53 protein-coding genes, 2 tRNA genes and 1 pseudogene (2 of these 56 only partly in view) are annotated in these 54,943 nt (G+C 62.5%); 19 read left to right on the top strand and 37 right to left on the bottom strand.

All coding sequences use genetic code 11. The features are described 5' to 3' along the window. Positions 1 to 485, top strand: partial view of a 50S ribosomal protein L3 N(5)-glutamine methyltransferase gene (gene prmB, locus DNJ95_RS03125; RefSeq protein WP_131183262.1) — the 3' portion only. Its footprint begins 439 nt before the window's first position; 485 of the gene's 924 nt are visible here — the last part of the coding sequence; the start codon falls outside the window, past its left edge; its stop codon occupies positions 483 to 485. A 77-nt stretch (positions 486 to 562) separates the two neighbouring features. Here prmB and cmoB read toward each other — a convergent pair whose 3' ends face one another. From cmoB to lon, 4 genes are all read right to left on the bottom strand, one after another. Continuing rightward, positions 563 to 1,525, bottom strand: a complete 963-nt coding sequence (cmoB, locus tag DNJ95_RS03130; protein WP_131183263.1) for a tRNA 5-methoxyuridine(34)/uridine 5-oxyacetic acid(34) synthase CmoB — start codon at positions 1,523 to 1,525, stop codon at positions 563 to 565. Then, complete coding sequence (gene cmoA, locus DNJ95_RS03135) at positions 1,522 to 2,265, bottom strand: carboxy-S-adenosyl-L-methionine synthase CmoA (protein WP_131183264.1); 744 nt, start codon at positions 2,263 to 2,265, stop codon at positions 1,522 to 1,524. Before cmoA ends, cmoB begins: the two co-directional genes overlap by 4 nt. A 153-nt stretch (positions 2,266 to 2,418) precedes the next feature. Beyond that, positions 2,419 to 2,817 (bottom strand): protease inhibitor I42 family protein, encoded by a 399-nt coding sequence (locus DNJ95_RS03140; protein ID WP_131183265.1) that lies wholly within the window; start codon positions 2,815 to 2,817, stop codon positions 2,419 to 2,421. A 399-nt stretch (positions 2,818 to 3,216) separates the two neighbouring features. Then, on the bottom strand, positions 3,217 to 5,613 hold the full coding sequence (gene lon, locus DNJ95_RS03145) for an endopeptidase La (RefSeq protein WP_131183266.1): 2,397 nt from the start codon (positions 5,611 to 5,613) through the stop codon (positions 3,217 to 3,219). 296 nt (positions 5,614 to 5,909) lie between these two features. Here lon and DNJ95_RS03150 point away from each other — a divergent pair, with 296 nt between their 5' ends. After that, a complete protein-coding gene (locus tag DNJ95_RS03150) occupies positions 5,910 to 7,919 on the top strand; it encodes a TonB-dependent receptor (protein WP_131183267.1) in 2,010 nt (669 codons plus the stop codon). A gap of 72 nt (positions 7,920 to 7,991) precedes the next feature. On the opposite strand, the gene DNJ95_RS03155 is transcribed toward DNJ95_RS03150, so the two are convergent. After that, positions 7,992 to 8,897 (bottom strand): EamA family transporter, encoded by a 906-nt coding sequence (locus tag DNJ95_RS03155; RefSeq protein WP_131183268.1) that lies wholly within the window; start codon positions 8,895 to 8,897, stop codon positions 7,992 to 7,994. Between the two features lie 261 nt (positions 8,898 to 9,158). Here DNJ95_RS03155 and DNJ95_RS03160 point away from each other — a divergent pair, with 261 nt between their 5' ends. Continuing rightward, positions 9,159 to 11,369 (top strand): OsmC domain/YcaO domain-containing protein, encoded by a 2,211-nt coding sequence (locus tag DNJ95_RS03160; protein ID WP_131183269.1) that lies wholly within the window; start codon positions 9,159 to 9,161, stop codon positions 11,367 to 11,369. A 51-nt stretch (positions 11,370 to 11,420) separates the two neighbouring features. After that, on the top strand, positions 11,421 to 11,750 hold the full coding sequence (locus DNJ95_RS03165) for a hypothetical protein (protein WP_131183270.1): 330 nt from the start codon (positions 11,421 to 11,423) through the stop codon (positions 11,748 to 11,750). A gap of 137 nt (positions 11,751 to 11,887) precedes the next feature. On the opposite strand, the gene DNJ95_RS03170 is transcribed toward DNJ95_RS03165, so the two are convergent. The 4 genes from DNJ95_RS03170 to metG form a co-directional block, all read right to left on the bottom strand. Then, positions 11,888 to 11,961 (bottom strand) — tRNA-Gly (locus DNJ95_RS03170). Positions 11,962 to 12,033: 72 nt separating this feature from the next. Next, a complete protein-coding gene (locus DNJ95_RS03175; protein WP_131183271.1) occupies positions 12,034 to 13,236 on the bottom strand; it encodes an ISL3 family transposase in 1,203 nt (400 codons plus the stop codon). A gap of 733 nt (positions 13,237 to 13,969) precedes the next feature. Continuing rightward, complete coding sequence (locus DNJ95_RS03185) at positions 13,970 to 14,179, bottom strand: cysteine-rich CWC family protein (RefSeq protein WP_131183272.1); 210 nt, start codon at positions 14,177 to 14,179, stop codon at positions 13,970 to 13,972. After that, positions 14,179 to 16,212 carry a methionine--tRNA ligase gene (metG, locus tag DNJ95_RS03190; RefSeq protein ID WP_131183273.1) on the bottom strand — a complete coding sequence of 678 codons (2,034 nt, stop codon included), beginning with the start codon at positions 16,210 to 16,212 and terminating at the stop codon, positions 14,179 to 14,181. The genes DNJ95_RS03185 and metG overlap by 1 nt, the downstream gene beginning before the upstream one ends. A 324-nt stretch (positions 16,213 to 16,536) precedes the next feature. On the opposite strand from metG, the gene apbC reads away from it, so the two are divergent. Beyond that, complete coding sequence (gene apbC / locus DNJ95_RS03195; RefSeq protein ID WP_131183274.1) at positions 16,537 to 17,625, top strand: iron-sulfur cluster carrier protein ApbC; 1,089 nt, start codon at positions 16,537 to 16,539, stop codon at positions 17,623 to 17,625. 71 nt (positions 17,626 to 17,696) lie between these two features. Here apbC and DNJ95_RS03200 read toward each other — a convergent pair whose 3' ends face one another. Further along, the gene (locus tag DNJ95_RS03200; protein WP_131183275.1) at positions 17,697 to 17,906 is read right to left on the bottom strand and encodes a cold-shock protein; all 210 of its coding nucleotides are present in this window, start codon (positions 17,904 to 17,906) and stop codon (positions 17,697 to 17,699) included. Positions 17,907 to 18,208: 302 nt separating this feature from the next. On the opposite strand from DNJ95_RS03200, the gene dcd reads away from it, so the two are divergent. Next, on the top strand, positions 18,209 to 18,775 hold the full coding sequence (gene dcd / locus DNJ95_RS03205; protein ID WP_131183276.1) for a dCTP deaminase: 567 nt from the start codon (positions 18,209 to 18,211) through the stop codon (positions 18,773 to 18,775). A 79-nt stretch (positions 18,776 to 18,854) separates the two neighbouring features. Here dcd and DNJ95_RS03210 read toward each other — a convergent pair whose 3' ends face one another. The 5 genes from DNJ95_RS03210 to DNJ95_RS03230 all read right to left on the bottom strand — a co-directional run bounded on the left by DNJ95_RS03210 (position 18,855) and on the right by DNJ95_RS03230 (position 23,796). Further along, on the bottom strand, positions 18,855 to 19,556 hold the full coding sequence (locus DNJ95_RS03210; RefSeq protein ID WP_131183277.1) for an ABC transporter ATP-binding protein: 702 nt from the start codon (positions 19,554 to 19,556) through the stop codon (positions 18,855 to 18,857). Then, a complete protein-coding gene (livG, locus tag DNJ95_RS03215; RefSeq protein WP_131183278.1) occupies positions 19,556 to 20,323 on the bottom strand; it encodes a high-affinity branched-chain amino acid ABC transporter ATP-binding protein LivG in 768 nt (255 codons plus the stop codon). The genes DNJ95_RS03210 and livG overlap by 1 nt, the downstream gene beginning before the upstream one ends. Further along, entirely contained in the window at positions 20,320 to 21,576 is a 1,257-nt protein-coding gene (locus DNJ95_RS03220; RefSeq protein ID WP_131183389.1) for a high-affinity branched-chain amino acid ABC transporter permease LivM, read from the bottom strand. The genes livG and DNJ95_RS03220 overlap by 4 nt, the downstream gene beginning before the upstream one ends. A gap of 8 nt (positions 21,577 to 21,584) precedes the next feature. Further along, positions 21,585 to 22,508, bottom strand: a complete 924-nt coding sequence (gene livH / locus DNJ95_RS03225) for a high-affinity branched-chain amino acid ABC transporter permease LivH (RefSeq protein ID WP_131183279.1) — start codon at positions 22,506 to 22,508, stop codon at positions 21,585 to 21,587. Positions 22,509 to 22,674: 166 nt separating this feature from the next. After that, on the bottom strand, positions 22,675 to 23,796 hold the full coding sequence (locus DNJ95_RS03230) for a branched-chain amino acid ABC transporter substrate-binding protein (RefSeq protein WP_131183280.1): 1,122 nt from the start codon (positions 23,794 to 23,796) through the stop codon (positions 22,675 to 22,677). Between the two features lie 182 nt (positions 23,797 to 23,978). Between DNJ95_RS03230 and DNJ95_RS03235 the strand changes: the two genes are divergently transcribed. Both DNJ95_RS03235 and DNJ95_RS03240 read left to right on the top strand, forming a co-directional pair. Then, positions 23,979 to 24,287, top strand: coding sequence for a DUF2288 domain-containing protein (locus DNJ95_RS03235; RefSeq protein ID WP_131183281.1), 309 nt, complete (start codon positions 23,979 to 23,981; stop codon positions 24,285 to 24,287). A 122-nt stretch (positions 24,288 to 24,409) separates the two neighbouring features. Continuing rightward, positions 24,410 to 24,844, top strand: coding sequence for a universal stress protein (locus DNJ95_RS03240; protein WP_131183282.1), 435 nt, complete (start codon positions 24,410 to 24,412; stop codon positions 24,842 to 24,844). 102 nt (positions 24,845 to 24,946) lie between these two features. Here DNJ95_RS03240 and DNJ95_RS03245 read toward each other — a convergent pair whose 3' ends face one another. The 5 genes from DNJ95_RS03245 to DNJ95_RS03260 all read right to left on the bottom strand — a co-directional run bounded on the left by DNJ95_RS03245 (position 24,947) and on the right by DNJ95_RS03260 (position 27,320). Further along, a complete protein-coding gene (locus tag DNJ95_RS03245; RefSeq protein ID WP_131183283.1) occupies positions 24,947 to 25,291 on the bottom strand; it encodes a YajD family HNH nuclease in 345 nt (114 codons plus the stop codon). A gap of 59 nt (positions 25,292 to 25,350) precedes the next feature. Continuing rightward, positions 25,351 to 26,052, bottom strand: a complete 702-nt coding sequence (locus DNJ95_RS03250; RefSeq protein ID WP_131183284.1) for a YebC/PmpR family DNA-binding transcriptional regulator — start codon at positions 26,050 to 26,052, stop codon at positions 25,351 to 25,353. Positions 26,053 to 26,473: 421 nt separating this feature from the next. Then, positions 26,474 to 26,605: a hypothetical protein gene (locus DNJ95_RS19650; protein WP_276330873.1), complete on the bottom strand. Its 132-nt coding sequence runs from the start codon at positions 26,603 to 26,605 to the stop codon at positions 26,474 to 26,476. A gap of 128 nt (positions 26,606 to 26,733) precedes the next feature. After that, positions 26,734 to 27,054, bottom strand: a complete 321-nt coding sequence (locus DNJ95_RS03255) for a DUF2025 family protein (protein ID WP_131183285.1) — start codon at positions 27,052 to 27,054, stop codon at positions 26,734 to 26,736. A gap of 74 nt (positions 27,055 to 27,128) precedes the next feature. Then, a complete protein-coding gene (locus DNJ95_RS03260; RefSeq protein WP_131183286.1) occupies positions 27,129 to 27,320 on the bottom strand; it encodes a hypothetical protein in 192 nt (63 codons plus the stop codon). 249 nt (positions 27,321 to 27,569) lie between these two features. On the opposite strand from DNJ95_RS03260, the gene dgt reads away from it, so the two are divergent. Further along, positions 27,570 to 29,069 (top strand): dGTPase, encoded by a 1,500-nt coding sequence (gene dgt, locus DNJ95_RS03265; RefSeq protein ID WP_131183287.1) that lies wholly within the window; start codon positions 27,570 to 27,572, stop codon positions 29,067 to 29,069. 55 nt (positions 29,070 to 29,124) lie between these two features. Here the strand turns inward: dgt and DNJ95_RS03270 are convergent, their stop codons facing one another. Beyond that, a complete protein-coding gene (locus DNJ95_RS03270; protein WP_131183288.1) occupies positions 29,125 to 29,499 on the bottom strand; it encodes a DUF3597 domain-containing protein in 375 nt (124 codons plus the stop codon). Between the two features lie 225 nt (positions 29,500 to 29,724). Here DNJ95_RS03270 and DNJ95_RS03275 point away from each other — a divergent pair, with 225 nt between their 5' ends. The 4 genes from DNJ95_RS03275 to DNJ95_RS03290 all read left to right on the top strand — a co-directional run bounded on the left by DNJ95_RS03275 (position 29,725) and on the right by DNJ95_RS03290 (position 33,268). Further along, positions 29,725 to 30,141: an HPF/RaiA family ribosome-associated protein gene (locus DNJ95_RS03275; RefSeq protein ID WP_131183289.1), complete on the top strand. Its 417-nt coding sequence runs from the start codon at positions 29,725 to 29,727 to the stop codon at positions 30,139 to 30,141. 372 nt (positions 30,142 to 30,513) lie between these two features. After that, positions 30,514 to 32,166 carry a PepSY-associated TM helix domain-containing protein gene (locus DNJ95_RS03280; RefSeq protein ID WP_131183290.1) on the top strand — a complete coding sequence of 551 codons (1,653 nt, stop codon included), beginning with the start codon at positions 30,514 to 30,516 and terminating at the stop codon, positions 32,164 to 32,166. Continuing rightward, entirely contained in the window at positions 32,163 to 32,459 is a 297-nt protein-coding gene (locus tag DNJ95_RS03285) for a DUF3649 domain-containing protein (RefSeq protein ID WP_131183291.1), read from the top strand. The genes DNJ95_RS03280 and DNJ95_RS03285 overlap by 4 nt, the downstream gene beginning before the upstream one ends. After that, positions 32,459 to 33,268, top strand: a complete 810-nt coding sequence (locus DNJ95_RS03290; protein WP_131183292.1) for a DUF3325 domain-containing protein — start codon at positions 32,459 to 32,461, stop codon at positions 33,266 to 33,268. Before DNJ95_RS03285 ends, DNJ95_RS03290 begins: the two co-directional genes overlap by 1 nt. Before the next feature lie 59 nt (positions 33,269 to 33,327). Here the strand turns inward: DNJ95_RS03290 and DNJ95_RS03295 are convergent, their stop codons facing one another. The 5 genes and pseudogenes from DNJ95_RS03295 to DNJ95_RS03315 all read right to left on the bottom strand — a co-directional run bounded on the left by DNJ95_RS03295 (position 33,328) and on the right by DNJ95_RS03315 (position 36,722). After that, on the bottom strand, positions 33,328 to 34,530 hold the full coding sequence (locus tag DNJ95_RS03295; protein WP_131183293.1) for an ISL3 family transposase: 1,203 nt from the start codon (positions 34,528 to 34,530) through the stop codon (positions 33,328 to 33,330). Positions 34,531 to 34,753: 223 nt separating this feature from the next. Beyond that, positions 34,754 to 34,827, bottom strand: a tRNA-Cys gene (locus DNJ95_RS03300). A 162-nt stretch (positions 34,828 to 34,989) separates the two neighbouring features. Then, a pseudogene (locus DNJ95_RS03305) lies at positions 34,990 to 35,271 on the bottom strand (peptidylprolyl isomerase); the annotation flags it as partial. A gap of 178 nt (positions 35,272 to 35,449) precedes the next feature. After that, complete coding sequence (locus DNJ95_RS03310) at positions 35,450 to 36,115, bottom strand: response regulator (RefSeq protein ID WP_131183295.1); 666 nt, start codon at positions 36,113 to 36,115, stop codon at positions 35,450 to 35,452. Between the two features lie 55 nt (positions 36,116 to 36,170). Beyond that, on the bottom strand, positions 36,171 to 36,722 hold the full coding sequence (locus DNJ95_RS03315; protein WP_131183296.1) for a PQQ-dependent catabolism-associated CXXCW motif protein: 552 nt from the start codon (positions 36,720 to 36,722) through the stop codon (positions 36,171 to 36,173). Between the two features lie 259 nt (positions 36,723 to 36,981). On the opposite strand from DNJ95_RS03315, the gene DNJ95_RS03320 reads away from it, so the two are divergent. Then, entirely contained in the window at positions 36,982 to 37,635 is a 654-nt protein-coding gene (locus tag DNJ95_RS03320; RefSeq protein ID WP_131183297.1) for a response regulator, read from the top strand. Between the two features lie 58 nt (positions 37,636 to 37,693). Here DNJ95_RS03320 and DNJ95_RS03325 read toward each other — a convergent pair whose 3' ends face one another. After that, positions 37,694 to 37,966 carry an HU family DNA-binding protein gene (locus DNJ95_RS03325; RefSeq protein ID WP_131183298.1) on the bottom strand — a complete coding sequence of 91 codons (273 nt, stop codon included), beginning with the start codon at positions 37,964 to 37,966 and terminating at the stop codon, positions 37,694 to 37,696. A gap of 265 nt (positions 37,967 to 38,231) precedes the next feature. Here DNJ95_RS03325 and DNJ95_RS03330 point away from each other — a divergent pair, with 265 nt between their 5' ends. Next, positions 38,232 to 40,091 carry an alpha/beta hydrolase family protein gene (locus tag DNJ95_RS03330; protein ID WP_181953368.1) on the top strand — a complete coding sequence of 620 codons (1,860 nt, stop codon included), beginning with the start codon at positions 38,232 to 38,234 and terminating at the stop codon, positions 40,089 to 40,091. Positions 40,092 to 40,164: 73 nt separating this feature from the next. Here DNJ95_RS03330 and DNJ95_RS19160 read toward each other — a convergent pair whose 3' ends face one another. Genes DNJ95_RS19160 through DNJ95_RS03345 form a run of 4 tightly spaced genes read right to left on the bottom strand, consistent with a single transcriptional unit; the run spans position 40,165 to position 41,880 of the window. After that, on the bottom strand, positions 40,165 to 40,320 hold the full coding sequence (locus tag DNJ95_RS19160) for a hypothetical protein (RefSeq protein ID WP_165491540.1): 156 nt from the start codon (positions 40,318 to 40,320) through the stop codon (positions 40,165 to 40,167). Between the two features lie 48 nt (positions 40,321 to 40,368). Beyond that, positions 40,369 to 40,836, bottom strand: coding sequence for a GNAT family N-acetyltransferase (locus DNJ95_RS03335; RefSeq protein WP_131183299.1), 468 nt, complete (start codon positions 40,834 to 40,836; stop codon positions 40,369 to 40,371). Positions 40,837 to 40,880: 44 nt separating this feature from the next. After that, positions 40,881 to 41,516 carry an FMN-binding negative transcriptional regulator gene (locus DNJ95_RS03340; protein WP_131183300.1) on the bottom strand — a complete coding sequence of 212 codons (636 nt, stop codon included), beginning with the start codon at positions 41,514 to 41,516 and terminating at the stop codon, positions 40,881 to 40,883. 40 nt (positions 41,517 to 41,556) lie between these two features. Beyond that, positions 41,557 to 41,880 carry a DUF5629 family protein gene (locus DNJ95_RS03345; protein WP_131183301.1) on the bottom strand — a complete coding sequence of 108 codons (324 nt, stop codon included), beginning with the start codon at positions 41,878 to 41,880 and terminating at the stop codon, positions 41,557 to 41,559. A 313-nt stretch (positions 41,881 to 42,193) separates the two neighbouring features. Between DNJ95_RS03345 and DNJ95_RS03350 the strand changes: the two genes are divergently transcribed. Together DNJ95_RS03350 and DNJ95_RS03355 are read left to right on the top strand one after the other, a co-directional pair. Further along, on the top strand, positions 42,194 to 42,628 hold the full coding sequence (locus DNJ95_RS03350) for a carboxymuconolactone decarboxylase family protein (protein WP_131183391.1): 435 nt from the start codon (positions 42,194 to 42,196) through the stop codon (positions 42,626 to 42,628). A 9-nt stretch (positions 42,629 to 42,637) separates the two neighbouring features. Beyond that, positions 42,638 to 43,024, top strand: a complete 387-nt coding sequence (locus DNJ95_RS03355) for a MerR family transcriptional regulator (RefSeq protein ID WP_131183302.1) — start codon at positions 42,638 to 42,640, stop codon at positions 43,022 to 43,024. A 1,068-nt stretch (positions 43,025 to 44,092) separates the two neighbouring features. Here DNJ95_RS03355 and metH read toward each other — a convergent pair. The 5 genes from metH to minC all read right to left on the bottom strand — a co-directional run bounded on the left by metH (position 44,093) and on the right by minC (position 50,953). Continuing rightward, positions 44,093 to 47,803, bottom strand: coding sequence for a methionine synthase (gene metH / locus DNJ95_RS03365; RefSeq protein WP_131183303.1), 3,711 nt, complete (start codon positions 47,801 to 47,803; stop codon positions 44,093 to 44,095). Between the two features lie 499 nt (positions 47,804 to 48,302). Then, positions 48,303 to 48,938, bottom strand: a complete 636-nt coding sequence (locus DNJ95_RS03370; protein ID WP_131183304.1) for an RluA family pseudouridine synthase — start codon at positions 48,936 to 48,938, stop codon at positions 48,303 to 48,305. Between the two features lie 133 nt (positions 48,939 to 49,071). Beyond that, positions 49,072 to 49,326 (bottom strand): cell division topological specificity factor MinE, encoded by a 255-nt coding sequence (gene minE, locus DNJ95_RS03375; protein WP_131183305.1) that lies wholly within the window; start codon positions 49,324 to 49,326, stop codon positions 49,072 to 49,074. Next, entirely contained in the window at positions 49,323 to 50,138 is an 816-nt protein-coding gene (gene minD / locus DNJ95_RS03380; protein ID WP_131183306.1) for a septum site-determining protein MinD, read from the bottom strand. The genes minE and minD overlap by 4 nt, the downstream gene beginning before the upstream one ends. Positions 50,139 to 50,218: 80 nt before the next feature. Further along, a complete protein-coding gene (gene minC / locus DNJ95_RS03385; protein WP_131183307.1) occupies positions 50,219 to 50,953 on the bottom strand; it encodes a septum site-determining protein MinC in 735 nt (244 codons plus the stop codon). Positions 50,954 to 51,075: 122 nt separating this feature from the next. On the opposite strand from minC, the gene DNJ95_RS03390 reads away from it, so the two are divergent. Continuing rightward, positions 51,076 to 51,318 (top strand): glutaredoxin family protein, encoded by a 243-nt coding sequence (locus tag DNJ95_RS03390; RefSeq protein WP_131183308.1) that lies wholly within the window; start codon positions 51,076 to 51,078, stop codon positions 51,316 to 51,318. 859 nt (positions 51,319 to 52,177) lie between these two features. Continuing rightward, positions 52,178 to 53,047, top strand: a complete 870-nt coding sequence (locus DNJ95_RS03395) for a DMT family transporter (protein WP_131183309.1) — start codon at positions 52,178 to 52,180, stop codon at positions 53,045 to 53,047. Between the two features lie 178 nt (positions 53,048 to 53,225). On the opposite strand, the gene uca is transcribed toward DNJ95_RS03395, so the two are convergent. Next, positions 53,226 to 54,943 carry the final stretch of an urea carboxylase gene (gene uca / locus DNJ95_RS03400; RefSeq protein ID WP_131183310.1) on the bottom strand. The gene runs 1,882 nt beyond the window's last position, so only the last 1,718 of its 3,600 coding nucleotides appear in the window; its start codon lies beyond the right edge, outside the window; its stop codon occupies positions 53,226 to 53,228.

Raw genomic sequence — 54,943 nt, forward strand, 5'->3', positions numbered from 1 at the left:
ATGAGTTCGGGGCGGCGGAGGTGGTGCTGGCGGATCTTTCCTACGAAGCCCTGGAAGTGGCCAACAGGAATATCGAGCAGCATGAGCTGGAGGAGCGGGTCTATACCGTCCAGGGCGATGGTTTCGAGGGGCTGCCAGGGCAGCGTTTCGATCTGATCGTCTCCAATCCGCCGTATGTCGATGCCGAGGATTTCGCCGACATGCCCGCGGAGTACCGGCACGAGCCGGCGCTGGGGTTGGCTTGCGGGGCGGATGGCCTGGACCTGGTACGGCGCATGCTGGCCGAGGCGGCCGACCACCTTACCGATAACGGCGTGCTGATCGTGGAGGTCGGCAACAGCCAGGTGCATGTGCAGGCGCTGTACCCCGAGGTGGATTTCACCTGGCTGGAGTTCCAGCGGGGTGGCCATGGCGTCTTCCTGCTGGCGGCCAGCCAGTGCCGCGCGCACCAGGCGCTGTTTCGCCAGCGGCTGGCCGTCGCATAAGCTGGACACGGAATACCAGGATCGCGGGATGCTCTCTTCAAGCTTCAAGCTTCAAGCTTCAAGCCTGAGGCGGCTTCTCAGGCCTTGCGGGCGACGATCACCGCGCGCATCGGGGCGGGCAGACCTTCGATCGTTTTGCCGTGATCGTCGGCATCGAGGAAGTCAGGCAGTGACTGGTAGCGCATCCATTCGGTGGAGCGCTGTTCCTGAATGCTGGTGACGCTGACATCGACGCAGCGGATATCCTCGAAGCCTGCCCGCCGCAGCCACAGTTCGAGTGCCGCCACCGATGGCAGGAACCAGACGTTGCGCATCTGTGCATAGCGGTCTTCGGGAACCAGCACGCTGTGCCGGTCGCCTTCGATGACCAGGGTTTCCAGCACCAGTTCGCCGCCTTTGAGCAGGCAGTCGCGCAGCTCCAGCAGATGGTCGATGGGAGAGCGCCGATGGTAGAGCACCCCCATGGAAAACACCGTGTCGAAGCCTTCGAGGCGGGCGGGCAGTTCTTCGATGCCGATGGGCAGGTGCCAGGCCGGGGCGTCCGGCAGGTAGCGTTTCATGGCCTGGAACTGGCAGAAGAACAGCCAGTTCGGGTCGATGCCGACCACGCTGTCGGCACCCGCGCCAAGCATGCGCCACATGTAGTAGCCGTTGCCGCAACCGACATCGAGTATGCGCTTGCCCTGGAGGTCCAGGTGCGGGCTCACGCGGCTCCACTTCCAGTCGGAGCGCCATTCGCTGTCGACATGGATACCGAACAGTTCGAAGGGGCCCTTGCGCCAGGGCGAAAGGCCCATCAGTGCCTGGCGGATGCTTTCCCGTGTTGTGTCATCGCATTCGCCATGCAGGCGGAAGCTATCACTCAGGCCCACGGCCTGGGGCGTGAGCGCAGGCAGGGCATCGACGGTGCGGCTCCAGCGCGGCAGGTCGCCATGCCCGACCGCCAGCCGGGCATCCAGTTGCGCCTGCTGGGCCTGGCTCCAGGCGGCCAGCGGTGTGTGGGCCATATGCCTGGCCAGGGCAGTCAGGTCGAGGTTCATGGCAGGGCGATCAGCGAGGCGAAGTTGAGGCACTGGAACCAGGGCGTGACGGACGAGAATCCGGCCTCCAGCAAGCGCTGGCGATGGGTTTCCAGGCTATCGGGTTTCATCACGTTCTCGATGGCGCTGCGTTTCTGGGCGATTTCCAGTTCGCTATAGCCGTTGGCCCGCTTGAACGCGACATGCAGGTCGGTCAGCAGTTCATGCTGGTGCGGTTCTTCGAAACGCAGTTTTTCCGAGAGGATCAACGCGCCGCCGGGCAGCAGGGCCTGCCTGATCTTGCGCAGCAGTTCAGGGCGCCGCGGCGGTGGAATGAACTGCAGGGTGAAATTCAGCGCCACCAGTGAAGCCGCTTGCAAGTCCAGTTCGAGGATATCGCTCTCGATCACATTCACCGGGAGCAGTTCCTGGAACATCGCATCCTGCGCGTGCAGGTATTCACGGCAGCGTTCGAGCATCGCGTGCGAGTTGTCCACGGCGATCACCCGGCAGTTGTCGGTGCGCACATGGCGGCGCAGGGCCTGGGTGACGGCGCCCAGCGAGCAACCCAGGTCGTAGAGCTGGCTGTCGGGTTGGGCGAAGCGGGCCGCGAGCACGCCGATGTTTTCCACGATGGTGGGGTAACCGGGCACCGAGCGCTTGATCATGTCGGGGAAGACGCGCGCGACATCTTCATTGAATACGAAGTCTTTTATCTGGCCCAGTGGCTGGGCGAACAGACGGTCAGGGTCGTGGCTCACGGGCGGGTCGGCTAGAGGAACGGGGCGGGCATTATAGGAGTAGCGGCCGGCGCAGGCTACCGGACCAGGGCGATGCGCTCGAAGCGCCGGGAACCGCGCTGGAAGGCTTGGGCTGGACGACAGGTAGCCCGAAACCGTCCAGCCTTGTTTTCGCTATTCCACTTCGATCCGGCAATCGAACAGGTCGGCGGGTTCGCTATTGTTTTCCCATGGCCGCTGGTAGCTCAGGATCAATCGGCCGGTACCAGGCTGTATGGCCTGGAAGCGCCAGGTGGAGGTGCCGTCCGCACCGACCACATCCTTGCGTGAGGAGTGGAAGACTTCCGGGCCGAGGCTTTTCAGGATATCGCCGGAGGTTTCTTCGATCTTCCAGCGATAGCCCGTGCTGGGGTTGCTGACCAGGTCGAGGCTCAGCGTCTGGCCGCTCTGCAGTTTCAACGGGCAATTCTTGTCATCGTTGACGATCAGGCCGCTGCCCGATGGCGTGGCGCTACAGGCGCCGAGCAGCAGGGCGGCAATGGGGGAGAGCAGGCGCAAGGATGTTCCGGACATGATCGCTTCCATCTGGATATGTGCCGACAGCATAGCGGGCCTGGCGATAAAGGTCAGGCCCGCATACGTTCAACATAGCGCCCCGGGTGGCGCGCATGAAATCTCGATTCGATCCATGGCCGTGGGGGGCGGGTTATCGTGCATGCCTCGTTGCGACTGGATTGGCAATGGTGTGCCTGGTTATAGAGCTTTAGAGCGCTATCTCGGGTTCATCGTCCCGCCACCAGGCATTCGCACAGCCACTCTTCAGCAGCGTCTGTGGGAAAGAGCCGGCGACAGCACGGGCATCAGGACACCGCCAGCGGCCTACGATAAAACGCACACTTGCTGGCCAGTCCGGTCGCACTGTCCCGCCCCCTGAAGCAGGGCATATACCTGCCCGGGAGCGACGGTGGGCGTTCATGCGGTTGTCGGGAACAGCACCCTGGCCACATCGTCGAAGCGCCTGGCGAAGTGTACGCTCAGGCCTTCCTTGAGGTAGTCGGGCAGTTCCTCGAAGTCGCCCCGGTTGGCTTCCGGCAGTATCAGTTCGAAGATCTTCTGCCGGCGTGCGGCGATGACCTTCTCGCGTACGCCGCCGATCGGCAGTACATGCCCGGTCAGGGTCAGCTCGCCGGTCATGGCCACGTCTTTTTTCACCGGCTGGTTGCGGGCCAGGGACAGCAGGGCGCTGGCCATGGTGATGCCGGCACTGGGGCCATCCTTGGGCGTGGCACCTTCCGGGACATGCAGGTGGACGAAGGCTTCGTCGAAGAAACCGGCATCCGCCCTGAAATCCTCCAGGTGCGAGCTTACGTAGCTGTAGGCGATTTCCGCGGATTCCTTCATGACCTCGCCCAGTTGCCCGGTGAGCTTGAAGCCGCGGTTGAGGGTGTGGATACGGGTAGCCTCGATCGGCAGGGTAGCGCCACCCATGCTGGTCCAGGCCAGGCCGGTGATCACACCGACGCCGCTGAGCACCTGCTCGGTGCGGAACACCGGCTTGCCGAGGTGCCGTTCCAGTTCCTTCGGTGTGATACGGACTTTCAGGTCTGGATCTTCGAGCAAGCGTATCACCGTCTTGCGCACCAGTTTGCCGAGCTGCTTCTCCAGTTGGCGCACGCCGGCCTCGCGGGCGTAACCCTCGATCACCTGCCGCAACGCGCTGTCGCTGATGGCCAGGCGCCCTTTGGGAATACCGGTCTTCTCCAGCAGGCGAGGCCAGAGGTGGCGTTTGGCGATGGCGAGCTTTTCCTCGGTGATATAGCCGGACAGGCGAATCACTTCCATGCGGTCGAGCAGCGGGCCGGGAATCGAGTCCAGGGTGTTGGCGGTGCAGACGAACAGCACCTTGGACAGGTCCAGGCGCAGGTCCAGGTAGTGGTCGAGGAAGTCGACGTTCTGCTCCGGGTCGAGGGTCTCCAGCAGGGCGGAGGCGGGGTCGCCCTGGTAGCTGGCGCCCATCTTGTCGATCTCGTCGAGCATGATCACCGGGTTCATCACCTCGACATCCTTGAGTGCCTGCACCAGCTTGCCGGGCTGGGCGCCGATATAGGTGCGCCGGTGTCCCTTGATTTCCGCTTCGTCGCGCATGCCGCCGACGCTGAAGCGGTAGAACGGCCTGCCCAGGGACTCGGCGATGGAGCGGCCGATGCTGGTCTTGCCGACGCCGGGAGGGCCGATCAGCAGCACGATGGCACCGCTGATTTCGCCCTTGAAGGCGCCGACGGCGAGGAATTCGAGGATGCGGTTCTTGATGTCATCCAGGCCCGCATGGTGTTTGTCGAGCACTTTGCGCGCGCGCTTGAGGTCCAGCTTGTCCTTGCCGTGCACGCCCCACGGCAGGGCGGTGGCCCAATCCAGGTAATTGCGGGTCACGGCGTATTCCGGCGAGCCGGTTTCCAGGATAGAGAGTTTGTTCAGTTCCTCGTCGATGCGTTTGCGCGCGGCCGGCGGCAGTACCTTGCCTTGCAGGCGCTGCTGGAACTCGTCGGTATCGGCGCTGCGGTCGTCCTTGGTGATGCCCAGCTCGCGCTGGATGATCTGCAACTGCTCCTTGAGGAAGAACTCCCGCTGGCGATCGCCGATCTTCCGGTTCACCTCGGCGGACAACTCGTTCTGCAGGTGGGCGACCTCGACTTCCTTGCGCAGCAGCGGTAGCACTTTTTCCATGCGCTTGAGGATCGGCACGCAGTCGAGCACCTCCTGCAGCTCATTGCCTGGCGCGGTGGTCAGCGCCGCCGCGAAGTCGGTCAGTGGCGATGGCGCATTGGGGCTGAAGCGGTTGAGGTAATTCTTCAGCTCTTCGCTGTACAGCGGGTTGAGCGGCAGCAACTCCTTGATGGCGTTGATCAGCGCCATGCCGTAGGCCTTCACCTCGTCACGCGGGTCTTCGTCGCTCTGCGGGTACTCGACTTCCGCCAGGTAGGGCGGCTGGCGGTGCAGCCAGCCGCGGATGCGCACCCGTGCCATGCCTTGGGCGACGAACTGCAATTTGCCACCCTCACGCGAGGCATGGTGGATGCGCACCATGGTGCCGTGTTCCGGCAGGCGCTCCGGGTCGAAGGGTTCGCCGGGGGCTGGCGGGCTGTCGAGATAGAACAGCGCCAGCCGCTTGTGCGGCGTGTTGGCGACCCGCTCCAGGGTCTCTGCCCAGGGCTCCTCGTTGACGATGACCGGCAACACCTGGGCCGGAAAGAAGGGGCGGTTGTGAATCGGGATGATGTAGAGCTTGTCAGGCTGCTCCTGGTCCGGCAGCGCCAACTGGGTGGCGGAGATGAGTTCCTGATCGGCATTCCGGTCGGCGTTGTCGTTCATTACTGCACCTTGGCTTCATACGTATTGGATAGATGGGGCGGTGGCCTGTGCTTTTCAACAGGTATACGCATGGACCCGTCCCGGTGTCGGGCTGTCGTGGTGTTCCGCAGGTCTGCGCCATGGGCATCGGATCTGGAGAGCGATAAGCTTTAAATGTTACGTAATAACATGGTAATTTGTTTCTGCTTTGTCTCTCGACGCCCTGATGGGGCCCACCGTTCTGCAATTTCGTTCCTTTTCCGTGTGCCGGGGTATCCGCCACGGCTGTGGGGCGAGGTACCTTTCTGGAGAATTACATGCAACTCATGCGTCATCCCCTGGCCTGGGCCGTGAGCCTGGCCTTTGTCTCCTGCGCCTGGGCCGATGAGCCAGTCAGACTGGACTCATCGGTGATCAGTGCCAGCCCGCTGTCCAGCCAGCGCCATGAAATGACGACTCCGGTCGAGGTGCTCGAAGGCGATGAACTGATGAAGCGCCGGGCGGCGACGATCGGTGAAACCCTGGACGGGCTGCCCGGGGTCAACTCCAGCAGTTTCGGCCCCGGTGTCGGCAGGCCGGTGATCCGCGGCCTGGATGGTGCCAGGGTGAAGGTGCTGAGCGACGGTGTCGAGGTACTGGATGCCTCTACTATCAGCCCTGACCATGCGGTGACCATCGAGCCCTTGCTGGCTGAGCGGATAGAGGTGCTCAAGGGCCCGGCGAGCCTGCTCTACGGTGGTGGCGCGATTGGTGGTGTAGTGAATGTCATCGACAAGAAAGTCCCGACCCGGGTGCCGGAAAAAGGCTATGAGGGCGAGGCGGAGATTCGTGCCAACAGCGTGGCGAACGAAGGTGCCGGTGTGTTCGGTATCACTGCGGGAAGTGGCAACTTTGCCGTTCGCGCCGAAGGCAGCAAGAGCCAGGCCAACGAATACGACATTCCCTCCTCCGCGGGAAAGCAGGAAGGCGCCTATAACGACACCGACAGCTTTTCCCTGGGCGGCAGCTTCATCGGTGAACGCGGCTACATAGGACTGGCCTACAGCGAGCAGAACAAACGCTACGGTCTGCTGGCCCACGAACATGCCGATTGCCATGCCCATGGGGCAGGTGACTGGCATTGCGGGAGCCATGACGACCATGACCATGACGAAGAACATGGCGAAGTGCCCTATATCAATATGGAGCAGAAGCGCTGGGACCTGCGTGGCGATCTCCAGGACCCGTTGCCAGGCTTCGAGAAGGCCAGGCTGCGTGTGGGGCACAACCAGTATCGGCATGATGAAATCGAAGGTGATGAAATCGGCACCCGCTTCAAGAACGATGCGACCGATGCCCGTATCGAACTGACTCACCAGCCGCTGTTCGGCTGGCGTGGCGTCCTGGGTGCACAGACCCTGCGGCGTGACTTCGAAACCACCGGGGAAGAGGCCTATGTGCCGCCGACCGTGACTCGCAACCACGGTATCTTCCTGCTGGAAGAGTACAGCGCCGGGGCCTGGCGCTATGAGCTGGGCCTGCGCCACGAGTGGCAGAATATCGATGCCGAAGGCGCCAGGGATACCCGCCATGATGGGACTTCCGTCTCGGCCGGGGCGGTCTGGACCTTCGCCCCCGAGTACTCCCTGGGCTTCTCGCTGTCCCGTTCGCAGCGCCTGCCGACGGCCGAAGAGCTCTACGCCAACGGCCCGCACGCGGCATCGCGTACCGTCGAACTGGGCGATGCGAACCTGGATGAAGAAACCTCGCACAATGCCGAGCTGACCCTGCGCAAGTTCGCCGGACGCACGACCTTCAGCTTCAGCCTGTTCCGCAACCAGGTGAACGACTTCATCTATGCCGCCGATACCGGTCATGACGTGGGTGGTGGCTATCGCGAAATCGAATACCGGCAGCAGGATGCGGTATTGACCGGGGTCGAAGGCGAGGTGCGTTTCCAGGCAAGCGAAGCGACTGCCTTTACGCTGTTCGGCGACCATGTGCGTGGCAAGCTGCGCGATGGCGGCGGCGATCTGCCACGCATCCCGGCCGACCGCCTCGGCGTACGGCTGGAGCAGCGCTTCAGTCCCGCCATCGACGGGCAACTGGAGTTCTACCGTGTGCAACGCCAGGACAGTATCGCTTCCTATGAAAGCGAAACCGCCGGCTACAACATGCTGGGAGCCGGGCTCAGCTACAGTGGTTCGCTGAGCCAGACCGACTACACCCTCTACCTGAAAGGCAACAACCTGCTGGACGAGAAGGCGCGCAACCATACCTCGCTAATCAAGGATGAGGTGCTGCTGCCTGGGCGTAACCTGATGGTGGGCGTTCGCCTGGCGTTCTGATCGTGTTCTATCGGGATGGCCCGTACTTCACGGGCCATCTCCGGCTCGCTCCCGACGGTGTGCAACGCACCGTCAGCGATGCCGGTAGCTCAGCAGCAGAATGCCGCTGAGCACGATGGCGCCGCCCAGCATCTGCAATGCATTCAGCGTTTGCCCGAGAATCAGCCAGCCCAGCACCAGGGTCGCGACCGGTTCGATGTTCATCACGGGCGCGTTGCGCTGCATGTCGAGGCGCGGCATGGTGACGAACAGGATGGAAAACCCGGTTCCGTAGAGCAGCGCCAGCACGCCAAGCGCCAGCCAGCCGTGCAGGTGTTGCGGCAGTCCGAGCGCCGAGGGCATCAGGTCGGTAGCGCCGATCAGTGCCGCACTGGAGAACACCACCGACATCGACAGCAGGCTGCGTACCGAGCCGCGCATATCCTGCAACTTATGGTCCGACACCCAGAGTGCCGAGGCGAACAACAGCGCCCCGCACAGGGCCAGCAACACGCCATTTTTCCAGGTTGTGGAAACGGGGCCGCTGCCGGCGAGTTGTCCGGGTACGTCGAGGGCGCATACCAGGCCCACCAGGATCAGCAGCATCAGCAGGCCCTGGCGCAGGCTCGGCCTGGGGCCACCAAGCCCCCAGGTCAGCAAGGCCAGCAGAATGGGAAACAGATTGGCCACCAGCAGAGCCAGCGCGACCGGTATGCGAGCCACCGCGGAGTAGAGGCAAAGACTCTGCCCGGCGATAAGAAGCCCCAGCAGGATCTGCCAGCCCCAGGCATACCTGCCCAGGCGAATGGCATGGCCCTGCCAGACGATGATTACCCCCAGTACCAGCGCGGTGGCTCCCGAGCGGCACAGCACGGCCAGCAGAACGCCGGTGCCGTCATCGAAGGCGATACGCGCAGCGATATGGTTGCCGGCAAAGGCACAACCCAGTGCCAGCAGGAGCATGACGGCAAGGCGGCGCGGTAGCAGGGTGGTAGGCATCGGTAATGAAAACGGAGCTACGGAAGGGGGCGCTAACATGCCCTGATTCCAGGAGCACGGCAAGTGAGCGATGCGCGCCCGTCAGGGCAGTCGGGGGAGAGAAACATGCGCAGCCCAAGGCCACAGGCATGCCCTCGAGACGGGCCCGCAACGGGCACAGCGCCACGAATCTTTTGTCCAGTGCCGGAAAGCCCGGGATTTTCGCCCGAAAAACCGGATAATGCCGGCCGATTCGTCTTGCTCGCTATCCTGGTGCCCCGCATGGAAATAAAGGTCAACTTTCTCGACAACCTCCGGCTCGAAGCCCGGTTCGATGACTTCACGGTGATTGCCGACCAGCCGATCCGCTACAAGGGCGATGGCTCGGCGCCGGGGCCGTTCGACTATTTCCTGGCATCCTCGGCCTTGTGCGCGGCCTATTTCGTCAAGCTCTACTGCCAGACGCGCAACATTCCCACCGAGAACATCCGGCTGTCGCAGAACAACATCGTCGACCCGGAGAACCGCTACCAGCAGATCCTCAAGATCCAGGTCGAGCTGCCCGAGGACATTTCCGAGAAGGACCGCCAGGGCATCCTGCGTTCCATCGACCGTTGTACCGTGAAGAAGGTGGTGCAGACCGGCCCCGAATTCATCATCGAGGATGTCGAAAACCTCGACGCCGATGCCCAGGCGCTGCTGATGCCGGTGCTGGACAGCACCACCCGCATCCCGGGCAAGGACCTGCCACTGGAGCAGACCATCGCCAATATGTCCGGCATCCTGGCGGGCCTTGGCATGAAGATCGAGATCGCTTCGTGGCGCAATATCGTGCCCAACGTGTGGTCGCTGCATGTCCGTGATGCGCATTCGCCGATGTGCTTTACCAACGGCAAGGGGGCGACCAAGGAAAGCGCCCTGGCGTCGGCGCTGGGCGAGTTCATCGAGCGGCTGAACTGCAATTTCTTCTACAACGACCAGTTCTGGGGCGAGGACATCGCCAACGCGGCGTTCGTGCATTACCCGGACGAGCGCTGGTTCAAGCCGGGGCGCAAGGACGCGCTGCCGGCAGGAATCCTCGACGAGCATTGCCTGGCGATCTACGACCCCGAGGGCGAGCTGCGCGGCTCGCACCTGTACGACACCAACTCCGGCAACACGGCGCGGGGCATCTGTTCGCTGCCGTTCGTGCGCCAGTCGGATGGCCAGGTGGTGTATTTCCCGTCCAACCTGATCGAGAACCTCTACCTCAGCAACGGTATGAGCGCCGGCAACACCCTGGCCGAAGCCCAGGTGCAGTGCCTGTCGGAAATCTTCGAGCGTGCGGTGAAGCGGGAAATCCTCGAAGGCGAACTGGCCCTGCCGGACGTGCCACAGGACGTGCTGGCCAAGTACCCGAGTATCCTCGCCGGTATCCAGGGGCTGGAAGAGCAGGGCTTCCCGGTGCTGGTCAAGGATGCCTCGCTCGGCGGTGAATTCCCGGTGATGTGCGTCACCCTGATGAACCCGCGTACTGGCGGTGTGTTCGCCTCGTTCGGCGCGCACCCGAGCTTCGCGGTGGCGCTGGAGCGCAGCCTGACCGAGCTGCTCCAGGGCCGCAGCTTCGAGGGCCTCAACGATCTGCCCCAGCCGACCTTCGAAAGCCAGGCGCTGACCGAGCCGAACAACTTCGTCGAACACTTCATCGACTCCAGCGGCGTGGTGTCGTGGCGCTTCTTCAGCGCCAGGGCCGACTTCGAGTTCGTCGAGTGGGACTTCTCCGGCCAGGGTGAGGGCGCCAACGCCGAAGAAGCCGCGACCCTGTTCGGCATCCTCGAAGGCATGGGCCATGAGGTCTATATGGCCGTGTATGAGCACCTGGGGGCCACGGCCTGCCGCATCCTGGTGCCGGGGTACTCGGAGGTCTACCCGGTGGAAGACCTGATCTGGGATAACACCAACAAGGCACTGGCGTTCCGCGAAGACATCCTCAACCTGCACCGCCTGGACGATGCCGGCCTGCAGGCATTGGTCGAGCGCCTGGAAGACAGCGAACTGGATGACTACACAGACATCACCACCCTGATCGGCGTCGAGTTCGACGACAACACCACCTGGGGCCAGTTGACCATCCTGGAGCTGAAGCTGCTGATCCATCTCGCCCTGCAGCGACTGGAAGAGGCGAAAGAGCTGGTCGAGGCCTTCCTGCAGTACAACGACAACACGGTCGAGCGCGGCCTGTTCTACCAGGCCATGAATGTGGCGCTGGAGGTGGTACTGGACGACGAACTGGAAATGGGCGACTACCAAGCCAACTTCCGCCGTATGTTCGGCAATCCGCGCATGGACGCGGTACTGGGCTCGCTGGACGGCAGCGTGCGCTTCTTCGGCCTGGCGCCCACGAGCATGAAGCTGGAAGGTCTCGACCGGCACCAGCGGCTGATCGACAGCTACAGGAAACTGCACGCTGCACGGGCCTGTGCCGTGTCTTCCGCGGGGACCGTCGGAACGTGACATTGGGCAAGGCTGTCCTTTTATCGAGAGATACTCAGGAGAGCCTTTGCCATGTACCCCAGAACCCCGGATGGCCGTTACTTCGTCGTCAAGGAAAGGCTATGGCGCTGCAGCGATCCGGCACTGTCGGAAGAGCGGCGGCAAAGGCTGGTGAACGAGCTGATGCAGGCGCGCCGAGAGGTAAAGCAGGCCAAGGCCAATGACGATGCCGCCGCGCTGAAGGTAGCAAGGGCAAGGGTCGATGCCAGCAAAATTGCCCTGGGTGAGCGCGGCGCGCCCTGGTGGAACGATGGCAGCCCCGACTACAACCGTCAGCGTGTCACTCGAACACCCTATGCAGAGTGGTTCCTGGCGCTGACGGGCCAGCAGGGAGAGCGCTGACTCAACGCACCTGAGGCCAGCTCTCTGTCACCGGGCAAGCCCTCTGCCGTTTTCGACACTTCTTCGATACTTCTGTCCCCTGAAATGCAAAAAGCCCCGAAAATCCTTTGATTTTCAGGGCCTTGGGTGAAGCAATCTGGAGCGGGCGATGGGAATCGAACCCACGGCTCTAGCTTGGGAAGCTAGGGTATTACCATTATACGACGCCCGCTATAAGCGGTAGCCGGAGCTGTCCGCGAATTGCAGGGTGCTTTTTACCAGAAGCGGCTGCGGAAAAAAAGGTTCATCGCACTTTCCCGGGGAAGGCGGCCTTGATTTTCAGGAAGAAGTAGTCCGAGTCCCGGAAGCCATAGGCCATGCGCTTGATCACCTTGATGCGGTTATTCACACCCTCCAGCAGGCTGGTATGCATCGGGAAATTGGCGCTGGCGAGGATGCCGCGGATATAACGCCCGAGGTTTTTGGCGAAACGCTGTAGTGGTGCCAAGCCACTGTCACGGGCCTGCCGTAGCCAGGCCCGCCAGCGTTGCCAGCCTTCCCATACGCTCGGGGCGTACCAGACTTCCTTCAATGCGTCCTTGAGCACATAAACCGTAGCCAAGGGTTGGTTGGCGGCGAGCAGTTCCTGCAACTGCACGGCTTGTCCGTCCTTGAGGTTCTCAGGGTTGCGCAGGAGCAGCCAGCGACTGCGCTTGACCACTTTGCGTGCCGGTTTGTCGTCGCGCAGGAGGTTGGCCTGATCGACACGAATGCGGTCGATCACCTCACGCCCGTAGCGCGCCACCACATGGAACAGGTCGTACACCACTTCGGCTTGAGGGCAATGCTGCTTCACCTCCAGATCGAAGGCGGTGTTCATGTCCATCGCCACCGCTTCGATTTGCTGGCAGCGCTCACCGAGCAACTCGAAGAACGGTCGAATGGCCTCACGGCTATTGCCGTGACCAACCCACAGCACCCGCGTTCGCTCGGCGTCCATGATCACCGTGGCGTAGCGGTGGCCTTTGTGCAAGGAGAACTCATCCATCACCAGGCGACGCACGGCGCCCGGCTCGAAGGCCCCGACCTGCGTCTCCAGGCGGCGTTTGTCGAGCGCCTTGAGGGTGTGCCAGTGCAAGCCGGTCAGTTGGCTGACGTGGCTGATGGGCAGTATCCGCAGCAAGCCTTCGAGCCAGGCCCGTAAACGCTGAGTCAGACGGGAAGCCGGCTCCAGCCAATCGATCCGCTCGGTCACTCGCCCACAGCGCAGGCAGTCGACGCGACGCATGGGCAGTTGGAGCAGGACTCGTTGATCCAACAAGTCGCGGTCACGTACTTGGCGCAGGCGCCGCTCATGAATCAATGGACTGGGCTGCTGACAGCGCCCGCACCGGGGCACTTGCGTGGCTTGGGGTTCCAGCTCAATCAGCAGGGTGTTTTCAGCTACGGGGCGAGAGGCGACGACTTCGTAGCCTGGCCAGAAAGCGGCAAGATCAATAGGATGCATGGCGACAGCAGGGACAGGTGAAGGGTGTGTTTGGCGACTGCCAATTTACCTGCTTCCCTGCCTGTCAACTCGCTCTTCCCCCAGAGTCCGCGATGAACCGAAAAAAAGCCTGTTGTGCAGGGCGATCGCATGAAACCCCGGTCCGTGGTCGTGGGAGCCGGGTAGCAGTGGGTAGCCAAGTTGCGGGTGGATGGGTAATCACGTATGTGTTTCATCGTAGGCCGCTGGCGGTGTCCTGGTCCCCGTGGTGTCGTGAACCCGGCCAGCCCCGCTACGCAACACGCATGAACCCTTCGCTAATATGAATAAGGAGGGCGCTCTTCGCCGGTATCCCTGTCGACGAAGGTTTCGTAGCGGGGTTGGCCGGGCTTGCAGCAAATACCGTGGCGACTATGGAAAGAGCTGTCGGCGCAGTACCGAATCATCCGTAGGGCTGGCTCTTTCCCGCAAGCGCCACTGATAGTGGCTGTGCGGATGCCAGGTGGCGGGATGGGGCCTTCGCCGCCAGGGATGGCGGCGAAGAACTACAGGGAGGCATTCCGCGTGCCACGTCCCGCCGCCAGGCATTCGTACAGGGACGATGAGCCAGAGATCGCGCTCTACAGCTCTATAGCCAGACACACTATTTGCCAATCCAGTCGCCCTGCCTCGCCCACCTAGGCAGGGCATATGCCCTCCAGGATGAACGTCCTTGGTTGGATTTGGCGATATGCAGTTCGCGGGCCAGCCGCTTCTACGGAGTGTCGGTGTCTGTCATCTTGGCACAGGCGGGGCACAGGCAGGCCTTGCCCCGGGATGCCTGTGGGATGCGCTCCAGCGCCTGGCGGTCGATATGGGTATGGAAGCACCAGCAGTCCCCCGTCGGGTCGCAGATGTTCGATTGCCCGCACAGCGGGCAGCGACTCTGGTCGAGCGGGTGGCTACCGGTACTGTTCTTTTGCACTACATCACTCGCTGGCCGGGACGGGCGCCGCTGTCCGGGCTGAGCAGGTAGATTTCTTCGCCCCCCGGCCCAGCCGCTAGCACCATGCCTTCGGAGACGCCGAATTTCATCTTGCGCGCCGCCAGGTTGGCGACATACAGGGTCAGCCGGCCTTCGAGCTCGCTCGGATCGGGATAGGCACTCTTGATACCGGAGAAGACGTTGCGCTTTGCATCGCCGATATCCAGCGTCAGGCGCAGTAGCTTGTCCGCGCCTTCGACGAATTCGGCTTTCTCGATCAGGGCGATGCGCAGGTCGACCGCGGCGAAGGCATCGAAGTCGATGGTTGCCGCCAGTGGAGCCTTTTGCAACTCGCCATTGCCCGGCTTGCTCTGGGTGGCTTCCAGGTCTTCCTTCGAGGCCTGCACCATGCCTTCGACCTTTGCCGGCTCGATGCGGGTCATCAGCGGCGTGAAGGGGTTGAGCCGATGTCCGGTGAGCAGGCTGCGATGATCGTCCCAGGTCAGTGGCGGCACATTGAGGAAGGTCTCGGCGGCGCGGGCCAGGTTCGGCAGTACCGGCTTGAGGAATATCACCAGTTGGCGGAACAGGTTGATGCCCTGGGCACAGATCGCCTGTACCTCGGCCTGCTTGCCTTCCTGCTTGTTCAGCGCCCAGGGGGCCTTGTCGGCGATCCAGGCGTTGGCGCGGTCGGCCAGTGTCATGATCTCGCGCATGGCGCGGGCGAAGTCACGGATCTCGTAGGCTTCGGCGATCGACGGTGTGGCGGCCAGGAAGGCTTCGTTCAACTCGGGGGCGGCCGATTCGGCGACGATGACGCCGTCGTTGCCCTTGAGGATGAAGCCGGCGCAGCGGCTGGCGATATTGACCACCTTGCCGACCAGGTCCGAGTTGACCTTCTGCACGAAATCCTCGAGGTTCAGGTCCAGGTCGTCCACACCGCGTCCGAGCTTGGCTGCGTAGTAGTAGCGCAGGTATTCCGGGTCGAGGTGCTGCAGGTAGGTGCGTGCCTTGATGAAGGTGCCGCGCGACTTGGACATCTTCGCGCCGTTCACCGTCAGGTAGCCGTGCACGTTGATGCCGCTCGGTTTGCGGAATCCCGCGCCTTCGAGCATGGCCGGCCAGAACAGGGCATGGAAGTTGATGATGTCCTTGCCGATGAAGTGGTACAGCTCGGCTGTCGAGTCCTCGCTCCAGAACGTGTCGAAATCCAGATCTGGGCGGCGTGCGCAAAGGTTCTTGAAGCTGGCCATGTAGCCGATCGGCGCGTCCAGCCAGACGTAGAAGTACTTGCCGGGTTCGCCGGGAATCTCGAAGCCGAAGTAGGGCGCGTCGCGGCTGATGTCCCACTCCTGCAGGCCGGCATCCAGCCACTCGGCGAGCTTGTTGGCCACCGACTCCTGCAATGTGCCGCTACGGGTCCACTGCTCCAGCATCGCTTGGAATTCCGGCAGCTTGAAAAAGAAGTGCTTGGAGTCCCTGAGTACCGGCACCGCGCCGGAAATAGCCGAGCGCGGATGCTTCAGTTCGGTCGGCTCATAGGTGGCGCCGCATTTCTCGCAGTTGTCGCCGTACTGGTCTTCCGCCGCGCATTTCGGGCAGGTGCCCTTGATGAAGCGGTCGGCGAGGAACATGCCTTTGTCCGGGTCGAAGTACTGGGTCACCGAGCGCGTGGCGATATGGCCGGCGGTGGACAGGCGGCCATAGATGAGCTCCGACAGCTCGCGGTTTTCTTCCGAGTGGGTCGAGTGGAAGTTGTCGAAGTCGACCAGGAAGTCGGCGAAGTCGGCGCTGTGTTCGGCCTGTACGTTGGCGATCAACTGCTCGGGGGTGATGCCTTCCTTTTCCGCGCGCAGCATGATCGCCGAGCCATGGGCATCGTCGGCACAGACATAGATGCACTGGTTGCCGCGCAGTTTCTGGAAGCGCACCCACATGTCGGTCTGGATGTACTCGAGCATATGGCCGAGATGAATCGAGCCGTTGGCGTAGGGCAGGGCGCTGGTGACGAGAATCTTGCGAGTTTCGGACATGGTGATCAAGGCTATATGGCTGACACGGAAAGACCGATCACTATAAAGGAAGCGTCGCGCCAGAGGCTATAAGTGCTTGGGCTGATCCAGGGTGATAGCGCTATGCCGTTATTCACCGGCAAGGTGCTTCGATAGAGGCTCTGGAGGCTGGAAAGCTGGACGAAAAAACACCGGTTGTCACGCTCTTTCGTCCAGCCTCGAGCGTTTCCAGCACTGTTTTCGGCTGTTTGTCGTGCATGGCGTGATCCGCCCTGTGTGCTGACCAGGGGCGCGGAGCTGCTGTTATCATGGCCGCCTGTTTTACTCGGTCTTTCTGGAGTGCCCATGAGCGTCGTGACCCGTCAGGCGGTTGAAGCCGTATTGCGTCAGTACACCGATCCACACTTGGGGCAGGACCCGCTCAGCGCCGGCTGTGTACGTGGCATCGATATCCGAGGCGAGCAGGTCGAGGTCCGGCTCGAACTGGGGTATGCGGCGGAGCTGTTTCGCCAGGGCTGGGCGCAGTTGCTGGGCAATGCCATCGAAAGGCTCGACGGGGTGGTTCGCGCCGATGTGCAGGTCGATTGCGTGATCGCCGCGCACAAGACCCAGGAGCGGCTGCCGGAGGTGAAGAACATCATTGCGGTGGCGTCGGGCAAGGGCGGTGTCGGCAAGTCCACCACCGCGGCCAATCTCGCCCTGGCACTGGCCCGCGAAGGCGCCAGGGTGGGCATGCTGGATGCCGACATCTATGGTCCCAGCCAGGGCATCATGTTCGGCATTCCCGAAGGAACTCGGCCGCAGGTGCGCGAGCAGAAATGGTTCGTGCCCCTTGAGGCACATGGGGTGCAGGTCATGTCCATGGCCTTTCTCACGGATGACCGCACCCCCATGGTCTGGCGCGGCCCGATGGTGTCGGGCGCCTTGTTGCAACTGATCAACCAGACGGCCTGGAACGATCTCGACTACCTGGTGGTGGATATGCCGCCGGGTACTGGCGATATTCAACTGACCCTGGCGCAGAAGGTGCCGGTGGCGGGGGCGGTGATCGTCACCACGCCGCAGGACCTGGCACTGCTGGATGCGAAGAAGGGCGTGGAGATGTTCCGCAAGGTCAATATCCCCATTCTGGGCGTAGTGGAGAACATGGCCGTGCACATCTGCTCCCATTGCGGCCATGCCGAACATCTTTTCGGCGAAGGTGGCGGCGAGCGCCTGGCGGAGCAGTTCGATGTCGAGTTGCTGGCTTCGTTGCCATTGTCCATGGCCATCCGCAGCCAGGCGGACGCAGGGTGCCCGACGGTGATCGCCGATCCGCAAAGCCAGGTTGCCATGATCTACCAGCAGGTGGCGCGAACGGTCGGGGCGCGTATCGCCCAGGGCGGGCAGGGCACTGCCCAGGCGATGCCGAATATCAGTGTCGCCGAGGATTGATCGGCCAGGTGCTGTTGCCGGAAACGAAAAAGCCCCGCACGAGTGCGGGGCTCTTCATGCAGCGGGAGGGTTCAGATGACCTGAACTTCCTCGGCTTGCATGCCCTTCTGGCCGCGGGTAGCGACGAAGGAAACGCTCTGGCCTTCTTTCAGGGTTTTGAAGCCTTCGCCCTGAATGGCGCGGAAGTGTACGAAAAGGTCGTCACCGGATTGCGGAGTGATGAAGCCGAAGCCTTTCTCATCGTTGAACCACTTGACGGTACCGGTTTGGCGATTGGACATGTGAATGTCTCCTTGAACGAAGTAAATGAAGAGTGGACGGGCGTTACCCGACCGTGACTGTGTGCAAGGAGTAAAAGGAGTCGTACCAATGATTGGATCGAAATCTAAACATGTAGCGATTCACGGTGACACATGCAGCAGCAGCCAACGCAAGATACATTATTTGCGTGGTAATGCGAATTTATTTTCACTCACTCCTCTACTCTTCGTCATGGCCTGGGGCTCTGGGGCCTTTGAAGCCGGGCGATGCCTCGGTAAGATGCGCTTCTGCAATCTTTCATCATCCAGATCGGGACGCCCGCATGAGCATCAAATCGGACAAGTGGATTCGCCGCATGGCGCTTGAACACGGCATGATCGAGCCTTTCGTCGAGCGTCAGGTGCGGGCGGAGGGCTCGAGTGCGCTGATTTCCTATGGCGTGTCGAGTTATGGCTACGATGTGCGCTGTGCCGATGAATTCAAGGTGTTCACCAATATCAATTCGGCCACGGTCGATCCGAAGAATTTCGATGAGAAGAGCTTCGTCGACGTCAAGAGCGATGTCTGCATCATCCCGCCGAATTCCTTCGCGCTGGCGCGCACGGTCGAATACTTCCGCATTCCGCGCAACGTATTGACCATCTGCCTGGGCAAGAGCACCTATGCGCGTTGCGGCATCATCGTCAATGTCACGCCGCTGGAGCCCGAGTGGGAAGGCCATGTGACCCTGGAGTTCTCGAATACCACCACGCTGCCGGCGAAGATCTACGCCAACGAAGGGGTGGCGCAGATGCTGTTCCTGGAGTCGGACGAGGAGTGCGAAGTCTCCTATCGTGACCGTGGCGGCAAATACCAGGGCCAGCGCGGTGTGACCCTGCCCAAGGCCTGACGCCACAATTCTGAGCTACAAGCTACAAACCATGGCTCTGCTTTCCCTTGCAGCTTGCAGCTTGCAGCTTGTGGCTGCTTCACCCCCCCAGGTAGGCGTCGCGTACCCGCGAGTCGTTCAGCAGTTCCTCACCGCTGCCCTGGATGACGATATGGCCGTTCTCCAGCACATAGCCACGGTCTGCCAGCTTGAGCGCCTGGTTGGCGTTCTGCTCGACCAGGAAGACGGTCACGCCATCCTCGCGCAACTGTTCGATGATGTCGAAGATCTGCTGGATGATGATCGGCGCCAGGCCCAGTGACGGCTCGTCGAGCAACAGCAGTTTGGGCTTGCTCATCAACGCTCGGCCGATGGCGAGCATTTGCTGCTCGCCGCCGGACATGGTGCCGGCGCGCTGGTGAAAGCGCTCCTTCAGGCGTGGGAACAGGTGCAGAACCTTGTCCAGTTGTTGCTGGAAAGCCTCGGCGGCGGTGAAGAAGCCGCCCATCGCCAGGTTTTCTTCGACCGTCAGGCGTGCGAACACGCGCCGGCCCTCGGGGACCACGGCAATGCTCTTGCGCATGATCTGCGGTGTGTCGAGGCCGGTCAGTTCCTCGCCCTGGTAGCGGATATTGCCGCTGCTGGCGCGCGGGTTGCCGCAGAGGGTCATCAGCAGGGTGGACTTGCCGGCGCCGTTGGCACCGATCAGGGTGACGATCTCGCCCTGGCGGACCTCGATGTTTATGTCGTGCAGGGCCTGGATCTTTCCGTAGAAGGTGCAGACATTCTCGAAATACAGCATCAGGCTTCCCCCAGATAGGCTTTGATCACGTGCGGATTGTCGCGGATCTGCTGCGGACTGCCGTCCGCCAGGGGCGTGCCCTGGTTAATGACGAAAATGTGGTCGGAAATGCTCATGACCAGCTTCATGTCGTGCTCGATCAGCAGCACGGTGACGCCATGCTGGTCGCGCAGCATGCCGATCAGGGCCTTGAGGTCTTCGGTTTCCCGGGGGTTGAGGCCCGCAGCCGGCTCGTCCAGCATCAGCAACTCGGGACGGGTCATCATGCAGCGGGCGATCTCCAGGCGCCGCTGCTGGCCGTAGGCGAGGGTTCCGGCATTGCGGTTGGCGACATCCAGCAGGTCGACCTGTTCCAGCCAGTAGGCCGCGTTTTCCATGGCCTGGCGTTCGCTGCGGCGGAAGGCCGGGGTCTTCAGCAGTCCGGCGATGAAATTGGTGTTGATGTGCCGGTGCTGGGCGACCAGCAGGTTTTCCATCGCGGTCATATCCTTGAACAGGCGGACATTCTGGAAGGTCCGTACCACGCCCTTGCGGGCGATCTTGTGGCCGGGCAGCCCCTCGATCGCCTCGCCATTGAGACGGATGCTCCCGGAGCTGGGGCGGTAGAAGCCGGTCAGGCAGTTGAATACCGTGGTCTTGCCGGCCCCGTTGGGACCGATCATCGAGACGATCTGTTTCTCATGCACGTTCAGGTTCACGCCATTGACCGCCAGCAGTCCACCGAAGCGCATGCACAGGCCGCTGGCCTGCAGAATGATGCGGCTCATCGTTTCAGCTCCAGGTGGGGACGTTGCATGGGCAACAGGCCTTGCGGGCGCCAGATCATCATCAGCACCATCATGGCGCTGAACATCAGCATCCGGTACTCGCTGAACTCCCGCGTCAGTTCCGGCAGCATGATCATGATGATGGCGGCCAGGATGATGCCCAGTTGCGAGCCCATGCCGCCGAGCACGACGATGGCGAGGATGATCGCCGACTCCATGAAGGTAAACGATTCCGGCGAAACCAGCCCCTGGCGCGCGGCGAAGAAGCTGCCGGCGAACCCGGCGAAGGTGGCGCCCAGGGTGAAGGCCGAGAGCTTGATCACGGTCGGGTTCAGGCCCAGCGCACGGCAGGCGATCTCGTCCTCGCGCAGGGCTTCCCAGGCACGGCCGATCGGCATGCGCAGCAGGCGGTTGATGACGAACAGGGTGATCAGCACCATGACCAGGACGATCAGGTAGAGGAAGATGACCTTGTTCACCGAGTTGTAGGCGATGCCGAAGTATTCATGGAAGGTCTGCATGCCTTCGGCTGTACGGCGATCGAAGGAGAGGCCGAACAGGGTCGGTTTGTCGATGCCGCTGATGCCATTTGGGCCGCCGGTGACATCGGTCATGTTGCGCAGCAGCAGCCGGATGATCTCGCCGAAACCGAGGGTGACGATGGCCAGGTAGTCGCCACGCAGGCGCAGTACCGGGAAGCCGAGCAGGAAGCCGAAGATGGCTGCCATCAGGCCGGCCAGCGGCAGGCAGACCCAGAATCCCAGGCCGTAGTAGTGCGACAGCAGGGCATAGGTGTAGGCGCCGACGGCGTAGAAGCCGACATAGCCGAGGTCGAGCAGGCCGGCCAGGCCGACCACGATATTCAGGCCAAGGCCGAGCATCACGTAAATCAGGATCAGCGTCGCGATGTCCACCGCGCCACGCGAGCCGAAGAACGGCCAGGCCAGGGCCAGCAGTATCAGGCCGAGGACCGCCCAGCGCTGGGTCGAAGGCAAGGTGAGGAAGTTGCTGGCGCTTTGCGGGATCTTCGGCAGGCCGGGAGCATTGTTCCAGGCGGCACCGATATAGCCGCGCAGCAGTTGCCAGCAGAACATGCCGATGGCGCAGGCGACGACACTCCAGAGCACGGTCGGGCTGGCGCCGTGAACCTCCAGGCGGATGCCCACGGTGGTGAGTTTCAGCCCCAGTATCGGGTAGGCGACGGCAAGCACCAGTAGGGCGCTGAAAAAGGCGGTCTTGAGGTTCCTGGTAATGGCCGGGCTCATACTTTCTCGACCTCCGGACGGCCGAGGATGCCACTGGGGCGGAACAGCAGGACCAGTATCAGCAGGGAAAAGGCCACCACATCCTTGTATTGGTCACCGAAGATATCGGCGCCGAAGGCTTCCGCCACACCCAGCAGCAGGCCACCCAGCACAGCACCGGGAATACTGCCGATACCGCCGAGGACGGCGGCGGTGAAGGCCTTGATACCGGCGAGGAAGCCCAGGCCCGGGTTGATCACGCCGTATTGTATGCCAAGCAGTACGGCCGCCACGGCGGCCAGCGTGGCGCCGATGACGAAGGTCAGCGCGATGATACCGTTGGTGTTGATGCCCAGCAGGTTGGTCATTTTCAGGTCTTCGGCGCAGGCGCGGCAGGCACGCCCCATCCGTGAGCGGGAGATGAACAGCGTCAGGCCGAGCATGGCCAGCAGGGTGACGACGAAGATCAACACCTGCATATAGGAAACGACCACTCCGTTCATGCTGCTTTCGCCGAACACGAAGTTGCCGGGCAGCAGGGCGGGAATGGATTTGTCCTTGGAGTCTTGAGCCAGCATGACTTCGTTCTGCAGGAAGAGCGACATGCCGATGGCGGAGATCAGCGGGATCAGCCGATTGCCGCCGCGCAGGGGCCGGTAGGCGACGCGCTCGATGCTGTAGCCGTAGGCGCTGCAGACGACGATGCTGGCGGCGAAGGCGGCCATGATGATCAGCGGCAGGCTTTCGATGCCGAGCATGGTCAGCCCCGCAATGGCGATGAAAGCGATATAGGAGCCGATCATGTAGACCTCGCCATGGGCGAAGTTGATCATCCCTATGATGCCGTAGACCATGGTGTAGCCAATGGCTATCAGGGCATAGGTGCTGCCGACAGTCAGTCCGTTAACCAACTGTTGCAGGTAGTGGTAGAACTCGGGCATGGGTGTCTCTCGTCGATACCGATACAGAGCGTTTATCGCGGCAGCCGGCATTCAGGAAACGACCGGGAGCCTTTCCCGGCATCGCCTCGGGGCAGGCGCGAGGGATGGCAGGCTGCAAAGAAAACCCACGGCGCTTGCCGTGGGCTCGGGTCGGGCAGGCGCTGCGTTATGGCTGTGCGGGCGACTTGCTGCCGTCCTTGTGCCATTTGTAGACCGCGAAGTCGAAGCTGGTCAGGTCGCCCTTGGCGTCGTAGCTCAAGGTGCCGGTCGGCGTTTCGAAGCTGTAGGTGCGCAGTGCCTGTGCGACCGCTTCCGGTTCGCTGCTGTCGGCCTTGCCGATGGCCTGGGCGATGACATCGACGGCGGAGTAGGCGAGCATGATGAAGATGCCGCTCGGGTTGATACCCTTGGCCTTGAGGGCATCGACCAGTTCCTGGTTCTTCGGGTCTTTCTCGAAGTCGCGCGGCAGCACGGTCAGCATGCCTTCCGACGCATCACCGGCAATCGCGCTGATTTCAGTGTTGCCCACGCCCTCGGGGCCCATGAAGGTCGCGTGCAGGCCGGCCTGCTTGGACTGGCGCAGCAGCAGGCCCATTTCCGGGTGATAGCCGCCGAAGTAGACGAAGTCGACGTTGGCGCGCTTGAGCTTGGAGATCAGCGAGGAGTAGTCCTTGTCACCGGCATTCAGGCCTTCGTAGAGCGTGACCTTGAGCCCGCTCTTTTCCAGGGTCTTCTTCACTTCGCCGGCGATACCTTCGCCATACTGCTGCTTGTCGTGCAGTACGGCGATGGTGGCGTCCTTGTGGTGTTCCAGAATGTAGCGAGCGGAAATCGGCCCTTGCAGGTTGTCCAGGCCGATGGTACGGAACACCAGTTGGAAGTCGCGTGTGGTGATTCCCGGGGCGGTGGCCGATGGGGTCACCATCAGGATGCCTTCGTCTTCGTAGATGTCGGAAGCGGGCTGCGTCGAGCTGGAGCAAACGTGCCCGACCACGAAGCGGATGCCGTCGTTGACGATCTTGTTGGCGACCGCAACGGCTTGTTTGGGGTCGCAGGCATCGTCGTAGACCACGCCTTCGAGCTGCGCGCCACGGACTCCACCGGCCTGGTTTATGCGCTCGATGGCCAGTTGCGCGCCGGCGCGCACCATGTCGCCATACTGGGTGACCGAGCCTGTGACCGGGCCGGGCAGGGCTATTCTGATGGTTTCGACTGCCAGGGCACAGTTGGCCGCGCCGCTCAATGCGGCAGCCAGCAGCAGCCCGGAAAGATGTCGTTTGGTTTGCATGTAATGCTCCACTTCCAAATCGTTATTCTGTGAGTCCCGCGACTGGCGGTCGCCAGCGAGGGGCCGGAGATCAGCGCTCCGGCAACTGTACCGGTACAGTGTAGTTGGCTAGCCGTTTTCTTGCATAGCCGTAACGGGGTCGCGCTATCATGTCCGGGTTTTTCAGCGCTGGAGTCGGACGGATGAAAGAAAAGGGCATGCTCTATGCGAAGCTGCTCGGGGAAACCGCGGTGATTTCCTGGCAGGAACTGCAGCCTTTCTTTGCCCGTGGAGCCTTGTTGCATGTGTCCGAGGGGGCCGACCTGGTCGAGGTGGCGCTGGCGTTCGCGGAGGATGACCAGGCGAAGGTCGGCCACTGGCTGGGTTCGGCGCAGGTGGCCAGGGTCGGGGCGGATAATGCGCAGGACTGGCTGGAGCGGGACCCGGAGCTCTGGGCCGTAGTGGTAGCGCCCTGGGTACTGGTGCAGGAGCGGGGCCGCCAGCCGGATTAGTCGCTCAGGCCTTGTGCCAGGTCAATGCAAGTCGACTCTTGCCTGCCGAGTATGCATGACGCTTTCATACTGCTTGCATCAGTCTTTTATGCTGTTCACATCAATCGAATTGGAGATAGGAAATGCGCAAGGTTCTGGTTGCTTTCGACGGGTCCGACAACTCGAAGCGTGCCCTGCAATACGTTGTGGATTTTGCTCGTGAATATTCCGCCGAGCTCGAAGTGCATGTACTCAATGTGCAGTATTACGAGGGCGGCATGTATGGCGAGTACTTCACCGCCAACATCATCGAGAACCTGAACAGCGGCTTGCTGGCCAAGGCCAAGAGTGTCCTGCAGCAGGCTTCCGACGTGCTCGCGGCCGCTTCGATCAAGCATGAGACCCATGCGGTCTTCGGCAATGTCGCCGAGCAGGTCAACGATGCCGTCAAGCGTCTTGGCTGCGATACCGTGGTCATGGGCACCCGCGGCCTGGGCAGCTTCAGCGGCATGCTGCTGGGCTCGGCCACGACCCGTGTCATTCATGAAGTATCGGTGCCGGTCGTTCTGGTCAAGTAAGCAGCGGCGGCGCCGAAACGGCAACAGGCCCTGGAGAGCAAGGCCGGGGTGATGTCCCCGGCCTTGCTTTTTTTCATCTGCGAGGGAAGTGCCAGTGCTTTTTCAGTCCTGGTCTTTCTTCAGCAGTTGCGCCAGGTTGGCGAACGCCTTGAAGGTTTCCTTGGGGCCGAGATCGCTGCCGGGCCTCGCTTCGGCGTGGTACTGGTTGTCCGTATAGCGCGAATGTTCGTTGTCGTGGCAATACAGGCACAGCAGCTCCCAGTTCGAGCCGTCCTCGGGGTTATTGTCGTGGTTGTGGTCCTTGTGATGGACCGTCAGCTCACTGAGGCGTTTACCCGAGAATTCCCTGGCACAGCGCCCGCAGACCCAGGGGTACATCTTCAGTGCCTTTTCCCGGTAGCCCTGTTCCCGCTGGCTATAGGGCGTGCTGTTCTTCGTCGTGCTCATGCTGTGTCACCTTTCCGGCGCGGCAAGGCGCCTGTCTCGCCACCTTGCCGTTGTAGTGTTCAGACGGCCAGCCCCACATAGACATTCTGCACGTCATCATGGGCGTCGATGGCTTCGAGAAATGCCTCGACTTCTTCGAGCTGTTCCGCCGTCAGGTTGCCGACCGGGTTCTTCGGCCTGTAGCCGAGCTTGGCGGTATTGACCGTGAAACCCTGTTCCGGCAGCGCGCGGCTGACGGCATCGAGGTCGGTCGGGTCGGTGATGAACAGGGTATTGCCTTCGTCGGCTTCCTCGAAATCCTGGGCGCCGGCCTCGATGGCGGCCAGTTCGGGGTCGGCATCGCTGTCGCTGGAGGCTTCGATCAGGCCGACATGGTCGAAATCCCAGGCCACCGAACCACTGGCGCCCAGTTGCCCCTTGCGAAACAGCACGCGAATCTCGGCGACCGTACGGTTGATGTTGTCGGTCACGCATTCGACGATCAGCGGCACCTGGTGCGGGGCGAAGCCTTCGTAGGTGGTGTGTTCGAAGTTGACGACCTCACCGCTCAGGCCGGCGCCTTTCTTGATGGCGCGCTCCAGCGTCTCCTTGGGCATGGAGGCCTTCTTGGCCTGGTGTACGGCCAGGCGCAGCTTGGGGTTCATGTCCGGGTCGGCGCCATTGCGCGCGGCGATCATGATTTCCTTGACCAGACGTCCGAAAATCTTGCCTCGGGCATTGGCTGCGGCTTCTTTGGGTTTGGCTTTCCACTGTGCGCCCATGGATGGTCTCGCTTGGTACGTTTAAAAGAAGGTGCGATTCTAGCGCTTTTTGCGCCCGGGCAGACGAGGGGATGATCTCATGGGCGGCGAGTAGGGCGGTCGCATAAAGCCCCGGCCTGGGCTTGTCTGCGTTGCCTCGTTGCGAGCGTACTGGCAATGGTGTGTATGGCTTCAGGATCGTACAGCGCGATCTCGGGATCAGCGCAGCCACTATCGGCGCGCCTGTGGGAAAGAGCGTGACACCACTGACTGGAGCATCGCTGACAACGCCCGATAACTCGCACACTATTGCCAATCCAGTCGCAATGAGTTTCAGCACATGCCTGTGCGGCAGCGAAGGCGGGCGTTCATGCGAGTACTGTGGATGGAAACACGCCCCGCACGGATGGCCGTGCGGGGCGTGTTGGGTATGGCGCGGAATTCAGTGGGTGGCCGCGTGGCTGCCGAGGATCGGCGGGCCGTCCTTTTTCTCGCGCTTGGCCTGGCGTTTCTCCTGCGCCGTTTTCAAGGGTTTCTTCTTGGCGTTTTTCTTGCTATCCAGACTCTTGCTCATGGTGTCGCCTCGTAATGGGGGATGGCTGTATCAGGCATATCGCTGTTCATTGGCCATTGCACCTCCAGACGAGTGGACAGTTGCTCCGAGGGTACGCTCGAACGAGCGGGCTGGATACCTGCAAGTGATTACTTCAGATACCGCTGGGCGGCGATTTCCGGCAGGTCGCTGCGGAGCATGTACACCAGCAGGGGGTCGGTGATGCCCAGTCGGTCGTTGACGTGCTGATCCAGCAGCAACTGGATGAGGTCGCGGCTCAGCGTCATCGACTGGTCGTCCACACGGTTCCAGACGAACTCGCTGGCCGGGGTGATGCTGTCTTCGTCCACGTCCATGCCGAAAGAGTCTTCACTGAAGCGCACGATATGCCGCCCGCTTTTTTTGTTGAAGCCGACGAAACCCAGCAGCAGGTCGGCGGCTGCACAGATGTCGGATGATGTGGTGCTCATGGGTAAACCTCGTTCATGCGTCTGGTCGATGGTCTACACGCAAGTGTGCTGCGCTCCGGTAGGCTCCGAAGTCGTTAGGGCTGTTTCTGCAAGCGTTCCAATTCCCGGCGGACCATGGCCGCATAGGGTGGCGGGCTCATACGATAGAGTTCGGTGGCGACCCACGAGAGCCAGTGCGGGCCCAGTTCGTCCTTGTGCCGGTAGAGACGCAAGGCTTCTTTGGCTGCCTGGCTGGCATGTTCCTGGTGGAAGTGTGCCCGACTCATCTTCGAGACCCGTTGGCTGGAGAGCGCCTGAATAACAGATTGATCGGCGCTTTGCCAGGCGCCGGAAGCGCTGCTCGCTTCCGGCCGGGCCGCCTGTCCCGGGGTGCAGGCGTTCAGCGATGGGGGCTGGGACGGGGCCGCCGGTAATGACATTCTGTCGCAGCGGCATTTTGCCCATGGCGGCGGATGCCTTGGTAAGTACGCGACATCGCGCTAGGCTGCGGGCTTTCAACCGAGTCGAGTAGCGCCATGCCTGGATTGGTGAATTTCAAGCAGAGGATTTCCCGCCAGCGTCCCCACAATGGCAGGTCCGAGTCCAACGCTCAGACGGTGGATGACAACCTGCAGGCAGTGATCGACCAACTGGAAAGCGATCGTGGCCGTATCATCAATTCGGCGGCGGTACGGCGCCTGCAGCAGAAGACCCAGGTTTTTCCACTGGAGCGCAATGCGGCCGTGCGCAGTCGGCTGACCCATTCGCTGGAAGTGCAGCAGGTCGGGCGCTTCATCGTCAGGACGCTCTACAAGCAACTGGGCGAGCGCGCTGGCGAGTATGGGCTGGACGGCCTGGAGGGGGCGCTCGAAAGCCTGGTGGAAATGGCCTGCCTGATGCACGACATCGGTAACCCGCCCTTCGGCCATTTTGGCGAGTACGCGATAGGCGAATGGTTCGAGCGCTCGCTGGATACGCTGTTCGAACGGGCCGTGCCGACAGGCGAAGGGGACGGTGATTTGCGCGCGAAGATGTTGCGCGATCTCAAGCAGTTCGAAGGCAATGCCCAGGCGATACGCCTGGTGACCACGCTGCTGCGTCTCAACCTGACCTATACGCAGACGGCGGGACTGATGAAGTATGTGCGTCCCGCCTATGCGGCGAAGCCCGCGAAGGGGACAGCCGGTGCTTACCTGCACAAGAAGCCGGGCTTCTATCTCTCGGAAGAGCCCTTCGTCGAGGGTATGCGCAGGGCCCTCGGCCAGCAGGTGGGCAGCCGCCACCCGGTCGTCTACATCATGGAGGCCGCCGACGATATCGCCTATTGCCTGGCGGATATCGAGGATTCGGTGGAGAAGGGCATCTTCAGCATCGACCAACTGGTCCAGTTGCTGCTGGCCAAGTTCGCCGAGCATGACTCCGTGGATCGCGCGTTGCCGGGTAGCCGGCGCAGTTTCCGCTCGATGCTGGAATATGCCAAGGATCGCGCCGACAAGGAGCCGATCAACAAGGTCGGGGAATTCTTCATCTGGCTGCGGGTGAACATGGTGCATCCGCTGGTGCAGCACGCCGCCCGGCAGTTCATCGACAATATCGAGGCGGTCTACCACGGTACGCTGGATCGGGCTCTGCTGGAGGATGACAGCCTGCCCAATGCCATCGTGCAGACCTTCAAGGACGTGGCGATGGAGCATGTGTTCTGCCATCGCGAAGTGGAAACCCTGCAATTGCAGGGCTATCGGATCCTGCAGGGGCTGCTGGACGACTACGGCCGCCTGTTGCGCGTCAGCCCGCAGATCTTCAAGTCTTTGACGGAGGGCACCTGCCGCAGCGAACCACATCTGCAGATGCTGGCGCGGCGCCTGCCCAGCCAATTGGTCAAGGCCTACCACGAGGCTATCAGGGCGCTCGATGCGGCCGAAGCCGATGCGTCGTTATGGGAGTTCTACCATCGCACGCGCATGCTGCAGGATTTCGTCAGTGGCATGACCGACCAGCATGCGCAGGATGAATACCGGGCGCTGAGCGCCCTGTAGGTACGCTTCACGAGCGCCTGCTAGAGGCGATCGTGAAGGGGGCGGGGGCGTTCCCTCAGTCCAGCAGTTCCGGCGGCACGTTGCCGCCGTTTTCGGCCAGCTTCTGCAGGACGGTCTTGTGCAGCCAGATGTTGACCTTGGCCGAGTCGTCCAGTTGGTCTTTCGGGTAGCCCAGTTCGACGGCCAGCTCCTTGCGCGCGCCCAGGCTGCTGTCCAGGCCCAGCAGCTTGAGCAGGTCGACGATTGAGGTGCGCCAGTTGAGCTTTTCCGGGTGCTTGGCGGCCAGGTCTTCGAGTTTCGCGATCACATCCACCTGGCTGATGGGGTGTGTCGTTGCCGCTTCGGGGGTGGCCGCAGGCGCCGGGGCGGGCGCCGCATGCGCTTTTTCAGCAAAACCGAGTTTTTCCAGGATCGTGTTGAACAGGCTCATTGCAAGGTTCCTTTGCAGGTGGAGTGAGTGACGAACCGCTCTGTTATGACAACGCCTCACTGCGATTGTCCAGGCCCAGGGTAAACAACTTCTTCGCCGCTTGCCCAGGCTTGGAGCTTTGCGGTTTTGTGACGTTTCGAAATGGCCCCGGCTTGCTTAAAGCTTCGATCGGTGGCATAGGTTGACCCATACGCAGTCATTCAAGAAGGCGAAAGGGGAAGACCTATGCAAATTCAGGTTCATAGCGATAACCACATCGAAGGTAGCGCCCGTCTGGTCGAGTGGGTCAGTGCCAGTGTGGAGGCCCGTCTGGAGCGCTTCGACGATGAACTGACGCGCATCGTGGTTCATCTGAATGACGAGAATGGCGTCAAGTCCGGCGCTCAGGACAAGCGTTGCCAGATCGAGGCGCGGCCGAAAGGGCTGCAACCGGTTTCCGTGACCCACAAGGCCGAGTCTATCGAACTGGCTGTGGATGGTGCCATCGAGAAGCTGGGCAACGCGCTTGTCCACCAGTTCGGCAAATTGCGCAGCAAGCGTGCGACGGGGCAGCCGCAGGGTAGCGATGGGCTTGCCCGTGCGGAGCAGGATGCCTTGCTGGAAGAGGATTTCCTTGCCGAAGAGCAGGTGCGTTCACTCTGAGCGATTTCCATCACAGCCTGTCCGGAGCCCTCCGACAGGCCAGTGTCATAGCGCCATGCGCGGCAACGAGCCGAAATGAGCGCTGAAGGCTGGGACAACTCGGTGTTTCTCGTCCAGCCTTCGGCCTCCAGCGCCTTTGTCGAGACGCTGGCATACGCATATCGTGGCCCTCTGCCCGCTGGAATCCCGGCTATTTCCTATTGTTTGGAAACCCTTCTCAAAATTCCGTCCCGTATCGTCGGAAAGTCGCGCTCAAGACTGATTCTCACTAGGTTTTGACTGTCGTTTTCGTTAACCTACCGCCCCTGAGTGCCGGGCGATCGTCTTCCGTACCATTGCCCTCGCGACCTGAACACAGCAAGGGTTAGACCAATGAAGGAAGGTTTCCGCCAGTCGATGGCCTGGCTACATACCTGGACGGGGCTGGTGGTCGGCTGGGTGTTGTTCTTCGTCTTCGTGACTGGCACGGCCGGCTATGTGGCGGGCGAGATCTCGCGCTGGATGCGTCCGGAGCTGCCCTTGGCAGAGCGTCTGCAGGACGTGGACCGAGGGCTGGCGCTGGAGCTGGCGCTGTCGCGGCTGGAACGCGACGCGGTGAATGCCAAGAGCTGGAATATCGAGCTGCCCCATTACGACCAGGGCGCACGGCGCGTGCATGGCCTGGAGATCTCCTGGGAGGAGATGCCCGAACGCGGCCAGATATGGGGGCGTTATAACAGCGAAGAGCTCGATGCCGGAACCGGCGAGGTGAAGGAAACCGTCGAGGCGCGCAACACGGGTGGCGGCACCCTGCTGTACCGCATGCACTATGCCTTGCACTACATTCCCTACGATGTCGCCATCCGCCTGGTGGGTATCTGCACCATGCTGATGCTGCTGGCCATCCTCTCGGGTGTGATCACGCACAAGAAGATCTTCAAGGACTTCTTCACCTTTCGCCCGGGCAAGGGGCAGCGCTCCTGGCTCGACGCACACAACATCATCAGCGTGATGGCGCTGCCGTTCTTCCTGATGATCACCTACAGCGGCCTGATGTTCTTTCCCTCACAGTACATGCCCGCCGGGATAGGGACTGTATACGGAACGTCGGATGCGGATCGCAACCGGTTCTACGATGAACTGTTCGAGCGCGATCGGGACGAGGTCTTCCTGCCGGTCGCCAAGCCCGGGGTTTCCCTGCATTCGCTGCTGGAAAAGGCCGAGGCCGAGTGGGGGGCCGGCAATGTGGCTTCGCTGAGCCTGCGCCATCCGCAGAAGGATGGGGCCTATGTCGAGCTGCACAAGGTTTCCGGAGGGCAGATTGTCGTCTATGACGCGCCGAGCCTGCGTTTCAGCGCAGTGGATGGGCAGCCGATGGCGGATGATCATGAACACCATGCCGTGCTGGAAACCCGTGGCGTCATCCTGGCCCTGCACGAGGGGCTGTTCGCGGACTGGTGGTTGCGCTGGCTGTACTTCCTCTCCGGCCTGCTGGGGTGCGGGATGATCGGCACGGGGCTGGTGCTGTGGACCGTCAAGCGGCGCGGCCGGCATCTGAAGAAGGATGCCTCGTCGCGTTTCGACGCCGCGGGGTTGCGGCTGGTCGAGATTCTCAACGCCGGGACCATCGTCGGCCTGCCGGTGGCCATCGCCGCCTACTTCTGGGCCAACCGGCTGCTGCCCGTCGATATGGCCGACCGCGCCGCCTGGGAAGCGCACAGCCTGTTCGTGGTATGGGGCTGGACCTTCGTCTACGCCGCATTGCGGCCGCTGAAGAAGGCCTGGCTGGAAATCCTCTGGATCGCCGTGGCCGCCTATGCGCTGTTGCCGTTACTCAATGCCCTGACCACCGACAAGCACCTGGGTGTGACCTTGCCCTACGGCGACTGGGTGTTGGCGGGCTTCGACCTGACGATGTTGGCGCTGGCCGCGCTGTTCGCCTATGCGGCAGTGAAACTCAGGACGAAGTGGTTGAAAGCCGAAGCGGCGGCCAGAGAGAGAAAACCAGCGAAAGAACCGGCGGTCGAGGAGGTGGTGGCGCAATGAATATCAGTGAATCTGCCCGCTACCGCTGGAGGGTGGCGTCGCGGGTGCTCGCCGCCGTACTGGGCGGCTATGCCCTGACGTCCGTGGTCACCGTGTTACTGGCGCTGATCTGGCCAACGCAGCAGGCGCATGCCGTTCTGGCTGCAACTCTGCTCAGTTTCGCCGTCTATGCCTGTGTGGTGATCTGGGTATTCAGTACCAGGAGCGCTACCCGCGCCTGGCTGGGGATGGTCCTGCCCACCGTGGTGCTTGCCCTGGTCTGCTGGATGCTTCTGCCCGGAGGGGCGGCCTGATGATCGACCTGTACATTCTGCTGGCCAGCCTGGCCGGTTTCGTGGCGCTGGCCCTGGCCATGGACAAGCATGCCAAGCATTTTCTACGGCGTACCTTGCCGGCCCTGGCCTGCCGGATTCTGCGCGTTCTGGGCTGGGTGTTGCTGGCTCTGGCGCTGTACATGAATTTTCATGCGCGGGGCTGGAGCATTGGCAGTGTGGCCTGGTTCGGCTGGCTGACGATTGCCGGTGCGGCGCTGGTGTTCTACATGCCCAACTGGCCGTGGCAGCCCGTGCAGCCACAGCCCGCGCGCAAGGCGAGGGAAGGCAAGCCACAGGAAGGCGCGAGCCTTGAGGCTATCCGTAGCCCCTGGGGGCGCCGTGTGGCGGTCGCCCTGCTGGTGCTGTTGCCTGTGGGTTTTGCCGTGGCATTCGTCAACACGCCCCTCAAGCCGACCATGCGTGACGATGCCTACAGCGGCCGGATCGGCCCCTGGGGCTTCACGCTCGCCGAGGAGAACCACAAGCTCCCGCAGGAAGCGGCTGGCTCCTATCACAAGTCGTTCTATGTGCGTTTCTGTGAGCGGTGCGATGCGGATATACGTTCAGCCTATCTGAAGATACGCAAGCCACGCTCGCTACGGGCGGCAGGGAGTGTCCTGGGCGGTACTCGCTGGGATCGCTGGGTGGAAATCCCGATTCCGCCTGCGGCCAAGCTTTCGGACCAGCTCTGGCTGACCGTCGAGGCCAAGGATGGCAGCCTGCACCACAAGGCCATCGACTTCGCCCAGGTGTCGCCGTCCCTGGCGCGTTTCATCGAAAGCAAGTAAGCGTTCTCGTCGTGCGCAAAGCCCTTTCGCGTTGTATCGCGTGGGGGCTTTTTTTTGGTTCATCGCACTTTCCCGGGGAAGGCGGCCTTGATTTTCAGGAAGAAGTAGCCCGAGTCCCGGAAGCCATAGGCCATGCGCTTGATCACCTTGATGCGGTTATTCACACCCTCCAGCAGGCTGGTATGCATCGGGAAATTGGCGCTGGCGAGGATGCCGCGGATATAACGCCCGAGGTTTTTGGCGAAGCGCTGTAGTGGTGCCAAGCCACTGTCACGGGCCTGCCGTAGCCAGGCCCGCCAGCGTTGCCAGCCTTCCCATACGCTCGGGGCGTACCAGACTTCCTTCAATGCGTCCTTGAGCACATAAACCGTAGCCAAGGGTTGGTTGGCGGCGAGCAGTTCCTGCAACTGCACGGCTTGTCCGTCCTTGAGGTTCTCAGGGTTGCGCAGCAGCAGCCAGCGACTGCGCTTGACCGCTTTGCGTGCCGGTTTGTCGTCGCGCAGGAGGTTGGCCTGATCGACACGAATGCGGTCGATCACCTCACGCCCGTAGCGCGCCACCACATGGAACAGGTCGTACACCACTTCGGCTTGAGGGCAATGCTGCTTCACCTCCAGATCGAAGGCGGTGTTCATGTCCATCGCCACCGCTTCGATTTGCTGGCAGCGCTCACCGAGCAACTCGAAGAACGGTCGAATGGCCTCACGGCTATTGCCGTGACCAACCCACAGCACCCGCGTTCGCTCGGCGTCCATGATCACCGTGGCGTAGCGGTGGCCTTTGTGCAAGGCGAACTCATCCATCACCTGGCGACGCCCGGCGCCCGGCTCGAAGGCCCCGACCTGCGTCTCCAGGCGGCGTTTGTCGAGCGCCTTGAGGGTGTGCCAGTGCAAGCCGGTCAGTTGGCTGACGTGGCTGATGGGCAGTATCCGCAGCAAGCCTTCGAGCCAGGCCCGTAAACGCTGAGTCAGACGGGAAGCCGGCTCCAGCCAATCGCTCCGCTCGGTCACTCGCCCACAGCGCAGGCAGTCGACGCGACGCATGGGCAGTTGGAGCAGGACTCGTTGATCCAACAAGTCGCGGTCACGTACTTGGCGCAGGCGCCGCTCATGAATCAATGGACTGGGCTGCTGACAGCGCCCGCACCGGGGCACTTGCGTGGCTTGGGGTTCCAGCTCAATCAGCAGGGTGTTTTCAGCTACGGGGCGAGAGGCGACGACTTCGTAGCCTGGCCAGAAAGCGGCAAGATCAATAGGATGCATGGCGACAGCAGGGACACGATCGAAGGGTGTGTTTGGCGACTGCCAATTTACCTGCTTCCCTGCCTGTCAACTCGCTCTTCCCCCAGAGTCCGCGATGAACCAAAGAAAAGGCTATGTCCCAGCTACTGCTTGCAGGAGGCGGTGGGTCGCCCCATGCAGCACGTAACTCGGACATAGCCAAAGAAAAAGCCCCGTGAACCAGGGTTCACGGGGCTTTCGAATATGGAGGCCGATGTCGGAATCGAACCGGCGTACACGGATTTGCAATCCGCTGCATAACCACTCTGCCAACCGGCCTCAAATCCCAAGCTTGTCTGACAAGCTCCACGAGTGCTGGAAGATTAGCAACTCGTTGATTGCATTGGCTTTTTCAAAAGCCTGAAATCAGGATGCGGCGCATTATGACGAATGCTCCGCGGGCTGGCAACACCTGCGGCGCAATCCTGTGAAGTTTTCCCCTTACTCGCGGTAGAACACTTGCAGCAGGTGGTAGCCGAACTGGCTCTTGATCGGGCCGTGGATTTCCCGCAGGGGTTTCTTGAAGATCGCCTGGTCGATGCTGCGGACCATCTGGCCAGGGCGGACCTCGCCGAGATCGCCGCCTTTCTTTCCTGAAGGGCAGGTGGAGTGCTTTCTGGCCAGCACGTCGAAGGCTTCGCCATTGAGCAGGCGTTGTTTCAATTGCTGGGCTTCGGCCTCTGTCTTGACCAGGATATGGCGTGCCATGGCTTTGCGCATTGTCTGTTTCCGCTGGCTGTGGAGGGTGGTGCGAGCGGAGGCGGTGAAGGCGCGATGCGCCGCTGGCGGACAGGGTCGCTGCATCGCCGAGCGCCTTCCTTTCTCCGCTTGCCCGAAGGCCGCTCGCAGGAAAATGAAGCGCAATGATAAAGCAACGGCCTGGCCGGGGGCTGTCGTACCTTCAGCGACGCAAGTAGGCGGCGAAGTCGATGTCGCCGGCGGAGAGGATGGCCTGTACGCGATTGTGCACGTTGAGCTTGCGCAGTATGGCCGAGACGTGGGCCTTGACCGTGGTCTCGGCGATGTCCAGGTTGTAGGCGATCTGCTTGTTGGATTCGCCCTTGGCCATGCGCTCGAGCACCAGCAGTTGCTTACGGGTCAGCGCCTGCAGCAGTTCCGGTGGAATGCCCGGCTCGTTGTGCTGGGAGCTGCGCAGGGAGGTCTTCTGGCTGCGGATGATGTCCGACGGCAGGTAGACGTTGCCGTTGAGGATCTGCTCGATGGCTTCGGTCATCTGCGCCCGTGGCGAGGACTTGGTGATGAAGCCCACCGCGCCATAAGTGATGGCTTGCAGCACCACCTGCTTGTCCTGCTCGGCGGAGACGATCACCACCGGGATGGTGGGCGCTTCGTTGCGCAGGTTGATCAGGCCGTTGAGGCCGTGCATGCCGGGCATGTTCAGGTCGAGCAGGATCAGGTCCAGGTCGTCGTGTTCGAGGGTCAGGGCGAGCGCGGTCTCGAGGTCCGAGGTCTCCATGATCTGGCTGCCCGGGAAACCGTCGCTGATGACGTTATGGATCGCTTCGCGAAACAGTGGATGGTCGTCTGCGATAAGAATCTTGTACATGGCAGGTTACCTTTATCTTGTTGTTGTGATTATGGCGTGGCGCGCTGCCGGCGCCTCAAGGCGCCGGGAAAGGCTCCGGCGTGGCTTCATGCAGGGGCAGGCCAGCCTGTTGCCAACCGTCGATGCCATCGCGATACCAGTACAGTTGTGTATAACCCATGGCCTGCGCACGCCGCGTGGCGTTCCAGCCCAGCCAGCAGTCCGAGCGGCAATAGAACACGATCGCGGCATCCTTGCGGCCCTGGCTGAGTCTTTCGAGGTTGCGGGTGAAGTAGGCCTCCCAGCCAGGCTCCAGCGTGCCATCCCCGGTATTGGCCAGCCAGACGCTGCCGGGCAGGTTGCTGTGGGGCTGGTCTTCGAAGAACTGCCCGAAGCGCCAGGTACGGCGGAACACATCGATCAGCACGGCTTCCGGTTGCCGTTCGAGAAGCTGGCGCAGGGCGGCGGTATCGACCGTCACGGCTCCGGGAGCCTGTTCGGGGGTCGGGCTTCGGTAATGCTCCTGGCGGTAACCGTCGGTATTGAACAGGGGCGGTTTTTCGTCGGCCCGGGCACTGCCCAGCAGCAGAGACATGACCAGCAGGGGTGACAACAGTATCTGTCCCATCGACTGTCCTGTACGCCTCGATGACTTGGTTTGCATTACAGGGCAAAGGGTGCTGCTTTGGAATCCTACGTTGGTGAATGAAAGCAGTACCAAAGTACTGCTTTCCGGGCGGGGCGGCGCTGCGTTCCGGGGCTTTTCGCCAAAGTAGTACGGTGCCGATACCAAGGTAGTAGGTCGATGCCGCGCCGCGCTCTCTAGGATGACATGCAGGCCCGGCGCTTGACGCGCCCGGCGCAGTCGGCAGGCGAGGGCACAGCCTATGAAGATTCTGTTGGTGGACGATCACGCCATGGTGCGGCAGGGCTGTGCCAGTCTGTTGCGCGTACTGCTGCCCGAGGCGCGGGTCAGCGAGGCGCGGGATGGCGAGGAAGCCTTGCTGAGCATCCAGGCGGACATTCCCGGCCTGGTGATCATGGACATCGGCCTGCCGGGCATCAGTGGCCTGGAAACCACCCGGCGCATGCTGGTGCGCCTGCCACAGCTGCCGGTTCTGTTCTTCAGCATGCACGATGAATTGTCACTGGTGCGCCAGGCCATGCAAGCCGGTGCCTGTGGCTACGTCACCAAGAAGGCATCGCCGGACGTGCTGGTGGAGGCGGTGCGGCGGATTCTCGCGGGTTATCCCTACATCGAGCAGCCCCTGGCGACGGAGCTGGCCTGCCAGCCGCAGTCGGATGCCAGCGAGAACCTCAGGCTGCGCGGCATGACCCAGCGCGAGTTCGAGATTTTCGTGATGCTGGCCAAGGGCATGCCGGCCAAGCGGATCGCCGAGCAACTGTGCATCAGCGGCAAGACGGTTTCCAACTACCTGACGATGCTCAAGAGCAAGCTGCAGGTCAGTTCCCATGCGGAACTGGTGCACCTGGCCATCGATACGGGGGTCTTGCGGGTGGGGGGAAGCGTGGCGGGATAGGAGCGTCCCCGATGGCACCCTGTATGGACAGGTTCTGCCGCTCGGGGACGCGGATGACTCAGTTCACAGCATCCTTCAGACCTTTACCGGGCTTGAAGCCTGGCAGTTTGGCCGCAGCGATCTTGATCGTGGCGCCAGTCTGCGGGTTACGGCCATCACGGGCGGCACGCTCCTTGACTGCGAAAGTACCGAAACCGACCAGGGCTACGCTGTCGCCTTTCTGCAGGGCTGCAGTCACGGTGTCGGTGAAGGCATCCAGCACACGGCTGGCAGTGGTCTTCGGCAGGTCTGCGGACTCGGCGATCGCTTCGATCAGTTCGGCTTTGTTCACGAGAATATCTCCATGGTTTCAGGGGGCGCCCAGTATAAGCAGGCGTTGAGCGTATTGCCTGCAAAAAATTGCCTGGAGCAATTTTTTGACGTTGTGCTAATGGCGGCCATTAAAGGGGCCGCTAGGGTCTGTTGACGTTTCTCACTGCAACACGGTTCGTGACGAAACGGCGACAGCCCCTAGGCCTGTCAGGCTACAACAAATACGATTTCCTGTGGCCATGGGCGACCCACGGTCACAGGGCGGACCCCAGGAGCGAGCGATAATGAACAAGAGCACCTTGAAGTTCGGCTTCTGGCCTTCTGCCTGGAGTGCCGGGCAGGCTGCCGCCGCGAGCTGTGATTTCGCCGAATTGCAGGTTGGCCATGGAGGACTGCTGTGGACGCTGTTCGATCCGCACACGGGGCGCTGCCGCCTCTGGTTTCAGCGGCGGGGCGAGCGCCGTTGCCTGACGCCGGATGGCTTTTCGCTGCGCAGCCGGGTCTATGAATACGGTGGCGGAGCCCTGTGCATGACCGGGCAGGGCGTGGCTTTCGTCAATGAGGCCGATCAACAGCTCTACCGGCAGGCACTCGATGGTGCGCCGCAACGGATACTGCTGCGCGAGGGCTGCCGCTATGGCGATCTGTGTTTCGACGCACAGCGACAGGCGGTGCTGGCGGTCGAGGAGGAACATGGCGGGGAGGGCGTCGTGCATCGCCTGGTCAGTATCGGGTTGCTCGATGCACGGCGCTGTGTGATCGCCGAGGGTGGCGATTTCTATGCCGCGCCCTGCCTGTCGGCGGATGGCATGGCATTGGCCTGGATCGAATGGGACCGCCCCGAGCAGCCCTGGACCCTTACCCGTTTATGCCTGGCCGAGCGCGGCGCGGCAGGCTGGCAGGCGCCGCGCCGCTTGTCTGGCGAAGGGACGCAAGCCGCATGGCAGCAGCCGCGTTTCCATCGTCGTGGGCGCCTGTTCTGCCTGAGCGACGGGCAAGGCTGGTGGCAACCCTGGTGCTGGACACAGGACCGTATGCAGCCGCTCATGGCCGATAGCCGCTTCGATCATGCGCCCAGCCCCTGGCAACTCGGGGTGGTCAGTTACCTGCCCCTGGAAGAGGGTGTGCTGCTGTGCCGTATCGAGCAGGGCTTCGGGCGGTTGATCGTGCGCGATGGCCAGGGCCGCGAGCGGCGCCTGGCCGTGGAGTTCAGTCGTTTCCGCCAGTTGGCCTGCGACGAGGATTCCTTCTATTGCATCGCCGCCGCCGAGGATCGGCTGCCCGCGGTGCTCGCCATCGCGCGCGACAGTGGCGAGGTGCGGGTGCTGGCCGGGGGCGGGCGGCCCTTGCCGGACGATCAAGTGTCCCGCCCCCGGCCGCTGCGCTTTGGTCCGCTGGGGGAGCAGGCGCATGCCTTCTTCTATACGCCCGTCCGCCTGCATGGCCAGGCGCCTGCCGACGACGGCTTGCCTCCCCTGGTGATGTTCCTGCATGGCGGGCCAACGTCGGCCTGCTACCCGGTCTTCGACCCGCGCATCCAGTTCTGGACGCAGCGTGGCTTTGCCGTGGCCGACCTGAACTACCGGGGCAGCAGCGGCTTTGGCCGGGATTACCGGCAATGCCTGGAAGGCCAGTGGGGCCTGTTCGATGTACAGGACGCCTTGGCGTTGCGCCGCTATCTGGCCGAGGAAGGGCTGGTCAATGGTGAGCGGGCGTTCATCCGCGGAGGTAGCGCCGGCGGTTACACGGCACTGAATGCGCTGGTGGGCAACCGCTGCTTCCGTGGCGCGGCGAGCCTCTACGGGGTCAGCGACCCCCTGGCGCTACGGCGCGTCACCCACAAGTTCGAAGCCGACTACCTGGACTGGCTGATCGGTGAGCCAAAGGCCCAGGCAGAGCGTTACCGTGAACGGGCGCCCTTGCACAATGCGCAACGGATCGACACGCCGGTGATCTTTTTCCAGGGCGGCCAGGATGCGGTGGTGCTGCCGGAGCAGACCGAGTCGATGGTGGCCGCTTTGCGCGCCCGGGGCGTGCCGGTCGAGTACCGCTTGTATGAAGAAGAGCGGCACGGCCTGCGCAAGGCCGAGAACCTGGCGGATGCGCTGGAATGCGAATTGCGTTTCTACCAGGCGTTGTTGTAAGCGATGGCGTCGGCTAGAGGTAGCTGGAGTCGGCATGCCTACGCACAATGGCCTGAAACTGCCTCTATGCCATTCAGTCCTGCTGCGGATATTCCTGCGTGGTGCGAGGCGCCTCGGGGCATTGCTCGTCCAGCGACTGACGATAGCGCACACAGCCACGCATAAAGGCTGGCCAGCCGGGGACTTCCGGGGTATGCGGCGGTCGCTCCGGCAATAGCGCCCAGATCAAGGCGCCCTTCGTCGAACTGGCGGATCTACCAGCAATTTCTCGATACGCTCATGGGGTATCGGTCTTCTCTCCTGGCAGTGGTTTTTCCATCGGCTGGTAGACCAGCCCGGAGAGTTCGGCGATTTCGCCTGAACACTCGAAGCCATGGCGCCTGTAGGCCGCGACCGAGGTCAGGGAGGCATTGACGGTCAGTAGGTCGCTGCGCACCTGTTTAAGAATGGCGGCGAGCAGGCGGCCGCCGATGCCTTGCCGCTGGCGCTCGGGGGCGACGAACAGCATGGCCAGGTGCCGTCCTTCCTTCAGCTCGACCAGCCCTTGCAGTTCGCCAGCATCCTCGAGGACGAGGATCAGGTTGTCACCCCGCATGCGCTCGGCGAAGGCTTCGGGCGCGGCGATGCGGGTGAAGGTCTGGATCCCTCGTTCATTCAGCGTCGGGGCGACGGCGTCCATGAAGGCGGCCATGCACAGGGCGCTGGCGGCGTCGAGGTCGGCAGGGCCGAGCTTGCGGATGCTCATGTCGTGGTGGCCCGATGCGCTGGGTTGGTCATGGCGTAGGAGGCTCAGGCTTGCTTGCCGCTGGCCTCGACCAGGTGGACCATGTTCAGGTCGCCAGCGCTGGCTGTCAGCCCCTGGATGATGCCCGCCTGGTTTTCCGCCGGCTGGTTCTGGCTGGTCTTCCAGGTGCCTTCCAGGCGGGAAACGACCAGCTCGATGCCGACGATGGCCTTGAGCAGTTTTTCCGTGTAGTCGGTGGGCGCGTCATCGACCCGCCAGGGTTCTGCCCGTCCGGACTCGGTGTGGGCTGTGAGTTGGTCGAGCTGGGTGCGCAGCCAATGCGGGTCGTCGATGGCGCGCAGCCTGCCATAGGCATGCACGACGACGTAGTTCCAGGTCGGCACGGCCTTGCCGGTACGCTGCTTGGTCGGGTACCAGGAGGGCGTGATATAGGCGTTGGGGCCGTGGAAGATCGCCAGCGCCTCGCCGCCTGCGTCGAGATCCTTCCAGAGCGGGTTGGCCCGCGCCACATGGCCGCGCAGGACGCCCGGGGCGCCCGGCGCGGCGCTCAGGTGCAGGGGAATATGGCTGGCCTCCAGGCCCCGGGAGGACAGCGTGACCAGGGTGGCGAGCGGCGATGCCTGGATCAACTGGTGCATCATCTCGACGCTCGGTGCCGCGAAATGCTTGGGGGTGAACATCTTCCAGTCCTCAGTGTTCTCTTGGCTTCAGGCGATAGCCTTATTCGTCCTCGGCGCTGACGCCGATGGCCGACAGGCACTTGAGCGAGCTTCCCGGCAACTGCCAGGTTTCGCTTTCCGGCTGGTACAGGGCTTCCATCAGGGCGTTGTAGCTGAACTGCCAGTGCCGGCGTTCGCGGCCATCCTGGCATTCGATGCGCAGCGCGATGGCGTCGCTGGCGAAGGGCAGGCCAGCCTCGGCGGCGGCATCGGCCTGGTCGAGCAGATCGTCGTCGAGCTGGAAGTCGAAGGCATGCAGGCCGTCGATCTCCAGCATATCGGCCTGTTCCAGTTGGTCGAGCAGGTAGAGCGGGTGTTCGGTCATGGGTTCTGTCATCGTGGCGGGGCGCGGTGTGGCGCCTGGAGTTCGGATTTCGGCATGCTTGTTTATCCCTTGGGGGGCATGTTGCCTGAATCAAGCCGCGCCGCGAAGCGGCGTCGGCCTGGATGAGTTGTCAGGCTGCCTGGCTACGACACGCGGTGATCTGGCTTTCGATAGTCACATATCGACCGGATTTGGCGATTGAAGGTATTGCTTGACTTAGAGCGCGCTCTAACCAGTAGCCTCATTGTGTCGTCCATTGAGGAGTACTGCAATGAAGTTCAAGAAGTCAAGTTTGGAAAAGTTCAAGTTGGCTATGTTGGTTCTGCCAATCTTAGCAACACCTGCGCTCGCGCAAGATGGTAACGAGAGGCGTGCTACTGGCGAGGCGGCTCTAAAGCGCATTACTGGCAGCGATGGCCGTGCCGTCGTTGATGCTCTCGGCGATATGGCTCCTGAACTCGGGGAATGGATCGTCGATTTTGCTTATGGGGATGTATTTGCGCGGCCTGGCTTGTCCGACGCTAAACGAGAACTGGCCACCGTTGCAGCTCTCACGGCCCTCGGCAATGCAAGACCTCAATTGGAGGTACATATTGGTGGGGCGCTGAATGTGGGCTGCTCGCCAAGAGAGATTGTCGAGGTTATTTTGCAGATGGCCGTGTACTCTGGTTTTCCGAGTGCGCTTAACGGAATCTCTGCAGCCAGGAGTGTTTTTGAGGCGCGTGGCGTGAAAGTGGGCGAAAAATAGGATCGCTGTATGAAGTTGCTATCCATCCATGAAGTCGCAGGGCGTACGGGCCTGACGCCCCATACGCTGCGCTACTACGAACGTATCGGCCTGATCTCTCCCGTTGGGAGAGGTATCGGGGGGCAACGCCGCTATGCGGAGGCGGACATCGCTTGGGTGGAGTTTCTTGTGAGGTTGCGCGCGACAAGGATGCCTATTGCAAGAATGAAAGAGTTTGCAATATTGCGAAGTGCCGGGGACGTGACCTACCCATATCGGCGTCTAATGCTGGAGACCCACCTCGCGGAGTTGCAGCAAGTCATGGACGATATGCAAAGGGCCGCGACCACGATTTCCGAGAAGATTGCCTTTTATAAGGAGTCTGAACGAGTATCTGTTGCGAGGCCAAACGATTAAGCCAAGAGGTAGGCTGTAGCCCGTCCCAGTGAGCGAGGCGAACGGTTTGAGCCAATTGTTGGGTTATTCAGTGGCATCTTCGCAAATTGCAGTAAGGCCAAGAACTGTGGTCGGGGTGTCCCCTAAATGTGTTTTTGTGGCGATGACCATATTTGCATTGGTGTCACCCTCTAATCTATATGGCTTTCCATTGCATACCTTGCTGGCTTTTCTGTTGATTTTTCTCAACAGTTCTTCACGAGAGTTGAAAATGCTGGCGTGACTTGTGATTGCATATTGCCCAGGACTAACTTCAGTCGCTGCAGTCCACGTACACCCAGTGAGGACTGTTGCTATGAAGCTGGAGAGTGCTATTTTCTTCAACGGTATGAATCCCCATGGATATTTAACTATAATTAGACGCCCGTTTGGTGGATAACTCCTCAGGCGGGCGTGGTGGATAGCATTCTTTGCCTTGTCGGTAAACTCCATCTGGATTGAGAGCTTCAGTGGTATCGCAGCACTATAAAAGAATCATGCACCATGGACGGAAAGCCTCGGTTGCCCGACCGGATACGTGAGCCGATTCGGCTAAGACATTACTTGATTCGCATCGGGCGTGTCTATTGCGAGTGAGGCAAAGAGCAGGGCATCAACGGGCCGGTTTAAAGCATTCCTTTAAGGTGTTTCGCGGATCTGGCGTCGCAGCAGCGCCCTGGCGGGCGCTATCCCTTCCCCAGCCCTTCTCCCGCAAGGGGAGAAGGGAGCCGTATGTGCCAGGGCCGGGCAATACGATTGGCAACGACGATCTATGCTTTTCCCCATGGTCACTTCGATATTTTGCTGCGAACCCGCCCGGCCAGCCTCTCGGAGAAACCTTCGTCGGTAGGGACGCCGACGAAGAGCGCCTTCTTTGTCATAGGGGCGACGGGTTCATGCGTGTTTCGTAGAGGGGCTGGCTGGGTTCGCGACGCCACGGATACCAGGGCACCGCCAGCGATGTACGAGCAAAGGCTCAAGCGGGACTTTACGTCCAGCTTTCCAGCCTCCAGCCTCTTTAATAGAAGCCCCTGGCCGTGAGCCCGTGGCTTATTCGTCATACCCCAGGTTCGGCGCCAGCCAGCGTTCGGTGACGGCCAGGTCCTGGTCCTTGCGGGCGGTATAGCTCTGCACCTGGTCCTTGTCGACCTTGCCGACGGCGAAGTATTGCGCCTCGGGGTGGGCGAAGTACCAGCCGCTGACGGCGGCGGCGGGGAACATGGCGTAGTGCTCGGTGAGGAATACGCCGCTGCGCCCGGCCTGGTTGAAGTCGGCCGCAGGGTCGAGCAGTGCGAACAGGGTCTTCTTCTCGGTGTGGTCCGGGCAGGCCGGGTAGCCGGGTGCCGGGCGGATGCCCTTGTACTGTTCCTTGATCAACGCCTCGTTGTCCAGGTGTTCGTCCGGCGCATAGCCCCAGAACTCCTTGCGCACGCGCTCGTGCAGCCATTCGGCGCAGGCTTCGGCGAGGCGGTCGGCCAGCGCCTTGACCATGATCGAGCAGTAGTCGTCGCCGGCTTCCTGGTAGGCCTTGGCCACTTCCTCGGCGCCGATGCCGGCGGTGGTGATGAAACCGCCGACGTAGTCGGTGATGCCGCTGGCCTTCGGCGCGACGAAGTCGGCCAGGCTGAAGTTGGGCTTGCCGTCCGGCTTGATGGTCTGCTGGCGCAGGTGGTGCAGGGTGGCCAGCGGCTGGCCGTCTTCGCCGTAGACTTCCAGGTCGTCGTCGTTCACCTGGTTGGCGGGCCAGAAGCCGAACAGCGCACGGGCCTTGATCAGTTTCTCGTCGATCAGCTTGCGCAGCATCGCCTGGGCATCGGCGAACAGCGCGGTGGCGGCTTCGCCCACCACTTCGTCATCGAGGATGCGCGGGTACTTGCCGGCCAGGTCCCAGGAAATGAAGAAGGGTGTCCAGTCGATATAGCCGGCGAGCACGCTCAGGTCGATATCGTCGAGCAGGCGGGCGCCGGTGAAGGTCGGCACGCTGGGCTGGTAGCCACTCCAGTCGAACACCGGCTTGTTGGCGATGGCGGCGGCGTAGCTCAGGCGTTCGGCGCGCTGGCCACGGGCGGCGGTGCGTTCGCGCACGGTGATGTAGTCGCTGCGGGTGCGGGCGACGAAGTCGTGCTTCATTTCTTTCGACAGCAACTGGGTGGCCACGCCGACGGCGCGCGAGGCGTCGGTGACGTAGACCACCGCGTCGTTCTGGTAGCGCGGTTCGATCTTCACCGCGGTGTGGGCCTTGGAGGTGGTGGCGCCGCCGATCATCAGTGGCAGGCTGAAGCCCTGGCGCTGCATCTCGCGGGCGACGTGGACCATCTCGTCCAGCGACGGGGTGATCAGCCCGGACAGGCCGATGATGTCGCACTTCTCTTCGCGGGCGACCTGCAGGATCTTCTCCGCCGGCACCATCACGCCGAGGTCGACGATATCGTAGCCGTTGCAGCCGAGCACCACGCCGACGATGTTCTTGCCGATGTCGTGCACGTCGCCTTTCACGGTGGCCATGAGGATCTTGCCCTTGGCCTCCGGCTTGTCGCCTTTCTCCGCTTCGATGAAGGGGATCAGGTGGGCCACGGCCTGCTTCATTACCCGCGCCGATTTCACCACCTGGGGCAGGAACATCTTGCCCGAGCCGAACAGGTCGCCGACCACGTTCATGCCGCTCATCAGCGGCCCTTCGATGACCTCGATCGGGCGGGCGCACTGTTGGCGGCATTCCTCGGTATCTTCGACGATGAACGCGGTGATGCCCTTGACCAGCGCATGTTCCAGGCGCTTATCCACTGGCAGCGAGCGCCATTCCTCGTTCTCGACTTCCTTGACGCTGCCATCACCCTTGTACTTGTCGGCGATCGCCAGCAACGCTTCGGTCGCGTCCGGGGTGCGGTTGAGGATCACGTCCTCGACCGCGTCGCGCAGTTCCGCCGGGATATCGTCGTAGATCTCCAACTGGCCGGCATTGACGATGCCCATGGAGAGGCCATTGCGGATGGCGTAGTAGAGGAACACCGAGTGGATCGCCTCGCGCACCGGGTTGTTGCCACGGAAGGAGAACGACACGTTGGACACCCCGCCGCTGGACAGCGCATAGGGCAGCCTGTCGCGGATATAGGCGCAGGCCTCGATGAAGTCGACCGCGTAGTTGTTGTGCTCCTCGATGCCGGTGGCGACGGCGAAGATATTGGCGTCGAAGATGATGTCTTGCGGCGGGAAGCCTACTTCGTCGACCAGGATGTCGTAGCTGCGCTGGCAGATTTCTTCCTTGCGCGCCTGGGTGTCGGCCTGGCCGTCTTCGTCGAAGGCCATCACCACCACGGCGGCGCCGTAGCGCTTGCACAGGCGCGCATGGTGCTTGAACTGCTCGACGCCTTCCTTCATGGAAATGGAGTTGACGATGCCCTTGCCCTGGATGCACTTGAGGCCGGCCTCGATCACCTCCCACTTGGAGGAGTCGATCATGATCGGTACGCGGGAGATGTCCGGCTCGCCGGCGATCAGGTTGAGGAACCTGACCATGGCCGCCTTGGAGTCGAGCATGCCCTCGTCCATGTTGATGTCGATCACCTGGGCGCCGGCTTCCACCTGTTGCAGGGCGACTTCCAGCGCCTCGGTGTAGTTTTCCTCGCGGATCAGCCGGGCGAAGCGCGCCGAGCCGGTGATATTGGTGCGCTCGCCGACGTTGACGAACAGCGACTGCCGGTCGATGGTGAACGGCTCCAGGCCGGACAGGCGGCAGGCCTTGGGGATTTCCGGGACAACGCGCGGCGGGTATTTGGCCACGGCCTGGGCGATGGCCTGGATATGCGCCGGGGTGGTGCCGCAGCAGCCACCGATGATATTGAGAAAGCCCGAGGCGGCGAATTCCTCGATCACGCTGGCCATTTCCTGCGGCGTTTCGTCGTACTCGCCGAAGGCGTTGGGCAGGCCGGCATTGGGGTGGGCCGAGACGAAGGTATCGGCCTTGGCCGCCAGCTCCGCCAGGTAGGGGCGCAGGTCGGCGGCGCCGAGGGCGCAGTTCAGGCCCACGGAAATCGGTTTGGCATGATTCACCGAGTTCCAGAAGGCCTCGGTGGTCTGCCCTGACAGGGTGCGGCCGGAGGCGTCGGTGATGGTGCCGGAGATCATGATCGGCAGTTCGATGCCGGTTTCCTCGAACACGCCCTGCACGGCGAAGATCGCCGCCTTGGCATTGAGGGTGTCGAAGATGGTTTCGATCAGGATCAGGTCGGCCCCGCCTTCGATCAGGCCCTTGGTGGCTTCGCTGTAGTTTTCCACCAGCTCGTCGAAGGTGACGTTGCGGTAGCCGGGGTCGTTGACGTCCGGCGAGATCGAGCAGGTACGGCTGGTCGGGCCGAGCACGCCGGCGACGAAGCGCGGGCGCCCGGGGGTTTCCAGGGTCTTGGCATCGGCCACCTGGCGCGCCAGGCGCGCGCCCTCGACGTTCAGTTGGTAGACCAGCGCCTCCATGCCGTAGTCGGCCTGGGACACCCGCGTGGCGTTGAAGGTGTTGGTTTCCAGGATATCGGCGCCGGCGTCCAGGTAGGCCTTCTCGATGGCGCCGATGACATCCGGGCGGCTGAGGATCAGCAGGTCGTTGTTGCCCTTGACGTCCTGCGGCCAGTCGGCGAAGCGTTCGCCGCGGTAGTCCGCCTCTTCCAGCCTGTAGCTCTGGATCATGGTGCCCATGCCGCCGTCGAGGATCAGGATGCGCTCGCGCAAGGCTTGCTGGAGCGCCTGGAGGCGGGTGTTGCGATCGTACATGGGGCTACCTGAAAGAGCGGGAAACGAAAAGGGCGCAATGATACCAAGCTATGCAGCACCTGGGCCGTCCTGTGCTGCTGTATGAAAATGGCTCATGTTGGGCTGGGGCCGGCTTTCCGCAAGGTGCGCTTATGATGATCGCGCCGAGCCTGCCATGGACATTTCTTGCGAGTGGATTGTTAATCAAATGTGCGGCTTGCCGGGCGCTGTCGGGGGTGTTCTATCGTCCATGGGCTCGCGGCGAATACCGAGGTGACCATGGAAAGGGCCGTCGGCGCGGTACCGAATCATTCGTGGGCTTTTCGGTTGCGTGCTCTTTCCCACAGGCGCTGCTGAAGGTGGCTGTGGGAATGCCTGGAGGTGGGGCGGGGCATTCGCACTGAGACGATGATCCAGCGGTCGCGCTCTACGATCTTGAAGCCAGACACACTATTGCCAATCCGCTATCAGCATCCGTGCGCCGCGCGATCACATCGTATGCCACCACAATAGCGGGCTCTCAGAACGGCACCGGGCTTTCGAAGCGCAGGCGTTCGCCGCTTTGCGGGTGGGTCAGGCTGAGCATGCTGGCATGCAGGCACAGGCGCTCGTGGGCTTGGAGGGCCTGTTCATGGGCATAGAGGCGGTCGCCCAGTAGCGGATGGCCGATGGACAGCATATGGACGCGCAACTGGTGCGAGCGCCCGGTGATCGGTGTCAGTTCCACCCGGCTGTAGTGCTCGTGGCGTTCCAATACGCGCCAGTAGGTCAGGGCATGCTTGCCCTGTTCATGGTCCACTACATGCCGTGGCTTGGTCGGCGGGTCGTAGCGCAGCGGCAGCTCGATACGGCCGCTGTCCTGCTCGGGCTGGCCCCAGCAGAGGGCGGTGTAGGCCTTCTCGGTCTCCCGGTCGTGGAACTGGCGCGACAGTTCGCGATGGCTGTCGGCATCGCGGGCCAGCACGATCAGGCCCGAGGTTTCCCAATCCAGGCGATGCACGATACGTGCTTCCGGGTAGCCATTATCCTGCAGGCGGGTCACCAGGCAGTCGCGGTTGTCCTCGGCGCGGCCAGGCACCGACAGCAGCAGGGTGGGCTTGTCGATCAACAGCAGGGCGTCGTCCTGGTGGATGATCCTGATCGTGCTCAGGGGCATGCGGTATCCCTTTCCAGGGTTCTTGAGTCCGAGAGGGTGTGCGGCCCGCCTGGTTCGCGGGCAGGCCAGCGCCCGCAGAGTAAAAACGCAAACGGCGGCTCGTGGGAGCCGCCGCTGTGCGCCGGAGGGCCGCTCAGCGGTCCGGCAGGGTGATGTTCAATTCGAGGATCGAACAGCCGCCCTGGTCTTCCAGTGCGACCTGTACCTGGTCCTGGTCGATGTTCACATACTTGCGAATGACCTCGACCAGTTCCTTCTGCAGGGCTGGCAGGTAGTCGGGCTGGGTCCGTTGGCCGCGCTCGTGTGCGACGATGATCTGCAGACGCTCTTTCGCAATGGCGGCGGGGGTTTCTTTCTTGCGTTCACGAAAGAAGTCGAAAAGGTTCATTCGCGACCTCCGAACAGTCGTTGCAGGAAGCCGGGTTTCTTGACATCGAGGAAGCGGTGCGCCACGTCCTTGCCCAGCAGGCGGTCGACGGCGTCGCTATAGGCCTGGCCGGCGTCGCTCTGGTCGTCGAGGATGACCGGAATACCCTGGTTGGATGCCTTGAGCACGGCCTGGGATTCGGGGATCACGCCCAGCAGGCGGATGGAGAGGATTTCCTCGACATCCTCGACACCAAGCATTTCGCCCTTGGTGACGCGCTCGGGGTTGTAGCGTGTCAGCAGCAGGTGCTCCCTGATCGGCTCCTCGCCACTTTCGGCGCGGCGCGATTTGCTCGCCAGCAGGCCTAGCATACGGTCGGAGTCACGTACCGAGGACACCTCGGGGTTGGTGACGACGATGGCTTCATCGGCGAAGTACATGGCCAGGTGCGCGCCCTTCTCGATACCGGCGGGGGAATCGCAGATGACGTATTCGAAGTTCTGGCTCAGCTCTTCGATGACTTTGCCGACGCCTTCCTGGGTCAGCGCGTCCTTGTCGCGGGTCTGGCTGGCGGCCAGCACATAGAGGTTCTCCAGGCGCTTGTCCTTGATCAGCGCCTGGGTCAGGCTGGCATCGCCGTTGATGACGTTGACGAAGTCATACACCACGCGGCGTTCGCAGCCCATGATCAGGTCGAGGTTGCGCAGGCCAACGTCGAAATCGACGATGACGGTCTTGTGCCCGCGCAGGGCGAGGCCGGTACCGATGGCGGCGCTGGTGGTGGTCTTGCCGACGCCACCCTTGCCGGAAGTGACTACGAGGATCTTGGCCAAGGTGATTCACCCTAAAGTGTGTAGTGCGGGACCGGTTTTCCGGGAGCCCGTAGCGGTCTGAAAATTGGCGGAAGTATCCGTTAAAGACGGGTGATGTTCAACATATCGCCAGCCAGCTCGACCTGGACCGCCTCGGTCCAGAGCGGTTCGCGGCGCAGGTCTTCCGCCACCTTGTAGTGGCCGGCGATGGAAACCAGTTCCGCTGCCAACTGCTGGCAGAATATCCGTGCATGGGTATCGCCCTTGACTCCGGCCAGGGCGCGACCACGCAAGGGTGCGTACACATGGATGTTCCCATCGGCGAGAAGTTCCGCACCGGGGCTGACCGCCGCCATGACGATCAGGTCGCCGCCCTGGGCGTAGATCTGCTGGCCACTGCGCACCGGCGTGCGCACGATGCGGGTCGGGCGATAGACCGGCTCGGCGGGCTTGCTCTCCTTGGCCGGCGCCTTGCTGGCGAGGTCGACGGGGCGTTCGCGGGCGCCGGAGGGCGGCAGTACCGGCATGTCCAGCGCCTCGGCGGCCTGGATATGCTCCGCCAGCGTAGCGCGCAACGCCAGGGTGCGCAGGCCGTGCTTGCGGCACAGGGCGATCAGCGCCGCCAGGTCGAACTGCCGTTCGCCTTCGGGCAGCTTGTCCAGCGCGAGTATCAGCGGGGTATTGTTGAAGAAGTCGGGCGCCTGCTCGACCTTGGCGGCCAGTTGCCGGTCCAGGTGCTCGAGGTCGCTGCGGGCCAGTTCCAGTACGGTGATGGCGAGCATGCTGCCCTTGAGCTGGAAGGCGGGGGTCTGGTCGAGAAGGTCGGCTTGGTTCATGGTCTTACTGCGGCGGTAAATGCCGTGGACTTATAGCGAGGCCTGCGCTGGGCTGCAAGGCTTTAATGGCGGGAACGGGGGTTATAGACTGCGCTTCTTTGCCTTTTCGCGAGTGATCGACGATGCCCGAGTGCCAACTGTTCGGAACCCCGGGCTGCCACCTGTGCGAGCAGGCCGAGGCCGTGCTGATGCCGCTGGCGGCCCAGGGGCTGTCGATCGAGCTGGTGGATATCGCCGAAAGCGAGCAGTGGGTCGAGGCCTATGGGCTGCGCATCCCGCTGTTGCGCCGTCCCGATACCGGTGCGGAACTGGGCTGGCCATTCGACCTGCAGCAGGTGCTGGCGTTTTTGCGGGTTCCCGGGTAATTGCGGGCTGTCCCGTTGCGAGCGGATTGGCGATGGTATGTCTGGCCATAGAACGTGCAGCTTGACCTCGGGCTCATCGTCCTTGCGCGGATGCCTGCTGGCGGGACGGGGCCTTCGCCGCCAGGGATGTATTCACGCGTGCCCCGTCCCGCCACCAGGCATCCGCACAGCCATCTCCAGCAGCGCCTGTGGGAAAGAGCCAGCCCTGCGAAGGATTCGGTACCGCGCCGCCAGCTCTTTCCATCGTCGCCACGATATTCGCCGCGAGCCCGGCCAGCCCCTCGTGGCAGCCTTCGCCGGCAGGGACGCCGACGAAGAGCACTCTCTTAATTCATAGGGGCGACAGGTTCATGGGTGTTTCGTAGCGGGGCGCGCGGGGTTCGCGACACCACACACGCCAGAACACCGCTGACAGCGCCCGGCAAGCCGCACACTTGATTGTCAATCCAGTCGCAATGCCTCGCGCACAGGCATCAGCGCATGCCCGTGCGGGAGCGAAGGCGGGCGTTCATGCGGTTGCCCTGGCCGCCTCCCCGGCTACGGTGGGCGTGCTATATTCGCCCCCGTCATCGCCCTCCAGGTTCTGGATTTTCCATGGTTTCGCTCGTATCCGCCGATTCGCCTGACCTGGCCACGCACGTCGTGGCCGGCGGTGTGCGTGCCATGAATCCTCCCCCCGCTTCATCTGTCGTGTCCCCGCCAGGCATCGTGCCGGTTGGCATAAGCCCGCCACATCCGATCGTCCTGGGCTGATCCAGCCCGCTTTCGCGGCCCCTTCGGCGTCTCTTCGATACAGCTCCTACGCACTGCGTGCTGTATATGACCAGGGCCTGTTCGCCATTCGACAGGTGAGTGCATCATGACTTCCAGAACTTCCATGTGGGCGGCTTTTCCCGCCATGGCCACATTCGTGCTGCTATGGGGCAGCGCGGCCATCTTCACCCGCTGGGGACTCGACCACGGTTCCGTATTCGCCCTGCTGGTCCTGCGTTTTTCCCTGGCGCTCGGCGCCTTGCTACTGATCGGCCTGCCTGCCAGGCGCTGGCTGCCCGGCCCCGGGACAGGTTGGCAGGTGGCCTCGACCGGGTTGTTGCTGACCGGTGGCTACTCGGTCTGTTATTTCCAGGCCATGGCGCATGGCATCACGCCGGGGTTGCTGGCGACGTTGCTCGGCGTGCAGCCGATCCTGACCTTGCTGCTGACCGAGCGCCGCTTCCAGCCAGCCCGGCTGTGCGGGCTGTGCCTGGCCTTGTTCGGCCTGCTGCTGGTGGTCTACCAGAGCCTGGCGCTGGCAAGGTTGTCCTGGCCCGGTATGGGGTTCGCGCTGGGCGCGCTGCTGTGCATGACTTGCGGTGCCATGTTGCAAAAGCGCATCCAGCAGGCGCCGGCGCAGGTACTGCCCCTGCAATACCTCGTGAGCCTGCTGCTGTGCCTGTGCTTCGTGCCGTTCCAGCCGTTCCACTTCAAGCCGGTCATGGGCTTCCTGATTCCCTTGCTGTGGCTGGGGTTGGTGATTTCGGTCGGCGCGCAACTGTTGCTGTACCGGATGATCCGCAGCGGTAGCCTGGTCAACGTCACCAGCCTGTTCTACCTGGTGCCGGTGGTCACGGTGCTGCTCGATTACCTGGTCCTGGGCAACCGCATGCCGGCGTTGGCGCTGGCCGGCATGCTGGCGGTCCTGGCCGGGCTGGCCCTGGCGTTCCGGGCCAGCCCGGCCAGTGCTCGCTGAGGGTTTACTCTTCAGGGTGATCGCGCTATGCACGGCAAACAGCCGAAAGCAGCGCTGGAAGCGCTCGAGGCTGGACGAAAGCGCGCGGCAACCGGTGTTTTCGTCCAGCTTTCCGGCCTCCAGCGCTTTTATCGAAGCACCTTGCCGGTGAGTAACGGCATAGCGCGATCGACCTGGCTTACTCCTCCAGCACCACCACGCGTTGTCCCGCGCGTACCGGTGAGCCGGGTTGCGCGAGGACCTCGCGGACCACGCCATCGCGCGGTGCGAGCAGGGGAATTTCCATCTTCATCGACTCGAGGATCACCAGTGTGTCGCCCGCCTTGACCTGGCTGCCGACCTCGACCTGTACCTGCCAGAGGTTGCCGGCGATATGGCTGTCGATGGCATGCTGGCCGGCGGCGAGCGGAACGTCCTCGCCGAGTTCGGGGGTGATTTCCTCGCTGTCGAAGTGGGCCTGGCCGGAGGCGATCCAGCGTTGTCGTTCGGCGTCGAAGGCGGCGCGCTGGCGGCTGCGGAAGGCACCGATGGTGTCGGCCTCGCGATCCAGGAAGCGCTGGTAGTCGGCCAGGGCCAGCTCGCTGTGCTCGATGCGCAGCGGGTAGCGGCCCAGCGGGAAGTCGCGGCGGATGCGCTGCAGTTCCTCGGCACTGACCGGGTAGAAGCGGATCTGGTCGAAGAAGCGCAACAGCCAGGGCTTGCCGTCGAAGGCCTCGACCTCGCGGTAGCGGTTCCACATCTGCAGGGTGCGGCCAACGAACTGGTAGCCGCCCGGGCCTTCCATGCCGTACACGCACATATAGGCGCCGCCGATGCCCACCGAGTTCTCGGCGGTCCAGGTGCGCGCCGGGTTGTACTTGGTGGTGACCAGCCGGTGGCGCGGGTCCAGCGGCGTGGCCACCGGCGCGCCGAGGTAGACATCGCCCAGGCCCATCACCAGGTAGCTGGCCTCGAACACCGTGCGGTAGACCTCATCGAGGTTTTCCAGGTCATTGATACGGCGGATGAATTCCAGGTTGCTCGGGCACCAGGGAGCGTCCTTGCGCACCGTGGTCATGTATTTTTCTATCGCCAGTTGGCAGGCCGGGTCGTCCCAGGACAGTGGCAGGTGCACGATACGCGAGGGCACGCGCAGGTCGGTGGCGGCGCACACTGCGTCCCATTCGCCGGCGACGATATCGAGCAGCCGCTGCAGGGGCAGGGTTTCCGGCTGGTAGTGCACCTGCAGCGAGCGGATGCCGGGGGTGAGGTCGATCACGCCGGCGAGGTGTTTCGCTTGTAGTGCTTGCATCAGCGCATGGCCCCGGAAACGCAGTACCAGGTCCAGCTCGGGCGGGCCGATTTCCAGCAGCAGGTGGGTGTCGCCGGAGAGGCGGGCGAGCAGGCGGGTGTCGTCCTGGCCGATATCCAGCACGATGGGGCTCGCAAGCTCCCGCAGGAGCGGTTCTGGCCGCGAAGGCTTCGTATCAGCGGCTGCAAAGGTGGCGTCCGGATGGGCCGCTTCGCGAGCGGCTTCAAGGCTGACGGGCAGGAAGCGCACCTTGTCGCCAGCCTTGAGCTGGCCGAGTTGCCAGAGGTCGGCTTCGATGATGGTCACCGGGCAGACGAAACCACCCAGGCTCGGGCCGTCCGGGCCGAGGATGACCGGCATGTCGCCGGTGAAATCGACGGCGCCGATGGCATAGGGGTTGTCGTGGATATTCGACGGGTGCAGGCCGGCCTCGCCGCCACTGTCGCGCACCCACTCCGGTTTTGGCCCGATCAGGCGCACGCCGGTACGGCTGGAGTTGAAGTGCACTTCCCAGGCGGTGGTGAAGAAGGTCTCGATATAGGCTGGGGTGAAGTATTCCGGGGCGCCATGGGGGCCGTAGATCACACGGATTTCGCGTACCGCGG

Origin of the sequence: Stutzerimonas kirkiae (genome assembly GCF_004327335.1) — a bacterium.
Taxonomy (GTDB): domain Bacteria; phylum Pseudomonadota; class Gammaproteobacteria; order Pseudomonadales; family Pseudomonadaceae; genus Stutzerimonas; species Stutzerimonas kirkiae.

Excerpts from the sequence above, each read along its gene's own strand:
- DNJ95_RS03355 (WP_131183302.1), top strand. The coding sequence starts at position 42,638 with ATGAAGTTGCTATCCATCCATGAAGTCGCAGGGCGTACGGGCCTGACG.
- minE (WP_131183305.1), bottom strand. The coding sequence starts at position 49,326 with ATGAACCTTTTCGACTTCTTTCGTGAACGCAAGAAAGAAACCCCCGCC.
- DNJ95_RS03285 (WP_131183291.1), top strand. The coding sequence starts at position 32,163 with ATGAATATCAGTGAATCTGCCCGCTACCGCTGGAGGGTGGCGTCGCGG.
- DNJ95_RS03320 (WP_131183297.1), top strand. The coding sequence starts at position 36,982 with ATGAAGATTCTGTTGGTGGACGATCACGCCATGGTGCGGCAGGGCTGT.
- DNJ95_RS03315 (WP_131183296.1), bottom strand. The coding sequence starts at position 36,722 with ATGGGACAGATACTGTTGTCACCCCTGCTGGTCATGTCTCTGCTGCTG.
- DNJ95_RS03230 (WP_131183280.1), bottom strand. The coding sequence starts at position 23,796 with ATGCAAACCAAACGACATCTTTCCGGGCTGCTGCTGGCTGCCGCATTG.
- DNJ95_RS03275 (WP_131183289.1), top strand. The coding sequence starts at position 29,725 with ATGCAAATTCAGGTTCATAGCGATAACCACATCGAAGGTAGCGCCCGT.
- DNJ95_RS03165 (WP_131183270.1), top strand. The coding sequence starts at position 11,421 with ATGTACCCCAGAACCCCGGATGGCCGTTACTTCGTCGTCAAGGAAAGG.
- DNJ95_RS03260 (WP_131183286.1), bottom strand. The coding sequence starts at position 27,320 with ATGAGTCGGGCACACTTCCACCAGGAACATGCCAGCCAGGCAGCCAAA.
- DNJ95_RS03175 (WP_131183271.1), bottom strand. The coding sequence starts at position 13,236 with ATGCATCCTATTGATCTTGCCGCTTTCTGGCCAGGCTACGAAGTCGTC.
- DNJ95_RS03210 (WP_131183277.1), bottom strand. The coding sequence starts at position 19,556 with ATGCTGTATTTCGAGAATGTCTGCACCTTCTACGGAAAGATCCAGGCC.
- DNJ95_RS03240 (WP_131183282.1), top strand. The coding sequence starts at position 24,410 with ATGCGCAAGGTTCTGGTTGCTTTCGACGGGTCCGACAACTCGAAGCGT.
- livG (WP_131183278.1), bottom strand. The coding sequence starts at position 20,323 with ATGAGCCGCATCATTCTGCAGGCCAGCGGCCTGTGCATGCGCTTCGGT.
- DNJ95_RS03255 (WP_131183285.1), bottom strand. The coding sequence starts at position 27,054 with ATGAGCACCACATCATCCGACATCTGTGCAGCCGCCGACCTGCTGCTG.
- lon (WP_131183266.1), bottom strand. The coding sequence starts at position 5,613 with ATGAACGACAACGCCGACCGGAATGCCGATCAGGAACTCATCTCCGCC.
- DNJ95_RS03140 (WP_131183265.1), bottom strand. The coding sequence starts at position 2,817 with ATGTCCGGAACATCCTTGCGCCTGCTCTCCCCCATTGCCGCCCTGCTG.
- metH (WP_131183303.1), bottom strand. The coding sequence starts at position 47,803 with ATGTACGATCGCAACACCCGCCTCCAGGCGCTCCAGCAAGCCTTGCGC.
- DNJ95_RS03345 (WP_131183301.1), bottom strand. The coding sequence starts at position 41,880 with ATGACCGAACACCCGCTCTACCTGCTCGACCAACTGGAACAGGCCGAT.
- DNJ95_RS03350 (WP_131183391.1), top strand. The coding sequence starts at position 42,194 with ATGTTGGTTCTGCCAATCTTAGCAACACCTGCGCTCGCGCAAGATGGT.
- DNJ95_RS03310 (WP_131183295.1), bottom strand. The coding sequence starts at position 36,115 with ATGTACAAGATTCTTATCGCAGACGACCATCCACTGTTTCGCGAAGCG.
- DNJ95_RS03155 (WP_131183268.1), bottom strand. The coding sequence starts at position 8,897 with ATGCCTACCACCCTGCTACCGCGCCGCCTTGCCGTCATGCTCCTGCTG.
- DNJ95_RS03270 (WP_131183288.1), bottom strand. The coding sequence starts at position 29,499 with ATGAGCCTGTTCAACACGATCCTGGAAAAACTCGGTTTTGCTGAAAAA.
- DNJ95_RS03330 (WP_181953368.1), top strand. The coding sequence starts at position 38,232 with ATGAACAAGAGCACCTTGAAGTTCGGCTTCTGGCCTTCTGCCTGGAGT.
- DNJ95_RS03245 (WP_131183283.1), bottom strand. The coding sequence starts at position 25,291 with ATGAGCACGACGAAGAACAGCACGCCCTATAGCCAGCGGGAACAGGGC.
- cmoB (WP_131183263.1), bottom strand. The coding sequence starts at position 1,525 with ATGAACCTCGACCTGACTGCCCTGGCCAGGCATATGGCCCACACACCG.
- dcd (WP_131183276.1), top strand. The coding sequence starts at position 18,209 with ATGAGCATCAAATCGGACAAGTGGATTCGCCGCATGGCGCTTGAACAC.
- DNJ95_RS03390 (WP_131183308.1), top strand. The coding sequence starts at position 51,076 with ATGCCCGAGTGCCAACTGTTCGGAACCCCGGGCTGCCACCTGTGCGAG.
- apbC (WP_131183274.1), top strand. The coding sequence starts at position 16,537 with ATGAGCGTCGTGACCCGTCAGGCGGTTGAAGCCGTATTGCGTCAGTAC.
- DNJ95_RS03160 (WP_131183269.1), top strand. The coding sequence starts at position 9,159 with ATGGAAATAAAGGTCAACTTTCTCGACAACCTCCGGCTCGAAGCCCGG.
- DNJ95_RS19650 (WP_276330873.1), bottom strand. The coding sequence starts at position 26,605 with ATGAGCAAGAGTCTGGATAGCAAGAAAAACGCCAAGAAGAAACCCTTG.
- DNJ95_RS03295 (WP_131183293.1), bottom strand. The coding sequence starts at position 34,530 with ATGCATCCTATTGATCTTGCCGCTTTCTGGCCAGGCTACGAAGTCGTC.
- DNJ95_RS03150 (WP_131183267.1), top strand. The coding sequence starts at position 5,910 with ATGCAACTCATGCGTCATCCCCTGGCCTGGGCCGTGAGCCTGGCCTTT.
- DNJ95_RS03340 (WP_131183300.1), bottom strand. The coding sequence starts at position 41,516 with ATGTTCACCCCCAAGCATTTCGCGGCACCGAGCGTCGAGATGATGCAC.
- DNJ95_RS03250 (WP_131183284.1), bottom strand. The coding sequence starts at position 26,052 with ATGGGCGCACAGTGGAAAGCCAAACCCAAAGAAGCCGCAGCCAATGCC.
- DNJ95_RS03280 (WP_131183290.1), top strand. The coding sequence starts at position 30,514 with ATGAAGGAAGGTTTCCGCCAGTCGATGGCCTGGCTACATACCTGGACG.
- minC (WP_131183307.1), bottom strand. The coding sequence starts at position 50,953 with ATGAACCAAGCCGACCTTCTCGACCAGACCCCCGCCTTCCAGCTCAAG.
- DNJ95_RS03290 (WP_131183292.1), top strand. The coding sequence starts at position 32,459 with ATGATCGACCTGTACATTCTGCTGGCCAGCCTGGCCGGTTTCGTGGCG.
- DNJ95_RS03200 (WP_131183275.1), bottom strand. The coding sequence starts at position 17,906 with ATGTCCAATCGCCAAACCGGTACCGTCAAGTGGTTCAACGATGAGAAA.
- livH (WP_131183279.1), bottom strand. The coding sequence starts at position 22,508 with ATGCCCGAGTTCTACCACTACCTGCAACAGTTGGTTAACGGACTGACT.
- dgt (WP_131183287.1), top strand. The coding sequence starts at position 27,570 with ATGCCTGGATTGGTGAATTTCAAGCAGAGGATTTCCCGCCAGCGTCCC.
- metG (WP_131183273.1), bottom strand. The coding sequence starts at position 16,212 with ATGTCCGAAACTCGCAAGATTCTCGTCACCAGCGCCCTGCCCTACGCC.
- DNJ95_RS03235 (WP_131183281.1), top strand. The coding sequence starts at position 23,979 with ATGAAAGAAAAGGGCATGCTCTATGCGAAGCTGCTCGGGGAAACCGCG.
- DNJ95_RS03395 (WP_131183309.1), top strand. The coding sequence starts at position 52,178 with ATGACTTCCAGAACTTCCATGTGGGCGGCTTTTCCCGCCATGGCCACA.
- DNJ95_RS03335 (WP_131183299.1), bottom strand. The coding sequence starts at position 40,836 with ATGAGCATCCGCAAGCTCGGCCCTGCCGACCTCGACGCCGCCAGCGCC.
- DNJ95_RS03370 (WP_131183304.1), bottom strand. The coding sequence starts at position 48,938 with ATGCCCCTGAGCACGATCAGGATCATCCACCAGGACGACGCCCTGCTG.